Origin of the sequence: Nocardia bovistercoris (assembly GCF_015674855.1) — a bacterium.
In the GTDB taxonomy this organism is placed as follows: domain Bacteria; phylum Actinomycetota; class Actinomycetes; order Mycobacteriales; family Mycobacteriaceae; genus Nocardia; species Nocardia bovistercoris.
Map to the genome: position 1 here is coordinate 1 of NZ_JADMLG010000018.1, position 55,768 is coordinate 55,768.

At 68.8% G+C, this 55,768-nt stretch carries 58 protein-coding genes and 1 pseudogene; 31 read left to right on the plus strand and 28 right to left on the minus strand.

The window, feature by feature from the left end:
- The 6 genes from IT779_RS31365 to IT779_RS31390 form a co-directional block, all read right to left on the minus strand.
- On the minus strand, nucleotides 1–540 hold a 540-nt coding region (locus tag IT779_RS31365; protein WP_196153096.1), incomplete at its 3' end, for an aldehyde dehydrogenase family protein.
- Nucleotides 541–628: 88 nt separating this feature from the next.
- Nucleotides 629–1,849 (minus strand): transcriptional regulator, encoded by a 1,221-nt coding sequence (locus IT779_RS31370; RefSeq protein WP_196153097.1) that lies wholly within the window; start codon nucleotides 1,847–1,849, stop codon nucleotides 629–631.
- Between the two features lie 214 nt (nucleotides 1,850–2,063).
- Nucleotides 2,064–2,402, minus strand: a complete 339-nt coding sequence (locus tag IT779_RS31375) for a hypothetical protein (protein ID WP_196153098.1) — start codon at nucleotides 2,400–2,402, stop codon at nucleotides 2,064–2,066.
- 50 nt (nucleotides 2,403–2,452) lie between these two features.
- Nucleotides 2,453–3,595, minus strand: a complete 1,143-nt coding sequence (locus tag IT779_RS31380) for an alkaline phosphatase family protein (RefSeq protein WP_196153099.1) — start codon at nucleotides 3,593–3,595, stop codon at nucleotides 2,453–2,455.
- Between the two features lie 53 nt (nucleotides 3,596–3,648).
- Nucleotides 3,649–3,960 (minus strand): nuclear transport factor 2 family protein, encoded by a 312-nt coding sequence (locus IT779_RS31385; protein WP_196153100.1) that lies wholly within the window; start codon nucleotides 3,958–3,960, stop codon nucleotides 3,649–3,651.
- A gap of 98 nt (nucleotides 3,961–4,058) precedes the next feature.
- Nucleotides 4,059–4,676 carry a TetR/AcrR family transcriptional regulator gene (locus IT779_RS31390; RefSeq protein ID WP_196153101.1) on the minus strand — a complete coding sequence of 206 codons (618 nt, stop codon included), beginning with the start codon at nucleotides 4,674–4,676 and terminating at the stop codon, nucleotides 4,059–4,061.
- A gap of 138 nt (nucleotides 4,677–4,814) precedes the next feature.
- Here IT779_RS31390 and IT779_RS31395 point away from each other — a divergent pair, with 138 nt between their 5' ends.
- From IT779_RS31395 to IT779_RS31405, 3 genes are all read left to right on the plus strand, one after another.
- On the plus strand, nucleotides 4,815–5,885 hold the full coding sequence (locus tag IT779_RS31395) for an SDR family oxidoreductase (RefSeq protein ID WP_196153102.1): 1,071 nt from the start codon (nucleotides 4,815–4,817) through the stop codon (nucleotides 5,883–5,885).
- 99 nt (nucleotides 5,886–5,984) lie between these two features.
- Nucleotides 5,985–6,866, plus strand: a complete 882-nt coding sequence (locus IT779_RS31400) for a TIGR03621 family F420-dependent LLM class oxidoreductase (RefSeq protein WP_196153103.1) — start codon at nucleotides 5,985–5,987, stop codon at nucleotides 6,864–6,866.
- Between the two features lie 226 nt (nucleotides 6,867–7,092).
- Entirely contained in the window at nucleotides 7,093–7,425 is a 333-nt protein-coding gene (locus IT779_RS31405) for a hypothetical protein (RefSeq protein ID WP_196153104.1), read from the plus strand.
- Nucleotides 7,426–7,502: 77 nt separating this feature from the next.
- Here the strand turns inward: IT779_RS31405 and IT779_RS31410 are convergent, their stop codons facing one another.
- The gene (locus IT779_RS31410) at nucleotides 7,503–8,249 is read right to left on the minus strand and encodes an SDR family NAD(P)-dependent oxidoreductase (protein WP_196153105.1); all 747 of its coding nucleotides are present in this window, start codon (nucleotides 8,247–8,249) and stop codon (nucleotides 7,503–7,505) included.
- A gap of 69 nt (nucleotides 8,250–8,318) precedes the next feature.
- Between IT779_RS31410 and IT779_RS31415 the strand changes: the two genes are divergently transcribed.
- The 3 genes from IT779_RS31415 to IT779_RS31425 all read left to right on the plus strand — a co-directional run bounded on the left by IT779_RS31415 (nucleotide 8,319) and on the right by IT779_RS31425 (nucleotide 14,100).
- Nucleotides 8,319–9,191 carry a LysR family transcriptional regulator gene (locus IT779_RS31415; RefSeq protein ID WP_196153106.1) on the plus strand — a complete coding sequence of 291 codons (873 nt, stop codon included), beginning with the start codon at nucleotides 8,319–8,321 and terminating at the stop codon, nucleotides 9,189–9,191.
- Nucleotides 9,192–9,348: 157 nt separating this feature from the next.
- On the plus strand, nucleotides 9,349–11,550 hold the full coding sequence (gene helR, locus IT779_RS31420; protein ID WP_196153107.1) for an RNA polymerase recycling motor ATPase HelR: 2,202 nt from the start codon (nucleotides 9,349–9,351) through the stop codon (nucleotides 11,548–11,550).
- A gap of 234 nt (nucleotides 11,551–11,784) precedes the next feature.
- Nucleotides 11,785–14,100, plus strand: coding sequence for an ATP-binding cassette domain-containing protein (locus tag IT779_RS31425; RefSeq protein ID WP_196153108.1), 2,316 nt, complete (start codon nucleotides 11,785–11,787; stop codon nucleotides 14,098–14,100).
- A 307-nt stretch (nucleotides 14,101–14,407) separates the two neighbouring features.
- Here IT779_RS31425 and IT779_RS31430 read toward each other — a convergent pair whose 3' ends face one another.
- The 3 genes from IT779_RS31430 to IT779_RS31440 form a co-directional block, all read right to left on the minus strand.
- The gene (locus IT779_RS31430) at nucleotides 14,408–15,046 is read right to left on the minus strand and encodes an HAD family hydrolase (RefSeq protein ID WP_196153109.1); all 639 of its coding nucleotides are present in this window, start codon (nucleotides 15,044–15,046) and stop codon (nucleotides 14,408–14,410) included.
- 49 nt (nucleotides 15,047–15,095) lie between these two features.
- Nucleotides 15,096–16,751 (minus strand): alkaline phosphatase D family protein, encoded by a 1,656-nt coding sequence (locus IT779_RS31435; protein ID WP_196153110.1) that lies wholly within the window; start codon nucleotides 16,749–16,751, stop codon nucleotides 15,096–15,098.
- An 84-nt stretch (nucleotides 16,752–16,835) separates the two neighbouring features.
- Entirely contained in the window at nucleotides 16,836–17,009 is a 174-nt protein-coding gene (locus IT779_RS31440; protein ID WP_196153111.1) for a hypothetical protein, read from the minus strand.
- Nucleotides 17,010–17,388: 379 nt separating this feature from the next.
- Here IT779_RS31440 and IT779_RS31445 point away from each other — a divergent pair, with 379 nt between their 5' ends.
- Complete coding sequence (locus IT779_RS31445; RefSeq protein WP_196153112.1) at nucleotides 17,389–18,774, plus strand: phenylacetate--CoA ligase family protein; 1,386 nt, start codon at nucleotides 17,389–17,391, stop codon at nucleotides 18,772–18,774.
- A 107-nt stretch (nucleotides 18,775–18,881) separates the two neighbouring features.
- On the opposite strand, the gene IT779_RS31450 is transcribed toward IT779_RS31445, so the two are convergent.
- Nucleotides 18,882–19,613 carry an SDR family NAD(P)-dependent oxidoreductase gene (locus tag IT779_RS31450; RefSeq protein ID WP_196153113.1) on the minus strand — a complete coding sequence of 244 codons (732 nt, stop codon included), beginning with the start codon at nucleotides 19,611–19,613 and terminating at the stop codon, nucleotides 18,882–18,884.
- A 149-nt stretch (nucleotides 19,614–19,762) separates the two neighbouring features.
- On the opposite strand from IT779_RS31450, the gene IT779_RS31455 reads away from it, so the two are divergent.
- Nucleotides 19,763–20,116 (plus strand): winged helix-turn-helix transcriptional regulator, encoded by a 354-nt coding sequence (locus tag IT779_RS31455; protein WP_232542299.1) that lies wholly within the window; start codon nucleotides 19,763–19,765, stop codon nucleotides 20,114–20,116.
- 107 nt (nucleotides 20,117–20,223) lie between these two features.
- Here the strand turns inward: IT779_RS31455 and IT779_RS31460 are convergent, their stop codons facing one another.
- A complete protein-coding gene (locus tag IT779_RS31460; RefSeq protein ID WP_332839055.1) occupies nucleotides 20,224–20,556 on the minus strand; it encodes a ClpX C4-type zinc finger protein in 333 nt (110 codons plus the stop codon).
- Nucleotides 20,557–20,693: 137 nt separating this feature from the next.
- Entirely contained in the window at nucleotides 20,694–21,272 is a 579-nt protein-coding gene (locus IT779_RS31465) for a TetR/AcrR family transcriptional regulator (protein WP_196153115.1), read from the minus strand.
- A gap of 91 nt (nucleotides 21,273–21,363) precedes the next feature.
- Here IT779_RS31465 and IT779_RS31470 point away from each other — a divergent pair, with 91 nt between their 5' ends.
- Nucleotides 21,364–21,774 carry a nuclear transport factor 2 family protein gene (locus IT779_RS31470; protein WP_196153116.1) on the plus strand — a complete coding sequence of 137 codons (411 nt, stop codon included), beginning with the start codon at nucleotides 21,364–21,366 and terminating at the stop codon, nucleotides 21,772–21,774.
- Nucleotides 21,775–21,801: 27 nt separating this feature from the next.
- Here IT779_RS31470 and IT779_RS31475 read toward each other — a convergent pair whose 3' ends face one another.
- Together IT779_RS31475 and IT779_RS31480 are read right to left on the minus strand one after the other, a co-directional pair.
- Nucleotides 21,802–22,596 carry an alpha/beta fold hydrolase gene (locus IT779_RS31475; RefSeq protein ID WP_196153117.1) on the minus strand — a complete coding sequence of 265 codons (795 nt, stop codon included), beginning with the start codon at nucleotides 22,594–22,596 and terminating at the stop codon, nucleotides 21,802–21,804.
- Nucleotides 22,597–22,629: 33 nt separating this feature from the next.
- Entirely contained in the window at nucleotides 22,630–23,013 is a 384-nt protein-coding gene (locus tag IT779_RS31480; RefSeq protein WP_196153118.1) for a VOC family protein, read from the minus strand.
- A 59-nt stretch (nucleotides 23,014–23,072) separates the two neighbouring features.
- On the opposite strand from IT779_RS31480, the gene IT779_RS31485 reads away from it, so the two are divergent.
- Entirely contained in the window at nucleotides 23,073–23,714 is a 642-nt protein-coding gene (locus IT779_RS31485; RefSeq protein ID WP_196153119.1) for a TetR/AcrR family transcriptional regulator, read from the plus strand.
- 60 nt (nucleotides 23,715–23,774) lie between these two features.
- Here IT779_RS31485 and IT779_RS31490 read toward each other — a convergent pair whose 3' ends face one another.
- The 4 genes from IT779_RS31490 to IT779_RS31505 form a co-directional block, all read right to left on the minus strand.
- Nucleotides 23,775–25,076, minus strand: a complete 1,302-nt coding sequence (locus IT779_RS31490; protein WP_196153120.1) for an MATE family efflux transporter — start codon at nucleotides 25,074–25,076, stop codon at nucleotides 23,775–23,777.
- A gap of 347 nt (nucleotides 25,077–25,423) precedes the next feature.
- Nucleotides 25,424–25,831, minus strand: a complete 408-nt coding sequence (locus tag IT779_RS31495; protein WP_196153121.1) for a nuclear transport factor 2 family protein — start codon at nucleotides 25,829–25,831, stop codon at nucleotides 25,424–25,426.
- A gap of 132 nt (nucleotides 25,832–25,963) precedes the next feature.
- Nucleotides 25,964–27,109, minus strand: coding sequence for an LLM class flavin-dependent oxidoreductase (locus IT779_RS31500; RefSeq protein WP_196153122.1), 1,146 nt, complete (start codon nucleotides 27,107–27,109; stop codon nucleotides 25,964–25,966).
- Nucleotides 27,110–27,227: 118 nt separating this feature from the next.
- The gene (locus IT779_RS31505) at nucleotides 27,228–27,857 is read right to left on the minus strand and encodes a TetR/AcrR family transcriptional regulator (protein WP_196153123.1); all 630 of its coding nucleotides are present in this window, start codon (nucleotides 27,855–27,857) and stop codon (nucleotides 27,228–27,230) included.
- 50 nt (nucleotides 27,858–27,907) lie between these two features.
- On the opposite strand from IT779_RS31505, the gene IT779_RS31510 reads away from it, so the two are divergent.
- The gene (locus tag IT779_RS31510; RefSeq protein WP_196153124.1) at nucleotides 27,908–31,138 is read left to right on the plus strand and encodes an acetyl-CoA carboxylase family protein; all 3,231 of its coding nucleotides are present in this window, start codon (nucleotides 27,908–27,910) and stop codon (nucleotides 31,136–31,138) included.
- A 47-nt stretch (nucleotides 31,139–31,185) separates the two neighbouring features.
- Here IT779_RS31510 and IT779_RS31515 read toward each other — a convergent pair whose 3' ends face one another.
- The 5 genes from IT779_RS31515 to IT779_RS31535 all read right to left on the minus strand — a co-directional run bounded on the left by IT779_RS31515 (nucleotide 31,186) and on the right by IT779_RS31535 (nucleotide 35,007).
- A complete protein-coding gene (locus tag IT779_RS31515; protein WP_196153125.1) occupies nucleotides 31,186–32,136 on the minus strand; it encodes a helix-turn-helix domain-containing protein in 951 nt (316 codons plus the stop codon).
- A 57-nt stretch (nucleotides 32,137–32,193) separates the two neighbouring features.
- Entirely contained in the window at nucleotides 32,194–33,027 is an 834-nt protein-coding gene (locus tag IT779_RS31520; RefSeq protein ID WP_196153126.1) for an alpha/beta hydrolase, read from the minus strand.
- A gap of 52 nt (nucleotides 33,028–33,079) precedes the next feature.
- The gene (locus tag IT779_RS31525; protein WP_332839056.1) at nucleotides 33,080–34,009 is read right to left on the minus strand and encodes a helix-turn-helix domain-containing protein; all 930 of its coding nucleotides are present in this window, start codon (nucleotides 34,007–34,009) and stop codon (nucleotides 33,080–33,082) included.
- Between the two features lie 128 nt (nucleotides 34,010–34,137).
- Nucleotides 34,138–34,350 carry a hypothetical protein gene (locus tag IT779_RS31530; RefSeq protein WP_196153128.1) on the minus strand — a complete coding sequence of 71 codons (213 nt, stop codon included), beginning with the start codon at nucleotides 34,348–34,350 and terminating at the stop codon, nucleotides 34,138–34,140.
- A gap of 57 nt (nucleotides 34,351–34,407) precedes the next feature.
- The gene (locus IT779_RS31535; RefSeq protein WP_332839057.1) at nucleotides 34,408–35,007 is read right to left on the minus strand and encodes a TetR/AcrR family transcriptional regulator; all 600 of its coding nucleotides are present in this window, start codon (nucleotides 35,005–35,007) and stop codon (nucleotides 34,408–34,410) included.
- A gap of 80 nt (nucleotides 35,008–35,087) precedes the next feature.
- Here IT779_RS31535 and IT779_RS31540 point away from each other — a divergent pair, with 80 nt between their 5' ends.
- From IT779_RS31540 to IT779_RS31615, 17 genes are all read left to right on the plus strand, one after another.
- Entirely contained in the window at nucleotides 35,088–35,513 is a 426-nt protein-coding gene (locus tag IT779_RS31540; RefSeq protein WP_196153129.1) for a tautomerase family protein, read from the plus strand.
- A 142-nt stretch (nucleotides 35,514–35,655) separates the two neighbouring features.
- Nucleotides 35,656–36,033 carry a hydrogenase maturation nickel metallochaperone HypA gene (gene hypA / locus IT779_RS31545; protein ID WP_196153221.1) on the plus strand — a complete coding sequence of 126 codons (378 nt, stop codon included), beginning with the start codon at nucleotides 35,656–35,658 and terminating at the stop codon, nucleotides 36,031–36,033.
- Nucleotides 35,991–36,863: a hydrogenase nickel incorporation protein HypB gene (gene hypB, locus IT779_RS31550; RefSeq protein WP_196153130.1), complete on the plus strand. Its 873-nt coding sequence runs from the start codon at nucleotides 35,991–35,993 to the stop codon at nucleotides 36,861–36,863. Before hypA ends, hypB begins: the two co-directional genes overlap by 43 nt.
- A 56-nt stretch (nucleotides 36,864–36,919) precedes the next feature.
- Entirely contained in the window at nucleotides 36,920–37,975 is a 1,056-nt protein-coding gene (locus IT779_RS31555; RefSeq protein ID WP_196153131.1) for an NADH-quinone oxidoreductase subunit B family protein, read from the plus strand.
- Nucleotides 37,976–37,986: 11 nt separating this feature from the next.
- Complete coding sequence (locus IT779_RS31560; RefSeq protein ID WP_196153132.1) at nucleotides 37,987–39,783, plus strand: nickel-dependent hydrogenase large subunit; 1,797 nt, start codon at nucleotides 37,987–37,989, stop codon at nucleotides 39,781–39,783.
- A 3-nt stretch (nucleotides 39,784–39,786) separates the two neighbouring features.
- The gene (locus IT779_RS31565; RefSeq protein WP_196153133.1) at nucleotides 39,787–40,701 is read left to right on the plus strand and encodes a NifU family protein; all 915 of its coding nucleotides are present in this window, start codon (nucleotides 39,787–39,789) and stop codon (nucleotides 40,699–40,701) included.
- Nucleotides 40,698–41,324, plus strand: a complete 627-nt coding sequence (locus IT779_RS31570; protein ID WP_196153134.1) for a DUF5947 family protein — start codon at nucleotides 40,698–40,700, stop codon at nucleotides 41,322–41,324. Before IT779_RS31565 ends, IT779_RS31570 begins: the two co-directional genes overlap by 4 nt.
- Nucleotides 41,321–41,974 carry a DUF6084 family protein gene (locus tag IT779_RS31575; RefSeq protein WP_196153135.1) on the plus strand — a complete coding sequence of 218 codons (654 nt, stop codon included), beginning with the start codon at nucleotides 41,321–41,323 and terminating at the stop codon, nucleotides 41,972–41,974. Before IT779_RS31570 ends, IT779_RS31575 begins: the two co-directional genes overlap by 4 nt.
- On the plus strand, nucleotides 41,971–43,320 hold the full coding sequence (locus IT779_RS31580; protein WP_332839058.1) for a hypothetical protein: 1,350 nt from the start codon (nucleotides 41,971–41,973) through the stop codon (nucleotides 43,318–43,320). Before IT779_RS31575 ends, IT779_RS31580 begins: the two co-directional genes overlap by 4 nt.
- 7 nt (nucleotides 43,321–43,327) lie before the next feature.
- Nucleotides 43,328–43,447 carry a DUF6893 family small protein gene (locus IT779_RS39145; RefSeq protein ID WP_408637812.1) on the plus strand — a complete coding sequence of 40 codons (120 nt, stop codon included), beginning with the start codon at nucleotides 43,328–43,330 and terminating at the stop codon, nucleotides 43,445–43,447.
- Nucleotide 43,448: 1 nt separating this feature from the next.
- Entirely contained in the window at nucleotides 43,449–43,931 is a 483-nt protein-coding gene (locus IT779_RS31585; protein ID WP_196153136.1) for a hydrogenase maturation protease, read from the plus strand.
- A 1-nt stretch (nucleotide 43,932) separates the two neighbouring features.
- Complete coding sequence (locus IT779_RS31590; RefSeq protein WP_196153137.1) at nucleotides 43,933–44,175, plus strand: HypC/HybG/HupF family hydrogenase formation chaperone; 243 nt, start codon at nucleotides 43,933–43,935, stop codon at nucleotides 44,173–44,175.
- The gene (gene hypF / locus IT779_RS31595) at nucleotides 44,172–46,445 is read left to right on the plus strand and encodes a carbamoyltransferase HypF (RefSeq protein ID WP_196153138.1); all 2,274 of its coding nucleotides are present in this window, start codon (nucleotides 44,172–44,174) and stop codon (nucleotides 46,443–46,445) included. Before IT779_RS31590 ends, hypF begins: the two co-directional genes overlap by 4 nt.
- A 16-nt stretch (nucleotides 46,446–46,461) precedes the next feature.
- Entirely contained in the window at nucleotides 46,462–46,797 is a 336-nt protein-coding gene (locus IT779_RS31600) for a HypC/HybG/HupF family hydrogenase formation chaperone (RefSeq protein WP_196153139.1), read from the plus strand.
- Nucleotides 46,794–47,906 (plus strand): hydrogenase formation protein HypD, encoded by a 1,113-nt coding sequence (hypD, locus tag IT779_RS31605; protein WP_196153140.1) that lies wholly within the window; start codon nucleotides 46,794–46,796, stop codon nucleotides 47,904–47,906. The genes IT779_RS31600 and hypD overlap by 4 nt, the downstream gene beginning before the upstream one ends.
- Nucleotides 47,899–48,978 carry a hydrogenase expression/formation protein HypE gene (hypE, locus tag IT779_RS31610; protein WP_196153141.1) on the plus strand — a complete coding sequence of 360 codons (1,080 nt, stop codon included), beginning with the start codon at nucleotides 47,899–47,901 and terminating at the stop codon, nucleotides 48,976–48,978. Before hypD ends, hypE begins: the two co-directional genes overlap by 8 nt.
- Nucleotides 48,975–49,733 (plus strand): DUF6390 family protein, encoded by a 759-nt coding sequence (locus IT779_RS31615; RefSeq protein ID WP_196153142.1) that lies wholly within the window; start codon nucleotides 48,975–48,977, stop codon nucleotides 49,731–49,733. Before hypE ends, IT779_RS31615 begins: the two co-directional genes overlap by 4 nt.
- Nucleotides 49,734–49,783: 50 nt before the next feature.
- Here the strand turns inward: IT779_RS31615 and IT779_RS31620 are convergent, their stop codons facing one another.
- Complete coding sequence (locus IT779_RS31620) at nucleotides 49,784–51,163, minus strand: bifunctional lysylphosphatidylglycerol flippase/synthetase MprF (protein ID WP_196153143.1); 1,380 nt, start codon at nucleotides 51,161–51,163, stop codon at nucleotides 49,784–49,786.
- Between the two features lie 207 nt (nucleotides 51,164–51,370).
- Here IT779_RS31620 and IT779_RS31625 point away from each other — a divergent pair, with 207 nt between their 5' ends.
- On the plus strand, nucleotides 51,371–52,018 hold the full coding sequence (locus IT779_RS31625) for a pentapeptide repeat-containing protein (RefSeq protein WP_196153144.1): 648 nt from the start codon (nucleotides 51,371–51,373) through the stop codon (nucleotides 52,016–52,018).
- 173 nt (nucleotides 52,019–52,191) lie between these two features.
- Here IT779_RS31625 and IT779_RS31630 read toward each other — a convergent pair whose 3' ends face one another.
- Both IT779_RS31630 and IT779_RS31635 read right to left on the minus strand, forming a co-directional pair.
- Nucleotides 52,192–53,520 (minus strand): serine/threonine-protein kinase, encoded by a 1,329-nt coding sequence (locus IT779_RS31630; RefSeq protein ID WP_196153145.1) that lies wholly within the window; start codon nucleotides 53,518–53,520, stop codon nucleotides 52,192–52,194.
- Nucleotides 53,521–53,741: 221 nt separating this feature from the next.
- Entirely contained in the window at nucleotides 53,742–54,182 is a 441-nt protein-coding gene (locus IT779_RS31635) for a hypothetical protein (protein WP_196153146.1), read from the minus strand.
- 224 nt (nucleotides 54,183–54,406) lie between these two features.
- Here IT779_RS31635 and IT779_RS38265 point away from each other — a divergent pair.
- Nucleotides 54,407–54,588: pseudogene (locus IT779_RS38265) on the plus strand (alcohol dehydrogenase catalytic domain-containing protein); the annotation flags it as partial.
- Nucleotides 54,589–54,692: 104 nt separating this feature from the next.
- Nucleotides 54,693–55,151, plus strand: a complete 459-nt coding sequence (locus tag IT779_RS31645; RefSeq protein ID WP_196153147.1) for a hypothetical protein — start codon at nucleotides 54,693–54,695, stop codon at nucleotides 55,149–55,151.
- Nucleotides 55,152–55,307: 156 nt separating this feature from the next.
- On the opposite strand, the gene IT779_RS31650 is transcribed toward IT779_RS31645, so the two are convergent.
- On the minus strand, nucleotides 55,308–55,532 hold the full coding sequence (locus IT779_RS31650) for a hypothetical protein (protein ID WP_196153148.1): 225 nt from the start codon (nucleotides 55,530–55,532) through the stop codon (nucleotides 55,308–55,310).
- Between the last annotated feature and the right edge of the window lie 236 nt (nucleotides 55,533–55,768).

The following is a 55,768-nucleotide window of genomic DNA, read 5'->3' on the forward strand; positions in this document are numbered from 1 at the left end:
GGCGAGTGCGGGGGCGAGTTTCCAGGTGGCCATGAGGATGGGGAAGTTCCAGGGGATGATCTGGCCGACGACGCCGAGTGGTTCGTGGAAGTGGTAGGCGATGGTGTCGGCGTCGATCTGGGAGATCCCGCCCTCCTGGGCGCGGATGGCGCCTGCGAAATAGCGGAAGTGGTCCACAGCCAACGGAATATCGGCGGCCAGCGTCTCCCTGACCGGTTTGCCGTTCTCCCACGTCTCGGCCACGGCCAATGGTTCGAGGCTGTTCTCGATCCGGTCGGCGATCTTGTTGAGGATGTTCGCGCGTTCGGTGGGTGCGGTGCGGCCCCAGGAATCGGCGGCGCGGTGCGCCGCCTCGAGCGCCATATCGATGTCGGCGGCGGTGGAACGCGCCACCGAGCAGAAGATTTCGCCGTCAACGGGGGAGGGGTTGTCGAAGTAGCGTCCTTCGATGGGCGCGGCCCAGTCGCCGCCGATGAAATTGTCATACCGGGTCGCGAAGGCGACTATGGCCGAATCGGTCCCTGGTTTGGCATAGATCATGGCGCTTGCTCCTCGCGGAAACTGCTGTCGGGGCAACTATTGCCCGCGAAGGTTGGCGCGAGGTAGGTGCCGGTCGGCGGCGCGCGCCTCAGGTGCGCAGCGCCGCGTGCAACCGTGCGGCGACCGCGGGGCGGCGCGAGTCGTCCGGAGCCAGCAAACGCAAAGCGTGCTCGTGGATTTCGACGTCGGCGGGCGTCTTCTCCCCGAGGCTCACCGCGTATTCGGGTCGGTCGCTGCCGAGTACCGCGTTGCGCACCCCGACATCGAGGTAGTCGCGCCATGCGGCCACGCCCGGAGTGTCGGACCCCGGAAGCAGCGGCCCCCGGTACAGCCAGACGGCCGACGCGGTGTCGCCGGATTCGATCGCGGCCAGCAGATCGACCGCGTCGCAGGACATCGGTCCGGTCAAGGCGTAACGGCGGTTGGCGATCTCGCCGCCGGTGGCTCGACGCAGGTGGGAGACATCGGCTTTGAGCGTGCTCGGCGACACCGGTCGATCGCCGTAGATCGCGGCGTGCAACTGCTCGGGGGTGTAGCCGCCCGGCTCGAGGGCGAGCAGCGCGAGGATCTCGAGTTGGCGCGGCGGCAACGGCACCGGCCGCCCCTCACGCGACAGCCGTGCGGTGCCGAGACATTCGAGGCGCAGGCCGCGGGCGGGTGGCGGCGCGGCGGTGCGGATCAGGGTTTCGGCGGCCAGCACGAGGGTGCGCACCGAGGTCATGATCGCCGGATGCGAACGATCCCATCGGCTGGACAGATCGAGTACGCCCACTTGCCGACCGTCCGGTCCGTGCACGGGTGCGGAATAGCACACCCAGCCGTGCAACGCGGCCACCAGATGTTCGGCGGAAAAGACCGTAACCGGCCGGTCGGTATGCAATGCCAGTGAGAGACCGTTGGTGCCCATGTGGCTCTCGTCCCACCGCCCGCCCGGCGCGAAATTCACCGACTCGCCCTGGCGTCGAATGGCGCGATCGCCGCACATCCACACGATGGTGCCGTTGGTGTCGGTCACCGCCGCGACGAATCCGGCGTCCTCGGCGATACCGCGCAGATGGTCGCCGAGCTGGGTGATCGGAGCGCGCAACGGTGATTCGGCCCACCGATCGGCGACGTCGTCGAGTCCGGGCGCCACCGCGCGCGCCGGATCGACGGTGTGCAGCGAACGCTGCCACGATTGCGCGACTTCGTGACGTAGCAACGGAGTTCCGGGAGTCAGCCTGGAAGCGTCGGACGAGGAATTCGCCCAACGGACCCATTCCTTTTCCAGTTCCTTGCGCTGTCGAGTGAGGGTGCTGATCGGTGCCACCTCGAAATGCCTTGTCGTCTGTGCTCTTCGGTACTGTTCTCGCGTGCCTTCGGTTCCGGCGCGGTCGCGATGGTGATGGCGGTGTTCGTGACGGCGCTCGCGAGGGTCACGAATCGGTGCTTTCATCATGGCGCACGCACCAGGTGTGCGGAAGGTTTTCCGGGCCCGCGAAAGTTTTCGGCGCCGTGCGCCGTCGTGTTACTTCGCCGCGCGGTTACTTCGCCACGAAGATGCCCGCGACATCGGCATTCTTGATCGGCGTATCGAAGTTACGCTGCGCGCCGCACATGACGTCGACGGTCACGATGGTGGCGTCGACCACGGTGCCCGCAGGCTCGGTCTCCGTATTCGTCTGCTGTTTCACGAATTTGGTGATCGTCATCCGCTTGGTGTCGGCGTCCTGCTTGACGTATTCACTACATGGCGTGTCACCGCCCTGATTCAACGCACGCTCGATATCGGTGCACCCGGTCAGCGGTAGGGCGGCGGCCAGCAGGGTGAGTCCGGTCCGTGTGACCGTGGTGAGCCTCGTCCGTGTGACCGTGGCGTCCATCTGCGCTCCTGTTTCGTGCGTGCGGTCCTGATCTGCCGCGAGTGGCGAGGCTACGCGATATAGGTGCGCAGCGGCACATCGAGTTCGGCGGCGGTCAGCGAACCGTGGTGTCCGATCATGGCCGACTGCGACGGCTCGGCCGCGGTGCGCACGATGCCGCCCGCGCCGCGCGCCGCGACCACCAGATCGCCGATCCTGGCCGCGACCCCCGGTCCGACGACCGGGCCGAACCAGCCTCGGGCCATGACCTCCGACCGTGTCAGCACCTCGAAGTCCGCGCCCAGACGCGCGCGCCAGGTCTGCCGGACATCGTCCACCGCGCCGTCGACGGTGTAGAGGTGGCGGGCTCTCGGCTCGCCGCCGAGTTGCGCGACACCCTCCCGCAAGTCCGCTTCGCGGTCGTAGTCGACGGCGCCGGTGAGTTCCACCATGCCGTGGTCGGCGGTGACCAGCAGCGCCGCGTCGGCGGGCAGGCGCGCGGCGATGGCGGCGGCGAGTCGGTCGACGTGTTCGAGTTCGTAGAGCCAGGCGTCGGAGGCCGGTCCGCGCACGTGGCCGATGGTGTCGAGATCGCCGTGGTAGGCATACACCAGTGACCGGTCGCCCGCGCGCAGGGCGGTGGCGACGCCGTCGATCAGGTCGCCCACCGAGAAGCTCGGACGGAACTCGCAGCCGCGCAGCACCGCCCTGGTCAGTCCCGATGCGGCCTGATAGCCCGGCGCGACCTGGGTCACGGATATGCCCGCGGCCGCGGCGCGTTCGAATACCGTTGGGGTGGGCTGGAATAGCTCGGGCACCAGTTCGCGCAGCAAGTCGATCGACGGTCCTTCGCCGTGCGGCCGCCAGCGCAGGGTGTTGACGAGACGGTCATGGCCGGGCACCTGGATGAGGTAGCCGACGATGCCGTGTTCACCGGGCGGGGCACCGACGCCGAGGGAACCGAGACTCGTCGCGGTCGTGCTCGGGAACCCCGCGGTGATCGTGACGGGGGCCGGACCGGACAGGAACGGCGCGGCGTGCGCGCCCGCGTGCATGGCCTGTGCGCCGAGTCCGTCGATGAGCAGCACGCAGATCCGTCGGGCTGTGAGATCGAGGCCGATGCGGTCGACTTCGCCCGGCACGCCGAGGCATGCCAGGACCGAGGGCAGCAGGTCGGAGAGGGAGCCCGAACCGTATCGGGGCGCGTCGAACACGACTCGAGTCTGCCGAGAACCGGCGCCGCTCGGCAAGGTATTCGAGGCGAGTCTCAGGCCTGGCCGGTTTCGAATCGGCTGATCTTGCCGTCGCGCACCATGAAACGCCAGTTGGTGCGCATCGAACCCCAGCGCGAATTGGTGTAGTCGGCGACGAAGGCGGTGCCGCCCTCGTTGACGCTGTCGATGCTCATACGCCCGTTGCTGTCGAAGACCTCGGAGTCGGTCCACTGCGCGAGATTGCGTTCGACACCGTCGTCGGACATGGTGGCGTCGTCGGTGAGCAGGCCGTAGAAGCGGTCTCGGTCGTGGTCGTTGAGCGCGGTCACGAACTGTTCGACCACGGGATTCAGCGGTGCGGTCATAGCGGTCGCCTCTTTTCGATGCGGATGGGAACGAGCGTAGGCAACTGTCCGGAATCCACTCTAGGTCGCGCCGGGCGGCGCGGGCGGCTCGACGCGCGTCACCGTACGGGGTCGATGAGCCCGTTCAGCGTGGCCATGATGTCCTCGACCAGTTCGGGGGTGGTGGTGCCGAGCTGTTCGCTGCGTTTGTCGAGCTGGCCGTCGAGCCACAGTGAGGCGATGCCGTGGCCGATGGCCCACCAAGTGATGCCGAGCACCTCGGCCTTGTCGGCGGGCAGCAATCCCGCGGCGACCGCGTCGGCGATGGTGTCGGTGAGAACCGCGAAGGCGGCGTCGGCGGCCACGACGGTATCCGGGTGTTTCTCCGGCTCGGACAGTTCGGGGCGGAACATCAGCCGGAAGTAGGCGCCGTGTTCGCGGGCGAAACGAACATAGGCGGCGGCCATCGCGGACAGGGCCTGCATCGGCGTGCCGGTGGCGGCGGCCTTGGCGGCGGCGAGTTCGGCGCCGAGGGTTTCGAAGCCCTGGGTGGACAGCGCGGCGAGCAGCGCCGCGCGGTCGGTGAAGTGGTGGTAGGGGGCGCCGGTGCTCACTCCGGCTTCGCGCGCGACCCGGCGCAGGCTGACCGCGGCGATGCCCTCGGATTCGATCAGGCGCCTACAGGCGTCGAGCAACGCATCGCGCAGGGCGCCGTGGTGGTAGGTCGTGCGTTTCACTCTCCGAGCGTATGCGACCCAGCGGCGGCGGCGCACCGGTCACCGATCTCGGTGGACAGATAATCTATGCGATGCTTAGATTATCTGAGCGGCGCTCAAATCGAGTGTCGCACGTCGCACGAGAAGCGGGTAGGTCCCATGAGCACACGAGTACTGGTCACCGGCGCCACCGGATTCGTCGCCGGTCACTGCATCGCCGAACTGCTCGAGCACGGCTACGCCGTCCGAGCCACCGTCCGCGATCTCGCCGCCACCGCGAACCGGGCGCACCTCACGGAGTCGGCCCGGCGCACCGGCGGTGAACTGGAGTTCGTCGCCGCGAACCTCGACCGCGACGCGGGCTGGGCCGAAGCCGTCGCTGGCTGCGCCTACGTCATGCACGTCGCCTCACCGTTCCCCACCGCGCCGCCCGCCGACGAGAACGAACTCATCACCCCCGCCGTCGAGGGCACCCTGCGCGTCCTGCGGGCCGCGGCCGCCGATCGCGGCGTCGCCAGGGTGGTGCTCACCTCCTCGGTCGCGGCGATCGCCTACGGCCACGAGCGGGACGCGGTCCGCACCGAGGCCGACTGGTCGGTGCTCGACAAGATCCCCGCCTATCAGAAGAGCAAAACCCTCGCCGAACGCGCCGCCTGGGATTTCGTCGACCACCTCCCCGAAGGCCAGGCCCTCGAACTCGCCGTGGTCAACCCAGGCATGGTCCTCGGCCCGGTCCAGGCGCGGGCGGTGACCAGCACCTCCCACGAGCCCGTCCGGCGACTGCTCGTGCGCGACGCGCCCGGTTCGCCGCGCACCGCGTGGGCCCCGGTGGACGTGCGCGATCTGGCCGCCGCGCACCGCCTCGCCATGGAGACGCCGGGCGCCGCCGGTAACCGCTACATCTGCGCGGGCGCCCCGGTCTGGATGGGTGAGATGGCGGACATACTCGCCGCCGAATACAACCCGCGCGGATTCCGGGTCACCACAAGGGTGCTGCCGGACTGGCTGGTCCGCGCGGTCGCATTGGCCGACAAGGGAATTCGCCTCGTCGTGCCGACGCTGGGCCGCGCCGAGACCGTCAGCGCCGACAAGGCCCGCCGCGAACTCGGCTGGACCATGCGTCCGGTGCGGGAATCGATTCTCGACACCGCCGAGAGCCTGATCGAGAACGGCGTGGTTCCGGCGCCGCGCGGCGCTCGGGTGTCCTCCGCCGACACCGTGCGCGCATGAAGGCCGGACAGGTGCGCTCCCTCGTGGCCGGAACCGTCGTGACCTGCTGACCGCGACGCGGGACTGGCGGGCGCGCCCCCGGTTGGGTAGACAGGAGCGGTGACCGCGCAGCGAGCGTTTCGATTCGGCGTCAACATGGCCATTCCCACATCCCGCGGCAAGTGGGTCGAGAAGTGCCGCCGCGCCGAGGAATTGGGCTTCGACGTGATCGGCGTGGCCGACCACCTCGGGATGCCCGCGCCGTTCCCCGCCCTGATCCTCGCCGCCGAGGCGACCGAGCGGGTCCGGCTCAACACCTTCGTCCTGAACACCCCCTTCTACAATCCGGTGTTGTTGGCCCGCGAGGTCGCCACCGCCGACCAATTCACCGACGGTCGTGTCGAATTGGGGCTCGGCGCGGGCTACGTGAAGGCCGAGTTCGAGGCCGCCGACATCCCGTTCCTGGCGGGCGGCAGGCGCGTCGACCACCTCGAGCACACCATCACCACCCTGAAACGCCTCTTCGTCGACCCCGACCACCAGCCGCGCACCGTCCAGCGTCCCGGGCCGCCGCTGCTGGTGGCGGGCTGGGGTGACAAGCTGCTCACCGTCGCCGCCGAACACGCCGACATCGTCGCCTTCACCGGCGCGTCGACCGGTGTCGACGGCGCATTGCAGATCGCCGGTCCCGAAGCCATGGCCGACCGCGTGGCCTTCGCCCGCCGCGCACTCGGCGCGCGCGCCGCCGACACGGAATTCAATCTCCTCGTGCAGCGCGTGCTGCCGCACGACGAACTCCCGGCCCTGCTCGCCGAACTCGGCCCCGTCCTGCCCGCCGCCGTCGCCGAACAGCCGGAGAAGCTTCCGATCCTGCTGATCGGATCACCGGCGGACATCGCCGACCGCGTCCGAGACCTGCGCACCCGCTACGGATTCACCTACATCACGGTGCTCGAATCGAGCATGGAGGCGTTCGCCCCGGCCATCCCACTGCTGCGCTGAGCCACCCACCTCGGGGCGCCGCGATGCCGGTAGGCTATCGTGTTGTCGAAAGCCGTTGTCAGCACAGCGAATTTCGACGCGAACTCCGGGGGGACGCCTGCCCGGATCAGTGGGTGGTGCAGTACTTCAGCAGTGTCGCGCGACGAGGGGGACGGGACGATCGGTGACGATCCGTCCCACCGGCGACGCCGCGACCGATGATCGGATCGGGTGAACAGTGCGCGTCATGGTCGACATGTTCAGCGGAAGGCCGAACCCGTCGTGGGAGACCACCGACACGGAAGCCGGGACCATCACCGCCGTACTCGACGAGCTCATCGACTCCGAGCGCATCCGCCGCGCCCCCGGTCGCGAGGGATACCGAGGATTCCTGATCGAGGATCCGGGCCGACTATCGATAACCGTCCGCGGCACCTCGATCACCGTCCGCACCGAAACCTCGATACGAGCGAAATCCGACCCCGACCGCACCCTGGAACAGGCACTGCTCGACATGTCACGTCGACAACTCCCGCCGCAGGAGTACGAAGCCCTGATCGCACAGACCCGGGCCAACTGACGAACTCCGCGAGCCGTGCCGCACGAACCCGCGTCGCGCCGAGCCGACCGAGCGACCGCGCGTTCCGGCAGCGCTGCTCACCACGGCACCCGGCCCGCCTCGTCGAAGTATCCTCCGGTGGGGCCGTCGTCTTCGAGAGTGGACAGGTGCACGACGACGCGGGCGCCGTCCGCGGCCGCGCGGGTCACGCCGGGGATACCTTTGGTGAATTCGGTGGCGCAGGGACCGGGATCGGCGGCGTTGACCAGAATCGCTTCGGGAGCGAGATGTTTGGCGTATTGGACGGTGATGTGGTTGAGCGCCGTCTTGGACGGCGGGTAGCCGAGAGCGGCGGGCAGCCCGGTGAAGTAGTCCCCCGGGTCGGTCATGCGGGTCATCGAGCCGAGGCCCGAGGTGACGTTGACGATGCGAGCGCGGGGTGAACGGCGCAGCAGGGGCAACATCGCCTCGGTGACCGCGACGGCGCCGAAGACGTTGGTGGCGAACACGGTACGAAGGGTGGCGAGATCGGCTGATCCTGGCTGCTGCCCTTGGCGGCTGCCGGAAATGCCCGCGTTGTTCACCAGCACGTCCAGACGGCCGTACCGCGCGCCGATCCACGCGGCCACCTCGGCCGGATCATCGGCGCCGGTGACGTCGAGCCGGAGCGCATGTGCGTCGAAGCCGTCGCGGCGCAGTCGTCCCGCCGCGTGCTCGCCTTGGTCGAGATCGCGGGCGCCGACCAACGTCGTCATGCCGAGTCGTCCCAACCCGGCGGCGATCTCGTATCCGATTCCGCGATGGCCGCCGGTGATCAGCGCGACCGCTTCCCGTTTCTTGTCCATGTCCCCAGCCCACCACCGGATGGTCGCCGACACCAGGACCGAGTCGTTCTCGGCCGATACCCTCGAGGAATGGATCTGCTCGAGACTCGGGATCTGGTCTATTTCGTGGCGGTGGCGGAGGAACTGCATTTCGGGAGAGCCGCGCGAAGAGTCGGGATCGCCCAGCCCGCGTTGTCGCGCGCGATCGCGCGGATGGAACGCCGCCTCGGGGTGCCGCTGCTGCGCCGCACCAGCCGAAGTGTCGAACTGACCGCAGCCGGAAAAACGCTGTTGCGGGAGGGGATTCGTGCGCTCGACGCCGTGGCCGCCGCGGTCCGCCGCACCCGGCGCGCGGGTGTCGACGCGCGCTTGGTGCTGGCGATGAAGGCCGGGACCGATGCCGGGGCGATCGACGAGATCGTCCGCGACTTCCGGTCCGATCCCATGGCGGTGCTCGTCGAGATCGTGCACAGCGTCGACCAACGGATCGCCATGCTGCGCGACGGACGCGCCGACCTGGCACTGCTGCATCGCCCGAACAACGACCTCACCGGGCTGCACTTCCTCGACCTGAGCACCGAAACCCAGGTCGTGGTCCTCGCGCCCAACCATCGACTGGCATCACGGACCGCCGTGTCCATGTCCGATCTGATCGGTGAACCGATGGCCCGCTGGCCGGAATCAGCTGTCCGGCCGGGCACGGACAACCGTCCGGTGATTCACGACACGGGCCACTTGACCCACCTCGCCACCACCGGACGCGCGGTGGCGTTGCTTCCCGCGTCCGCCGCGGCCCAGGTCCCGCGCAGCCTGCCTTGCGTCCCGGTGTCGGACGCCGAACCGACGACTTCGGTGCTCGCCTGGCTGCCGGAGAACGATTCACCGGCGCTGGCGGCTTTCCTGCACCACTCGGCGAATCGGCGTGGGCACGGCCCGGAGGTGGGCGGAACGGAAGAAAGCTAGTTCTTCCACTTCCAACTTATAACGCAGACGGGGGCTTGCGGCAAGGCCGGGGTGGTGCTGCACAATCGCTCGCCGAGGTCTGTAGCTGCGAAGACGGTCGCACGTTCGGGGCGGGCGGGTAGCGCGCGAAACGGTCGAGCCGGGAATGTGAGGGTGTGTGTCGAGTCGGGAATACGACGAGGAATTGCGGGCCGAGCGGGAGTATGTGGCCGGGCTCTACGCGCGGCTCGATGCGGAGCGGGCGGCGGCGAAACGGCGGTACAGCGTGGCGCTGCGGGGTGACGGCGAGTCCGCGATGGAGCGGGAGTTCGAGGTGCGAGCGTTGGGCCGCGAGGTCAAGCGGCTCGACGTAGCCGACAACGGACTGTGTTTCGGGCGGTTGGAGGCGGTGACGGGGGAGCGGTCCTACATCGGCCGGATCGGTCTGTTCGACCGGGACGACGAATACGAGCCGCTGCTGCTGGATTGGCGGGCGCCCGCCGCGCGCGCGTTCTACGTGGCGACGGCGGCGTCGCCGGAGAACATGCGCGGCAGACGTCAATTCCACACCCGTGGCCGTCGGATCCTGGAATTCACCGACGAGGTGCTGGGCCGTCCGGACGGCGACCAACGCGGCGACGCGGCTCTTCTGGCCGCGGTGAACGCGCCGCGCGGTGCGGGGATGCGCGATATCGTCGCGACGATCCAGGCCGAGCAGGACGAGATCATCCGGCTCGACCATCCGGGCGTGCTGGTGATCGAGGGCGGTCCCGGCACCGGGAAGACCGTGGTGGCGCTGCATCGCGTGGCCTACCTGCTCTACACCCAGCGCGAGCGGATGCAACGGCACGGTGTGCTCGTGGTCGGGCCGAATCCGGCGTTCCTGAACCACATCGGTCGCGTGCTGCCGTCGCTCGGCGAATCGAATGTGGTGTTCATGACAGCAGGCGACTTCGTGCCGGGCAGGCACGTGACCGCCGAGGACACCGCGACCGCCGCGCGTCTGAAGGGATCGCTGAAAATTCTCGACGTGCTGCGAGCGGCGATCGCGGACCGGCAGCGGCTGCCCGAACAGCCCTACCTGATCGAACTGGCGGATGTCACGGTGCGCATCGACGCCGAGACCGTCGAATGGGCGCGCGAGGAAGCCCGCGCGAGTGGACGGCCGCACAACGAGGCGCGCGCGGTGTTCCGCGAGATCGTCACCTACGTGCTCACCGAGCGCGCCATAGCCCGGATCGGTCGCGGCTGGCTGACCAGGGACGAGCGTGAGGCGTGGGAGCAGTTGCGGGAGGACCTGGTCGCCGAACTCGCCGAGCACGAGGCGTTCATCGCCGCGCTCGACGATCTCTGGCCGATCCTCACACCGGACGCGCTGTTGTCCTCGCTCTACGAGTCGCCCGAACGCCTCGCGGCGGCGGGCGCGGACCCGGCGCTGTTCCGCGTCGACGGCGCGGCGTGGACGGTCTCGGATACGCCCATGCTGGACGAGTTGGTCGACTTGCTCGGCGCCGAAGGCCCGCCCGCCGACGACGCCGAGCGGGCACGGAAGGCCGAAGCCGAGTACGCGGCGGGCGTGCTCGACATCCTGGTCGACCGCGCGGACCTGATGGACGACGAGGATCATCTGCTCGCTCAGGACATGCTCTACGCCGAGGATCTCGCGGACCGCTTCCTGGAACGCGACACCCGCGAATTGGTCGAGCGCGCCGCCGCCGACCGGACCTGGACCTATCGGCACGTGGTGGTCGACGAGGCGCAGGAGCTGTCGGAGATGGACTGGCGGGTGCTGATGCGGCGCTGCCCGAACCGGTCATTCACGGTGGTCGGCGATCTCGCGCAGCGTCGGTCGGCGGCGGGCGCGGATTCGTGGGCGTCGATGCTCGAACCGTACGTGCCGCGGCGTTGGGCGTACCGGTCGCTGACGGTGAACTACCGCACTCCCGCCGAGATCATGGATGTCGCCGCCGCGGTGCTGGCCGAGTTCGCGCCCGCGGTGCGTCCGCCGGAGTCGGTGCGCGCGTGCGGTGTCCAGCCGTGGGCGCGCGAGGTGACCGAGGACGAATTGGCCGGAGCGGTCGAGGAATTCGTTCGGGCGGAATCCGGTCGCGACGGTACGAGCGTGGTGATCGGGCCGTCGGACGTGCCCGGCGCGGTGGCGGCGTCGGAGACCAAGGGGCTGGAGTTCGACGCGGTGCTCGTGGTCGATCCGGAGCGGATCCTGGCCGATGGTCCGCGCGGTGCGGCCGAACTCTATGTGGCGCTGACTCGTGCGACCCAGCGCCTCGGTGTGCTGTATCGAGGGACGCTGCCGGAGGCGTTGTCCGGACTCGCGGACAGCCCGTCGCCGGTGGGTGCGGGGGACCGGACCGCGCCGTAGCGAATGCGCTTCCGGAGCCCGCGCGGTCGACTGCGGGCTCCGGGGCCGCGAGCAAGGCGACGGCTGCGGTTCCTCGATTCGGAACTCTGGTCATTCTATTCGGGTTACCTTGTACTGCAATGGATTTCGAATCCAGATCGCTCGAGCCGAAATCTGTCCTCCGTTTCAGAAGTATGTGATTTAGATCACATACGTACGGGCATTTTGTCGGTCCGAGCCGGCATGGTGGGCGGCATGTCTTTTTCCGATTCCGTCGCAACCCGCACCACCGAAACCCCCGTCGCCGCGAGCGACGACAACGTGATCCGGGTGCTCGGCGCCCGCGAACACAACCTGCGCGATGTGTCGCTGGAGATCCCCAAGAACAAGATCACGGTCTTCACCGGGGTCTCGGGATCGGGAAAATCCTCCATCGTCTTCGACACCATCGCGGTGGAATCCCAACGACAGCTCTACGCCACCTTTCCGGCCTTCGTCCTGAACTTCCTGCCGCGCTACGAACGCCCGCACGCGCAGGCCATCGAAGGGCTCAACGCGCCGGTGATCATCGATCAGCAGCCGGTGGGCGGCGGCCCGCGCTCCACGGTGGGCACCATGACCGACATCTATTCGATGGTGCGCGCGATGTTCGCGCAATTCGGTTCGCCGTCGGCCGGATTCGTCTACAACTACTCGTTCAACGTGCCGCAGGGCATGTGTACGGACTGCGACGGACTCGGCGTCACCGTACGCGCCGATCCCGACCGGCTGGTCGACCGGAGCAAATCGCTCAACGAGGGCGCGATCCTGCTGCCCGGCTACTCGGTCGGCGGCGGCGAATGGCAGCTCTACGGCCGTTCCGGTCGTTTCGACCCGGACAAGAAACTGCGCGACTACAGCGCCGCCGAATTCGAGGACTTCCTCTACGGGTCCGGCGGCAAGGTCGAGCTGAGTTTCGCCAAGGGCACGTGGAAGGCGAATTACGAAGGGCTGGCGGCGAAATTCACCCGCACCCGCTTGCAGCGCGACACCTCGACACTGAGCGAGAAGACCCGCGAACAGATACGGAGATTTCTCACCGAAGGCGTCTGCGCGACCTGCCGTGGCGCCCGGCTCAACACGGCGGCGCTGGCCACGCGGATCGGCGGCCGCAATATCGCCGAATGGTCGGCCATGCAGATCACCGACCTGATCGCGGTGCTCGACGAGATCACCGAACCCGCCGCGCTCGGACTCACCGAGGCCATCCGCGTCGCACTGCGCCGGGTCGCCGACATCGGCCTCGGATATCTGAGCCTCGACCGCGCGACCTCGACCCTTTCCGGAGGTGAGGGGCAGCGCCTGAAGATGATCAAGCACCTGTCGAGCACGCTGGTCGGGATGACCTACATCTTCGACGAACCAAGCGTCGGCCTGCATCCGCGCGATGTCGGCCGCCTGAACGCCCTGCTGCGCGCGCTGCGGGACAAGGGCAACACGGTGCTCGTGGTCGAACACGATCCCGATGTCATCCGGATCGCCGACCATATCGTCGACGTCGGTCCGCGCGCGGGCGTGCACGGCGGCCGCGTGGTCTTCCAAGGCGGTTTCGCGGACCTGCGCGCCGCCGACACCCCGACCGGCGCGGGCCTGCGCCGCGAATTCCGGGTCAAGGACTCCTTCCGCGTTGCCACCGGGGAACTGCGCATCGACCACGCCGACGTCCACAATCTCAAGGACGTGTCCGTCGGCATCCCGGCCGGGGTCCTCACCGCGATCACCGGCGTCGCGGGCTCCGGCAAGAGCAGCCTGATCCGCGACGTGTTCGTGCGCAGGCATCCCGAGGCGATATTCGTCGACCAGTCCGCCATCGCGGCGTCCTCACGCTCCACCCCCGCCACCTACCTCGGCCTCATGGACCCCATCCGCAAACTCTTCGCAAAGGCCACCGGGCAGCCCGCAGGACTGTTCAGCTTCAACTCCGACGGTGCGTGCGCGCAATGCGAGGGCCGCGGCGTGATCATCACCGAGATCGCCTACATGGACCCGGTCACCACCCACTGCGACGCCTGCGACGGCCGCCGCTTCTCCGACGCCGTCCTCGTGCACACCCTGCGCGACCGCTCGATCGCCGACGTGCTCGCCATGTCCGCCGAGGAAGCCCTCGAATTCTTCCCCGAGAAGACGCTGAACACCCGGCTGCGCACCATGAACGAGGTCGGCCTCGACTACCTCAGCCTCGGCCAGGCCATGAGCACCCTGTCCGGCGGCGAACGCCAACGCATCAAACTCGCCACCCAACTCCACAACACCGCCGCGGTCTACGTCCTGGACGAGCCGACCACCGGCCTGCACATGTCCGACGTCGACACCCTGCTCACCCTCATGGACAACCTTGTGGACCGCGGCAACACCGTCCTGGTCATCGAACACAACCTCGACGTGGTAGCCCACGCCGACTGGGTCGTCGACCTCGGCCCCGACGGCGGCAAGGACGGCGGCGAAATAGTCTTCACCGGCACCCCCACCGCCCTGCTCGCCCACCCCACCTCCCTCACCGCCGAATACCTCCGCCGCTACAAGTCCTCCTGAACGGTTCCACACGCATAAGTAGTGCGGCTTGAACATAGATTCCATCTAAGTAAGATCGAATCTATGTTCATTCGCCTGGGAGGTGGCGGTGTAGTTGACGCTGACCGCGAGACTGTTGCCAGGGCAATACATTTCGTCGGGTCCGTCAAATGGCTCGAGGATCGTCCGTTCGATCGGCACGACTACGACGCGCTTGCCAGGGCAGTGCTTTCGGTGCCGGGCCGATCGCGATACCCCGCTGGTGGCGGTATCGCGATCGGGTGCGCGGCCCGGTCTGCCGTTGGCTGTTTGCTGGGGTCCGGACGAATTACTCGCCGCTTGGCGATGACAGGGCCGCGCGGGCGGGTCGGTGGTCGGCGAGCCAGCGGGGGAAGTCGGTGAGGTCGGGAAGGATCACGTCGGCGCCCGCGGTGCGGAGTTCGTCGGCGTCGCAGGGGCCGGTGGTGACGCCGACGGCGTAGGAGTCGGCGGCTTTGGCGCCGATCATGTCGCCCGCGTGGTCGCCGACGAAGATGCCCGCGCCGTGGGTGCGTAGCGCGTCGGCCTTGCCCGCGGACCAGAGGTCGCCGACGAGGGCGTCGATCTTCCAGTCGAGTGCGTCGATGTGGAGTCGGGCGTGGGGTTCGTGCTTGCCGGTGACGACGAGCACCCGACCGCCGCGGTCGCGGACCGCGGCGAGCGCCGCCTCGGCGCCGGGCAGCGCCACGATATGCGGGACGATCGACGGATACAGCTCGCGGTAGCGCTTGGTGAGCGCGGGAACCAGATCGACGGGCGCGCCGATCTCGGTGAGCAGTTGCGCCAGCGGCGGACCGAGCCGGGTCGCGAAGAGTTGACCGTCCAAGGGTAAGCCGAATTCCGCGCCGACCTGGTCTATTGCCTTGGCGACACCGGGTCGCGAGTCGATCAGTGTCATGTCGAGGTCGAAGCCCACCGTGAAGGTCACCGATCGACCCTAACCCCGTCTACGGTCGTGCGTCGCGCCGGAGCGGTATTCACCGGCCGGGCCTGGGCCCCGGTTGGGCGTTGACGTCGGTCTCGTCCGGCGCGTCGACCGGTTCGTCGGGTCGCCACGCCTGCACCGTGCCCGCGATGCCGTCGCGCACAACGAAACTCGCACGGGTGCGCACGGGGGCGCCCGGTCTGCTCACATAGGGCACGACGCGGAAGTCGTTGCGCAGCATGCCGTGATCGAGTTCGACGCGCAAGTATCCGCGTTGCGCGTTGAAGAATCTCAGGTCCGGATTGGCGGCGAGCAGCGTGCGGCCGGTGTGATCCATATCGGCTCCGTCGCGACCGGTGGTGATCGAGGATCCGATGAATTCCGCTCCGACGACCGGAGATTCGGCGCGTTCGTAGTCGGCGCGCAGGTCGAGGGCGCAGTGCTGGTGGCGGTCGCCGGTGAATACCACGAGATTGTCGACGTCACGGTCGGCGGCCGCGCCCAACACGGCGTCACGGTCGGCGACGTATCCATCCCAGGCGTCGGTGCCGACGGTGCGACCGGGGCCGGGATCGTAGTCGGCTTGACCCATCGCGACCTGGTTACCGATGAGCTGCCAGCGCGCCGGTGAGCGCGTGAATCCTTCGACGAGCCACTCACGTTGCGCGGCACCGAGAATCGTGCGATCGGCGGCGGACCGGTCGGCGCAGTCCTCGACCATGGCGCCGTCTCCGCACGCCTGCGGATCGCGATACCCTCGGGTGTCGAGCATGGTGAGTTCGGCCAGGTCACCGAAGCTGAACCGGCGGTGCAGTCGCACCGACGGTCCGGACGGCATTTGCGCCAGGCGCAGCGGTTGGTGTTCGTACATGGCCTGGAAAGCGGCGGCTCGGCGGCGTCGATACAGCTGCGGCAGTCGATGGATGTCGAATCCGGTGCCAGGGCGTTCTGCGGCCCAGTTGTTGTCGACTTCGTGGTCGTCCATGGTGGTGATCCACGGGAAGGCGGCGTGGGCGGCGCGCAGCGGGTCTTCGAGCTTGCCTTGGGCGTAGCGGAGTCGGTAGCCGGTCAGGTCGACGGCCTCGTCGCGCAGGTGCGCCGCGAGTTCCATGTCCCGGCGGCCGCGGATGAAGGTCTTCTCGTAGATGTAGTCGCCGAGATGCACGACCATATCCAGGTCCTCGGCGGCGATATGGTCGTATGCGGTGAAATAGCCGGAACTCCAGGATTGGCACGAGGCGACCGCGAAACGCAGCCTTTCGATAGGCGCTCCCGGGGCCGGCGCGGTGCGGGTGCGTCCGACCGGGGATATCGCGTCGCCCGCCCGGAAACGATAGAAATACCAGCGGTCCGGTGCCAAGCCGTTGACCTCGGGGTGCACGCTGTGCGCGAATTCGCGGGTGGCGAGCACGCTGCCGCGCGCGGCGACGCGGCGAAAATGCTCGTCGTTGGCCACTTCGTAGTCGACGGTGACCGGTGCGCGCGCCATCGCGCCGGTGCCGCCGGGGGCGAGCGGGTCGGGGGCGAGCCGGGTCCAGAGCACCACTCCGTCGTGGGTCGGGTCGCCGGAGGCCACGCCGAGGGAGAACGGGTCACCCAAGCGTCGCGGCGCCGGGTATCGGGCGCTCGCGCCGGTGAGGGCTCCCGCGAGCAGCGCCGCCGAGCCGACGGCGCCCATACGCAACATGTGCCGACGAGTCGGGGCCATGCTCCAGGGTAGAACAGACGGAGGTGTTGTCTCCGATTCCGGCCTCGACTCGTCGGCGCATTCGGATCACCGCGGTTGTCGCACTCAGAGGCACACGTAGACGCTGCCGAGGTTCACGCAGATCCCGACCGATCCCGTCTGGTTCACCCCCGGAATATCGGAGGACGTGGTGGCCGCCGACGCGGCGGGTGCCGCGATGGCGCCGAGGGACAAGGCGATGGCGGCCGCAGCGGCCACCTTTCTGGCTTTCATGGTCATCGTGCATCCTTCGTTCGAATCGACTTCCGCCAAACTTGCGTAACCAAGTGTTCGCTGTGAATAAGCAAGATTCCAGACAGGAAAATGTCACGACAAGGTGCGCTCGATAGCGGCATGATCACGAACAGGGGAGTGCGCCGTAATGCCGGCTCGCGTCGGCGCCCGTCTCGGAACGCTCCCGACCGTCCCGCACCCCGCCCACACGGCCGGGTTCTCGCCCCGAGCGACACCGAGACACGGCAGTGACCATGGATACTTTCACTTCACCGATCCGGAATCCCGGGAATACGCGATTCATCCGCCGATCCGACGAACCGGACATGCGGCCGATACCCTTCTTGCGCCGCCCGCCGACTTTCGAGCAGAAAGGCCATCGCGCATGGCTCCGGACCCGTACCCCCACCTGCTGTCGCTGTTCCGCCGGACCGCCGACACGGTGCCCGCGTACCGGGCGTTCCTCGGCGACAACGGCATCGATCCGTCCGCGATCACCGACCCGGCCGCCTTCGCGACCCTGCCGCTCACCACGAAGGCCAACTACCACCGCCGCTACCCGCTGCCGCAGCGCTGCCGCGACGGACGACTCACCGGATGCGACCTGATCGCGGTGTCCTCGGGCTCGACCGGCATCCCCACCTACTGGCCGCGCTCGGCCGCCGACGAGGTCGCCGCTACCGCCCGCTTCCGACAGGTGCTGGTCGACGGTTTCCGCGCCAACGAACGACGCACCCTGGCCGTGGTGTGCTTCCCGCTCGGCACCTGGGTCGGCGGGATCTACACGCTCAACTGCACGGCCCGACTGGCGAGCGAATTCGACATCACCATCGTCGCGCCGGGCAACAACAAGGCCGAAATCCTGCGCGTGGTACCCGAACTCGGCGAATACTTCGATCAGGTCGTGCTGTTCGGCTATCCGCCGTTCCTCAAGGACGTCATCGACTCCGGCGCACGCGCGGGCATCGACTGGCCTCGGCTCGCGGTGCGAATGGTCTTGGCGGGCGAGGTGATCAGCGAACAGTGGCGCGACCTGCTGTGCGCACGCACCGGCGCCGACCCGGTACGTGATATCGCCGCACTGTACGGCACCGCCGACGCCGGAGTGCTCGGCAACGAGACACCGCTGAGCGTGGCGATCCGCCGCTTCCTCGCCGACCGCCCCGACCTCGCGCGCACGCTGTTCGGCAGCGAGCGGCTGCCGACCCTGCTGCAATACGACCCGTTCGACCGGTACTTCGAAACCATCGACGGCACACTGGTGTTCACCGCCGACAGCGGCGTGCCGCTCATCCGCTACCACATCGCCGACGACGGCGGCACACTCACCAACGAGCACCTGCTCGAAACCTGTCGCGCCGAGGGATTCGAGCCGGTGGACGGCCCGGAACTGCCGTTCGTCTACGTCTTCGGACGGTCACTGCACGCGGTATCGCTCTACGGCGCGAACGTGTTTCCCGAGACGGTGACGATCGGCCTCGAGCAGCCGCCCGCGAGCGCGTGGGTCACCGGCAAGTTCGTGCTCGAGGTGCCCGAGGACGCCGATGGCGATGTGCGCCTGCGCGTCACGGTCGAACTGGTCCCGGATCACATCGCGACCCCCGACGACGCGAGCGCGGTCGCGGAGGTGATCCGGGACGAACTCGTGCGGCGCAACAGCGAATACGCGAACTACGTTCCGCGCGAACGTCATCTGCCCGAGATCCGACTGCTGCCCGTGGGCGACCCAGACTACTTCCCCGTCGGGGTGAAACATCGCTACACGCGGTAGCGGAGGGTCGTGGCACGACCTGTTCCGTCGAACAGCCTTCGCGGAACGCGCTCGATGATCCGCGGGCACGGTCCCCGCGGATCATGCGGCGACAGAAAGCGACTCGACTACTTCGCGTCCGGATGCAGGCCGGGGTTCTCCGGGTGGACCTGTTCGACGCGGTCGCGCGCGACGTACATGTTCCAGTAGTGCTCGGCCAGATCGTCGGGGTCCGCGATCGGGAAGCCGGGAGGCGCCTCCCTGGCGGCGAGGGCGGCCTCGGCCGTCTCACTGCGCGCGATGTAAGCGGCGATCGCGAGCGTCCCCACATAGATGCCCTCGGGCGCCAGTTCGCCGTGCAGCGAGTAGACGTAATTGCGGGCCGCGGACATCACGGGGCCGAAACCGCTCAGATGCGGCAACGGTTGCACGGCGGAATATCCGTGGGTCAACAGGAACGCGCCGTCGCCACGCTCGGTCCACTCCGGCAGGACCGCGCGCACCACCTCGACCGGGGTGAGCAACAGCAGTGGCAGCAGGGCTTCCAGCGCGGCGGCATCGAGCTGCGCGGCCGGAATGAAGCCCTGCTCACCGCCGATGGGACCGTATTCGACGACATCTATGCGGCCGAACTGCGCGCGAATCGCCGCGATCAGATCCGGCACGCCCGCCGGATACGACAGGTCGGCGGAGAAACCCGCCGCCTCGATCCCATCGGCCGCCAGCGTCTCGACGAGCGTGTCGAGACGATCCTTGCGCCGCGCCACCAGAGCGACCCGGAAACCCTCGCGCCCGAAGCGGCGCGCGACCGACGTGCCGAGACCGGTGCCCGCCCCGAAGACGGCGATGACTTTCGACATGTGACTCCCCAATTCCTACTTTTTGTGTGGAACCCCAGAATGGGCCATTATTGAGACCCGTACAAAAGGCACATCCGTGTCCGTGCCGGAGGGAAATGTGCGCTATGCAGGGTAGAGACCTGATCTCGACGATCGGCCCGTGCGCCGGCATGTCGCCCGAACGCGTCGAATCGATCCGCCAGATCCTCGACCGGGTCGGCGACAAGTGGAGCCTGCTCGTCATCGCCGTCCTCGAAGACGGTCCCCTGCGCTACACCGACCTACAGACCGCAGTCTCCGGCATCTCCCAGCGCATGCTCACCCTCACCCTGCGCCAACTAGGCCAGGACGGCCTGGTGAGCAGAACCTCCTACCCGGAAGTGCCGCCCCGCGTGGAATACGAACTGACCCCGCTGGGTCGAGGACTGATCCAGGTCGTCACCTCACTGATCGCCTGGGTGTCCGAACACCACGACGAGATCCACCACAACCGGGTGCGCGCGGGCGTTCGATCGGCGGGCTGACAGCGCGCAGCAAGACGCTGCGCCCCGGTGCGTCGAGTACGGATCGTTCGAAATTCGCTCTCACGCAACGCGCCCAGGTCGACACCGGGCGCGCTTCGCCCTGCCTGTCACGAGAACCGTTCCCATGCCGACTGACGGCGCATTCCGAGCGCTTCGCCGACACGGTCCCAGGACATTCCGCGTCGGCGAGCCTCGCCGACCCAGCAGCGCAGGTCGTCGTCGACCTGGTGGCGAATCGCGTCGATGCGCGGCAGATGAGCGAGAAGGGTGTCGTCGTCGATGCCCTCCCACACGGGAGTGGTGCGTTTCGGCCCGTCCGGCTTGTTCTTGATGACCTCGGCGCTCAGGGCCACGCAGGCGTCGCAGATGTAGACACCCGCGCCTGCGACGAGGGTGTCGACGTCCTCGGCCGAGCGGTTGCAGAAGGAGCAGCGGTTCACAACAGATCCCTTCGTCAGGTTGACCCTGACAAACTAGCGCGTCAGGATTGACCTGACAAGGGTGTGAGATCCGTCGGACGGTAGCCGGCCTCGCGTCGCCGGGGGCCGCGCCTCGAACCGGGCTGTCCGAGCGGACTCTATTTCCGCGAGTCGCCAGTTGGCGGTGTGCGTGTGAGGCCATTGCGGACTATGGCCAGTAGGCGGTCGGCCTGGGCGGCGTCGGATGCGGCGCGGCCGATTCCGTTGGCGGAGGCGAGCAGGTCGGCGAGGTCGAGGTCGGCTTCGACGGCGCCCGCGTTCTGCGCCCGGTGCAGCAGATCGGCGGCGGCGGTGTGCATCGTCTCGTGCCATTCTCGGTACAGTGCGGATCGCTGACCGGCCTCGTCCTCTGAAATCGAAAGGGCGAGTTCGCTTTTGGTGGAGATGTGGGCAATGAAGGCGCGTAGCCAGGCGAACAGCGCATCGGCGGGCGATGGGTCGGCGAGCAATGTCCGGCCGAGTTCGCCCAGTGCGGTGACCTCCTCGGCGTAGACGGCGACGACCATGTCGCCGCGAGTGGGGAAATGGCGGTACATCGTCGCATTGCCGACCCCGGCGCGGCGCGCGATCTCATCGAGCGGGGCGGTCACGCCGAGTTCGTCGAATACCTCCCTCGCGGCCGAGAGTACCAGTTCGTAGTTGCGGCGCGCGTCGGCGCGACGTGGTCGGTCGACCATCTGCCTCCTTGCCAAGTGGGGAACTCCCCGGTTAGCCTAGCAATCGAATAAACGGGGAGTTCCCCATTTACCTGCTGAGAGAGGTCTTCGAATGCTGGACATCACCGCGGCGGATCGAATCGCGATACACGAGACGATCGCGCTGCACGGACATGTGGCCGACGACCGCGACTGGGATCGGTGGGGTGAGCTGTATACCGACGATGTGGTGCTCGACCTGGAAGATTTCGGGAGCGGCACGACCCGCGGCCTCGCGGCGCTGCGGAAAATGGCACGCGACACCCAGAGCGACCCGACCCAGCCGCTCGGGCATCACGTGACCAACATCGTCGTGGTCGCCGAGGACGGCGACCGGGTGCGGGCGCGATCCAAGGGTCTGGCGGTCAACGCGGACGGGACGAGCGGGACCGTCGTCTACGAGGACACGCTCCGCCGGGAACCGCAGGGCTGGCGCATCTGCCACCGCAAGGCCCTCGCCCGCCGCGCACCCGCGCAGGCTTGACGCCGCGGCGGTGGTCGCCCGCGTCCGTCAGGGTGTGACGGCCGGTGCGCGGAGCAGATCGGCCAGGAGGGTCGGGGCGGTCAGCGGGAGGAGGTGGTTGTGGTCGGGGACGACGGTGGTGCGCGTGTCGGGCAGCATCGCGGCGAGATGCCCGATCACCCGGTGGGTGAAGGGCGGGCTGTCACCACCCGCGACGAGATGGACGGGTGATTCGATGCGGCGGGCGAGGTCTCGGTCGAAGTGCCATGAGTTGAGTGCGGGCGCTTCGCCGCTGAAGCAGTAACCGCATTCGCGTTCGGCCCGTTCGAGTCCGTCGGGACCGAGCGCGGACTCGATGACCTCGCGGAAGTGCGGCCCGCACACCGCCGCCAGGAAGGTGTCGAAGGCGGTGCGCAGATCGCCCGCGGCGGCCGCGCCGATCGCCGCGCCGAGGACGGGGCCGAGCACGGCGCCGACGGCCGCGCGGTCTTGCGGCGGCAGGAGCGGGTCGATCAGGGGTGGTTCGATGAGGACGAGTTCGCCGACCAGGTCCGGGTGGTCGAGCGCGAGTTGCAGTGCGAAGACCGTTCCCGAGGAGTGGGCGAGTATCCGCGCCCGCTCGATTCCGAGGCGCCGCAACAGGTTCGCGCATTCGGCGGCGTGGTCGGCGACCGTGAGCGGTTCGGCGGGCGCCTGGTCGGTGTATCCGGTGCGGGTCACGCTGATGCGGCGCAGGTCCGCGACGGCAGGCTCGCGTTGCAGGGGGACGAACCAGTCGGTGAAGACGGCCGCGTGGATGAGGACCAGCGGGTCGCCGTTGCCACCGGAATCGTGGTAGCGCATGGGGATTCTCCTGTTTTCGTTGTGGGTCTGGAGTCAATCGGCGTAGAGGCGAAGTTCGATGCCGTCGGGGTCGTGCAGGCCGACGAGGACGGCGCCGCCGCGGTGCCCGGTGACGATGCCGCTATTGGCTTGGCCGAGTGCGGCGAAGTGCTCGGCCCAGGCGTGCACGCCGTCGCGGGTCGCGACGCCGAGCGCGACGAGGTCGAAGCCGGAGAGGGCGGCGGCGCGCTCGGGGTCGTGACGGAGCGCGATCGATATTGTCCCGCCGGGGTTTTCGAGGGCGACGCCACGCAGTTCGCCCTCCTCGATGAATTCGATCGCCACCGTCAGGCCGAGCACGCGCCGGTACCAGTCGGCGCCGGCGCGCACGTCGCTGACGGGGATCTTCACGTGATGGATCGGTGCCAGGTCGGGCATCGGTCAACTCCATTTCGCTAGAGTGAGCTCTAGTGAGTCACTAGAGTAGTCTCTAGCGAATGAGCGATCCTGTCAAGAAGGCGCCGGGCAGCCGGGCCGAGAAGACACGCCTGACCAAACGGCGGATTGTCGCCGCTTCGGCGGAACTGTTCCTCGGCCAGGGCTACGGCGCCACGACACTCGACCAGGTCGCCGCCCGCGCGGGTGTCGCGGTGCAGACCGTCTACTTCCACTTCGGCAACAAGGCCACGCTGCTCAAGGAGGCGCTGGACGTGGCCGCCGTCGGCGACGACGAGCCGGTCGCACTGCTGGACCGCCCGTGGTTCCGACAGGTGTCCGCCGAACCCGACCCGGTCCGGGTGATCGAATTGTGGACATTCGGCGGTCGCGAGATCCTGGAACGAGTCGGCCCATTGCTGACCGTCATCCGCGGCGCCGTCGGCGCCGACCCCGACCTCGCCGCGCAGTGGGAGGTCAACCAGGACCAGCGCCGCACCGCCTTCCGCGCTCTGGCCGACCTGCTCGCCGAACGCGGCGCGCTACGCCGAGGACTCACCGTCGAGGCTGCCGCCGACCTCGCCTTCCTCATCTCCAGCGCGGAGAACTACATCATCGCCACAGCCGTCCTCGGCTGGACACCGCGACACTGGGAGAACGCCACCGCCACGCACCTGGCCACCGCTCTCCTCGGCGCCGAGTAGCTCTCCCGGACAGATCAGAGCCGGTTCGCATCCGAGTGGCGAGCACGTCGCTCCTTCGTTCTACGAGTAGATGACGTCGGCGCCTTCCGTTGCCCCGGAGCGTGATTCGCGTGCGGCGGTCTGGCGATACCGGAGGTAGGTCGCGGCGGCTCGAGCGACCCATCCCACGACGATTCCGTAGTACACGCCGAGCAACCCGTGATCGCCCACGAACGTGAACCCCCACACCGCGGGCAGTGTGACGCACAGGGTGGAGAACAGCGAGGCGTACATGACGCCCTTGGTGTCGGCGGCGGCGCGGAGTTGGGCGGCGTAGATGGTCGCCACCGCCATGATCGGGGTGACGAGCGGCAGCGTCCACGCCACCGCGACCGCGGCCTCCACCACGGCGGGATCGCCCGTGACCAGGGCGAAGGATCGGTCGGCGGTCACGGTGAGCGCCGTGGCGACCGTGCAGGACATGGCGAGCATGAGGACCGCGCCCGCGCGGGCGAACGCGATCCGACCTTCGCGGTCGCCCGCGCCGATGCGTTGGCCGACGAGTATCGCCGTGGCTGCGCCCGTCCCGTAGACGAACATCCAGATCAGTGCCGTCGCGATGCCGACCACGCGGTGCGCGGCCAGACTCACCGTGCCCAGACTGCCCGCCACACCGACCACGACCACGTCCGCGCCGTAGCTGACCACGCTGAACACCAGATCCGGCATCGCGATCGCCGTCCACGGTCTCGCCAGCCGACGATCGACGCCCCAGCCCTCACCGGAGCGACCGAGCATCGCGCGCGCTCGCCGATACAGCATCCCCGCGCCCGCCGCGATCGCGGTGACCGACCCGATCGCCGACCCGATCGGCCCGAGTTTCACCGCGAAGATCAGGATCGCCGACATCGACAGGTTGATCACCGCGACCAACACCGCCACCCGCGCCGCCCCGCCGGTGTCACCGGTGCCCGCGAGCAAGCCGCGCAGATGCGCCGTCATGGCGGTGAACGGCAACGCGCACAACAGGATCCACATCATCGCCGTGGCCTGCCCGCGATCGAGGCCGTCCGGCGCGGTCAGCGCGACAACACCCGGTGTCGTGACCGCGCCGAGCATCGCGAAGCAAGCGCCGATGAGCGCGCCACCGGCCAGCCCCGTGCCCGCCAGCCGTCGGATCGCCGCCTGGTCGCCCGCCCCATACCAGCGGGCGACCAGCACCTGGGTGGCCGACCCCCACGGTACGACCAGCGCGGTCGCGAGGATCCACACCGGAACCACCAGCGCGGCTATTCCGAGCGCGTCGGTGGAATAGTGACCCAGCAGCGCCGTATCGGTCGCCCCGAGCACGACCGTCGTCGCCGACGTGAGAATGATCGGCATCGCGATCCCCGACACCTGCCGAATCCGCCCGAGGAATCCGGTTTCCGATCTTCGCCGAGTGGTGCGTGTCCCGATCACCGAGCCGCCCCCGACATGCACTCGTCCATGACGAGACTCTAATCAGTTCCTCGACAGCAACTTCCGAACGGGCGAAAGGGTCGAGGTGTCAGGAGGTTCGGGACGGCGATCGGAGGCGGGTTGCCGAGAGATCGCGTGATTCACGTGGAACCCGGAGTGCACTCGGTGCCGATTCCGGGCTCGACGTGAAAAGTGTTGTGACACAGTCGATTATCGACCGATTTGCATGCTGTGCCGATCGGCGGCGACTGCACGCGAGCGGCGAGCGCTCAGCCTTGCGGCGGTTCTATCGGGAACGAATGATGCTCGTGGGCGATCACCCAGCGCCCCTGGGATCGGCGCAGCCCGAACGTCAATCGCAGTCGCCGGTCCGGATCGCGGGCGAAGTCCTCGGCGGTCCCGCACAGCAGCAGCGCGTAGGCGAAGGCGATATCGCCGCCGACTTCGATGTCGAGGGAGACGATCTCGAAACTCGCCCCCTGTGCCTGCCAGTCGAAGAACGCGGGCCAGACCTCGCGGTAGGCGTCGATGCCGCGAATTCCCTCGTGCGGGGGCGGCACGTCGAACATGACGATGTCGTCCGCGTGCGCGGCGATGGTGCCCGCCGTGTCGCCCTCGTGCACCGCGGCGGCCCATCGTTCGATCAGGATCCTGATCTGCTTCTCGTCGTCCGACATATCGGCTGTCCCCTTTCCCGCCCGGCGACCGCGCCGCGACTTTCCGAAGAGCGTGCCGAAAACCTCACGACCGCGCAACGGAAATCGTGAATCGATGCGGGATTCGCGCCGATTCCGCGACAGCGGGGATGTTCAGCTGCTCGAGGACGCCGCGAACGGGGTCGCCGCGCGCACCGCCGCCGCGCGATTGGGATGCCGCCACAAGCCTTTGCGCTCGAGGATGGGCAGCACGCCCTCGCCGAACCAGTACGCCTCCTCCAGGTGCGGATAGCCGGAGAGAATGAAGTGGCCGATGCCGACCTTGGAGTACTCGACGAGGCGTTCGGCTACTTCCTCGTGCGAGCCGACCAGCGCGGTGCCCGCCCCGCCGCGCACCAGGCCGACACCGGCCCACAGATTCGGCGCGATCTCCAGGCGCGCGGTGTCGCCGCCGTGCAGTTCCAGCATGCGGCGCTGCCCCTCGGATTCGCTGCGCGCGAGGCTGGCCTGCACCCGTTCGATATCGGCCGGATCGATGCCCGCGAGCAACCGGTCCGCCTCGGCCCACGCCTGTTCGGAGGTGTCGCGGCTGATGACGTGGATGCGCAGGCCGTAGTCGAGTACCCGCCCCGCGTCGACGGCGAGACCGCGCACCGCGTCCAGTTTGCGGCTCACCGCGAGCAGCGGTTCACCCCAGGTGAGGTAGGTGTCGGCGTAGCGGGCGGCGATCGGCAGCGCGGCCGAGGACGACCCGCCGAAGAAGACCGGGGGCAGCGGGTCGGGGCGGTTGCCGAGCAGCGCCTCGCGCACCCGCAGGTGCTCGCCCTCGAAGGTCACCGGTTCCGAAGAGGTCCACAGTTCGCGCACCACGTGCAGGAACTCGCCGGTGCGGGCGTAGCGCTGCTCCTTGTCGAGGAAGTCGCCGTAGGCCTGCTGCTCGTGGGGTTCGCCGCCGGTGACCACATTGAGCAGCAGCCGCCCGCGCGAGTGGCGTTGGAAGGTGCCCGACATCTGCGCGGCCAGCGTGGGGCTGACCAGGCCCGGACGGAAGGCGACCAGGAATTTCAGCGTCTCGGTGGTCTCCACCATCATGGCGGTGGTCAGCCACGCGTCCTCGCACCACGCGCCGGTGGGAGTGAGCACGGCTTCGAATCCGTTGTCCTCGGCGGCCGCGCCGATCTGGTTCAGGTAGCGCAGCGAGGCGGGCCGGTCACCGGACATGAAGGTGCCGTGTCCGCCCGCGACGAGACCGCGGGAATCGCCGTACGTGGGCAGGAACCAGTGGAACGACAGACTCATCGAAGCCACTCCTCTCCGGGGCCGGGGAATCCGAGGCGCGGCGCGCCGTCGACATGCCGCAGTCGTTCATGATCGACGCGGCCCGCGATCGGTGTCACGGGTTGCGACCAGCGTGGTTTTATTTCCCGCGTGGTCCGCGTCGCAGTCCGAGGAGCGCTTCGGCGAGGGTTTGGATATGGTCTAGGTAGTCGGCGAACGCCGCAGGCGTGGCCTGGCCGCGCTGCACGGCGCCGCGGGTGAGGGAGTAGCCGACAGCCTCGGCGACGATGCGAGGCGGCACGACGGCGGCGACGGCGCCGAGGTCGAGTTGACGTTCCAGATACCGGGTGAAGCGGCGGATCGGGCGTTCGGCGATTTCTTCGGCGAGCGGCGCGAGTTGCGGGTCGACGGCCCCGCGTTCTTCGATCAGGCGCAGCAGCGGGCCTGCCGACCGCACCGCCGCGGCGAAGGATTCGATGGTGGCGCGCAGCATCGTTCGCGGCTCGTCGGTGTCGATGTCGGGTTCCTGCGCGGCGAGGAAGTCGTCGCGCACGCGCAGTGCCAGCGCGTGGAAGATCTCCTCCTTGGAGGCGAAATAGACATACAGCGTGGCCCTGGAGACTCCCGCTTCGGCGGTGATCGCGGCAACGGTCGTGTTCGCGTAGCCGCGCGTGGCGAATACGCGCGCGGCGGCGTCGAGCAGGGCGCGGTGGCGGTCGGTGTGCGACCGTTCGCGCGCGTCGCGGATCGACCAGGGGGAATGGGTCATTGTTTCCACTCTGGTTGACGTTGACGTCAATGTCAACGAGACTTCTCGGTATGCGTGTCGCAGTGGTGAACCGAGGAGAGATCGCGGTCCGGGTGCTTCGGGCAGCGCGCGAATACGGCTACGAGACCCTCGCGGTCCACACCGAGGACGAACCCGACGCCGCCCACCTACGCCTGGCCGACGACACGGTGCTGCTACCGGGCCACGGCGCGGCCGCCTACCTCGACATCGACGCGGTCGTGGCCGCGGCCCGCAAGGCCGGTTCGGGCGCCCTCGTGCACCCCGGATACGGATTCCTCAGCGAGAGCGCCGAACTCGCGACCGCCTGCGCGGCGGCGGACCTGGTCTTCGTCGGACCGGCGCCGGACGTGCTGCGGGTCTTCGGCGACAAGATCGCCGCGCGCGCGGCCGCGAAACTGGCGGGCGCCTCCGTGCTGCCCGCCACCCAGGCGGGCGGCGGCTTCGACGATATCGCCGCGCTGCTCGCGCGCTATCCCGACGGCGTGATGGTCAAGGCCGCGGCGGGCGGCGGCGGACGCGGAATGCGCGTGGTCCGCGATCCGGCGAAGTTGCGCGCGGCCTACGACCGTTGCCGGGCGGAGGCGGCGGCGGGCTTCGGCGACGACACCGTCTACGCCGAAGCCCTCGTTCCCTCGGCCCGACATATCGAGGTGCAGATCGTCGCCGACGGCCACCGCGCGGTCGCGGTCGGCGACCGGGATTGCAGCGTGCAGCGCCGCCACCAGAAACTGGTCGAGATCGCGCCCGCGCCCGCCCTCAGCACGGCCGTGCGCGAACGCCTGCACCGCGACGCGGTGGAGATCGCGGAATCGGTGCGCTGCCGCGGCGTCGTCACCGTGGAATTCCTGGTCAGCGGCGAGAGTTCGTGGTTCCTCGAGGTGAATCCGCGCCTGCAGGTCGAGCACACCGTCACCGAGGAGGTCACCGGACTCGACCTGGTCGCGCTGCAATTCGGGCTCGCGGTCGGTCACACTCTCGCCGAACTCGGACTGGTCGACGCCGAGGACGAGCCGACCGGGCCCCGCGCACGCGGCAGTGCCGTGCAGGTCCGGCTCAACGCCGAAATCCTCACCGCCGGTGGGGAAGTGCTGCCCGGCAGCGGCGTCGTCGACCAGTTCGCCGCCCCGACCGGCGCGGGCGTGCGCGTGGACACCGCCGCGTTCCCCGGCATGCGCCACGGCACCCGATTCGACTCGCTGCTGGCCAAGATCGTGGCCACCGGGCCGACCTACCGCGCGGCGCTGCGCCGATGTTCGGACGCGCTCGCCGAAACCGTCGTCACCGGCGTCGACACCAACCTGTCCGTGCAGCGCGCCATAGTTTCCCGGTTGTCCGAGGCTGCCGCGCTCGCCGAATCCACCGGCCGACCGGAGGACGCGGTCGTCACCACCTCCTGGTTCGAATCCCGGTTGTCCGAACTCCTCGACGCGGCGGCCGAATACCCCGAGAACCCCGGCCGAGCCCCCGCCGCGCACGCCTCGGAAACGGTGGTGGCCGAACACGAACGCGCGCACCGTTCGCCCATGGGCGGCACGGTGGTGAGCATCGTCGAAGCGGGCACACTCGTCGCCGCCGGAGCCGAACTCGCCGTCCTCGAGGCGATGAAGATGCAGCACGTGCTGCGCGCCGAGGAACCGCTGCGGATCGTGCGGCAGCTGGTCGCGCCCGGCGACACCGTCGACCCGCACGCGCCGCTGCTGATCTGGGAACCGGCCGAATTCGACGCCGCCGACGCCGACCAGGCACCGACCGATCTCGACCACATCCGGGCCGATCTCGCCGAAGTTCTCACCCGGCACCGGGTCACCCGCGACGAAGCGCGCGAGGAGGCCGTCGCCAAACGGCATCGCCTCGGCCGCCGAACGGCCCGCGAGAACATCGCCGACCTCGTGGACGCGGACAGTTTCGTCGAATACGGCGCGCTCGCGGTCGCCGCGCAACGGGCACGGCGCGGCCAGGACGACCTCATCGCCAACACGCCCGCCGACGGCCTGATCACCGGTCTGGCCACCGTCAACGCCGACCGGTTCGGCGCGGACGCGGCGCGCGCGGTGGTGCTGTCCTACGACTACACCGTGCTCGCGGGCACCCAGGGCATGCGCAACCACGTCAAGACCGACCGCATCCTGGAAATCGCGCACGAACAGCGCCTTCCGGTCGTGTTCTTCACCGAGGGCGGCGGCGGCAGGCCGGGCGACACCGACCATTCCGGCATCTCCGGTCTAGACATCACCTCATTCCACGCCATGGGCGCGCTTTCGGGACGGGTGCCGCTGATCGGGATCGTCTCCGGGCGCTGCTTCGCGGGCAACGCCGCGCTGCTCGGCATGTGCGATGTGGTGATAGCGACACCCGACGCGAATATCGGCATGGGCGGACCGGCCATGATCGAAGGCGGCGGACTCGGTATCCACAGTCCCGAGGACATCGGCCCGATCGACGTGCAGCGCCGCAACGGTGTGGTGCACATCGTGGCCGCCGACGAAGCCGAGGCCGTCGACATCGCGCGCCGCTGCCTCGCCTACTTCCAGGGACCACTGGAAGGTTGGGAGGCCCCCGACCCGAGGGTGGCGCGGCACGTGGTGCCGGAAAACCGCCTGCACGCCTTCGACATTCGCGCCGCCGTCGAATCCGTCGTCGACGTGGGTTCGGTGCTGGAGTTACGCCGCGACTGGGGCGTCGGCATCGTGACCGCGCTGGTGCGCGTCGAAGGCCGCCCGTTCGGCCTGATCGCCAACGACTGCCACCACCTCGGCGGCGCCATCGACGCACCGGCCGCCGACAAGCTCGGCATCTTCCTTCGCATGTGCCAGGCACACGGACTGCCGATCGCCGCCCTCTGCGACACCCCGGGTTTCATGGTCGGCCCCGAAGCCGAAACCCACGGCACCGTCACCAAATTCAGTCGCCTGTTCATCGACGCCGCCGCGACGACGGTGCCGTGGGGCACGATCGTGCTGCGCAAAGGCTACGGCCTCGGCGCCCAAGCCATGGCGGGCGGCTCCTTCCGCTCCCCCCGTTTCATCGTCGCCTGGCCCACCGGCGAAATCGGCGGCATGGGCCTGGAAGGCGCGGTCCGCCTCGGCTTCGCCAAGGAACTGGCCGCCATCGAAGACCCCGAAAAACGCGCCGAAGCCTTCGACAACCTCGTCCGAGCCGCCTACGCCCACGGCAAGGCCCTGACCGCCGCCACCGTCTTCGAACTCGACGACGTCATAGACCCCGCCGACACCCGCCGCTGGCTCCGCACCCTGCGCTGAGCCCCGCAGTCACGGCGGACCTGAAACGTTCCGCGACGGCTGTGTTCTCAGCGCGTCGGGCGTGCGGCGCGCCACTGGGACGGCGTCATGGCGAAGGCGGCGCGGAAGCGGCGGGCGAAATGGGTTGGGTCGCTGAATCCGTGGCGGTGCGCGACCGCGGTGATGGTGAGGTGCCGGTGGGTGCGTAGCGTGTCGCGGGCGCGGTCGAGTCGGCGGCCGATGATGTAGTCGGCGAGTCCGATGCCGGTGTGCGACCACAGTTTGTAGAGCTGGCGCGGGGAGATGTTGTGCGCGACGGCGATGGACTCCGCGCAGAGGTCGGGGTCGTCGAGATGCTCGTCGACGAAGCGTCGGATGGCGCGGACGGGGTCGGCTCGCGCGGGTGGATCGGCGGCGTCCTCGGCGGCGTTGGTCAGCAGTGCCCGCACCAGTTCCATGGAGGTGGTGTTGAGTTCGGGCAGGATGTCCGCGCTGGTGCTCGCGACCGTCGCCAACTGTTGGATGAAGGTGCGGACCAGGCCGTACAGCGAATTGTCCGGTCGCAGTCCGCGCACCGCGCGCGTCAGGGTCGGCGCGGGCAGCATGAGGCGGGCCGGGTCGAAGTGGAGGGCGAGCACGGTGCCCGAACAGGTGCGGCGGAAATCGAACGGGGCCGCGTCGTCGACCGCTACGAGGGCGGGTTCCTCCGGCGGTGCGGCGACGGTACGACCGTGCTGGGTCAGCGTCCAGTCACCCGGCGACAGCACCGCGACCGCCATCCGCGCGGCCGGGCCTGCGCCGGGTCGCGGAGCCGAGCGGGCCGCGGCGATACCGGTGCTCTCCAGCCGCAGCAACGCCGAACCGTCGCCGAGGTTCCAGTTGTGCAGGCGCATTCGCGGCTCGGAGCGGGGCAGGGGAGTCACCGTGAGCGAATCCGCCAACCCCGCCCGCCGCAGTGCCGTCCGCAGCGCGACCGGATCGTAGGGCCGCGCCTTGGTGACATCGAGTAGAAGTGTCATGCCGTTCTTCGCCGCCGGGGTCGCGAATTCGCGGTGTATCCGGCAGACCGCGCGGTCTCAGTCCGTGGCGGGCTCGCCCGAGGCGGCGCTCGCGTTGGCGAGTGCCCAGTCGAGGGCGTAGTCGGCGACTTCCTGCCAGCCGGGTTCCGCGCAGGTCCAGTGCGAGCGGCCGGGGAATTCGTGGTAGTCGGTGACGGCTTCGGACTTGTGGTAGTGCTTGGCGTTGGACTTGTTCACCGACGGCGGCATGATGTGGTCCTCGCCGCCCGCGATGAACAGCAGCGGGGCGCGATCGTCGCGGGCGTAGTCCACCCAGGTCTCGTGATGGCCGGGCCGGAAGTTCTCGAACACGCCGTAGGTCCACACCCAATTACCCGGCGCCGGAATGTGGTAGCGCTCCCACGCGGCGCGCGAGGCTTGTTCGTCGATGGTGTTGGTGAACGCGTACCGGAATTCCTCGGCCGTGAATCCGACGGCCTTGTGCCGGTTCGACAGGCTCTTGAGAATCGGGAACAGCGCCTTCGCCTGCGAGGGCGGCGTCACCCGAACCCCTTCGGTCGGCGCGGAATCGATCGCGACCGCCGCCGCCCCGAGTCCGCGGTCGACCAATAGTTGGGTGAGGGTGCCGCCGAAGGAGTGTCCGATGATGATCGGCGGGCTCGGCACCGCCTCGATCACCGCGGCCAGATGGTCGACGGTCTCGCGCACCGTGAGATCGGCGATGATCGACGGATTCGCGCGCAGCGCCTCCACCTCGATCTCGAAACCCGGATAGCCGGGAGTGAGCACGGTGTAGCCCTTGGCGCCGAAGTATTCGACCCAGTGCTCCCAACTGCGCGGGGTCATCCACAGTCCGTGGACCAGAACGATGGTGTCGGGGGTCGTGGTCATGCGGTCGCTCCGATCGAAGAGAATTGCCGAAGGTGTGCGGGCGGGTGCAACGCTAGGGCGCCTGCGGTTCATCGAACCGACTCCGGCCGCACGGTTGTGTGCTCTCGGCGCCGAATTCGCGCGGGGCGATGCGCCGCCAGTCGCGCGGCGCGATGCCGAACATGTCCCGGAACCGGCGACTGAAATGCGCGTTGTTGACGAAACCCCAGCGCCGTGCCACCGCGGCGATCGGCACGTCGGCCAGCTCGGGGCGGGCCAGATCGGCGCGCGCGCCGGTGAGCCGCTCGGCGATGATCCACTGTTCCAGGCTGAATCCGGCCTCCGCGCACAGCCGGAACAGCCGTCGCGGCGAGATGTCATGGGCGTCGGCGATGTGCTCGGGGGACAAGTCGGCGTCGCCGAGATGTCTGCGCACGTAGGCGCGGATGCGCGGCAGCAACACCTCGGCCATGAGTCCGCGCGCGTAGTCGATGTCGTAGGCGGAGGCGAGCAGGGCGCGTACGAGTTCGACACTGGTGTCGCCGAGCACCGACGCGGACGGGTCGACGGAGAGCCGCTCGGCCTGGCGGGTGAGCTCGCCGATGTGGGCGGTCATCATCGTGTGCAGCGGACTGGCCGCCAGCCGTCCCGCGGCCGCGCGCACCACCTCCGGCGGCAGCCCGACCGCATCGATCGGCACGTGCAGACACTGGGCGCTGCCGTAGCGGGGGAGCAGGTAGTCGTAGGGCGCGTTGAGGTCGATGACGAACAGGTCGCCGATGGGCAGCACGCGCCGGGTGTCGAACTGGTCGGAGTAGCCGACGTTGATCTCCTGCACCGCGATGGCCAGCATCTCGGCCGGACCCGCCTTGACCTGCCGCGGGGTGCGTTGGAGTCGGTATCCGGTCATGACGCTGCGGAAGATGCTCGCGGCGCCGTACGACCAGACCTCCATGAGCGAATCGACCCGCTCCGGATTCTCCAGCACCACACGCGACGGCACCGATTGCTCCTGCATCGCCACACGTGTGGCGTCGGCGCGATCACGCGGGGCGAAATCCCGGGACCGGAAAACGACTACCATGCCGGTCCTTCCCAGCGACGCGGAATACCGACCAGTCTGGCATTAGATTAGGGCACGGCGTGCCACTCGGCATCCGCACGGCGACGGTTCAGCAACTCCGGGACGCATGCACTGGTCGCGGCCCGATTCGACACGGGATCGGAGCGGATCTCGGGCATCGGAGTGGACGGACCGCGCGCCAGGAACAGGATCACCACGACGATCAGGAGCGTGCCCGCCGCACCGGCGGCCAGTAGCCGGTGCCACGTCCGGTCACCCACGCTGAAACCCTCCCTGGACGGCGACTCGAAGGTGAAGGCCGCGGCCTTCTTCGATGGTCAGTTTGTCGAGGTAGCGCGGGCGCCGCCTGCGAGCGCGGACTCGAGCACCGCCTCGAGCGCGAGCGCCGTGCGGTCGAGCGCCGTGGTCTCGCGTTGCGCTCTGCACAGGGCGACGGCGCCTTCCAACGCGGTGACCACCAGTGTGGCTGTCGTGGCCGCGGTCTCGGTGGCGGCGCCGTGCGTGCGCAGTGAGTGTGCGATGAGGTCGATCCAGTTGGCGAAGGCGGCGGCGGCCGCGCGGCGGGGTGCGTCGTCGGTGTCGGGCTGTTCCTCGACGGAGACCGCGAGGACCGGGCATCCCGCGCGGAAGTCGCTGTCCAGCAGGACTGTGCGCCAGAAGTCGACGAAGGCGCGCAGGCCGGCGAGCGGCCCGCCCGCCAGTTCTTTCGTGAGCCGGTGCGTGGTGAGAGCGTCCGCGAAGCGGACGGCTTCGGCGGCCAGTTCGGATTTGCCGCCGGGGAAGTAGTGGTAGGTCGAGCCGAGCGGGGCGCCGGAGTGTTTGGCGAGTTCGCGCACGCTGGTGGCGTTCAGCCCGCGGCGGCGCAGCATGTCGGCGGCTCCAGCCACCATCCGATCCCTGGCGGGTGGATTCTCCACCGCTCACCTCCCTTGATCATGACGACTGTCATAGCGTACCGTCCCTCTCGTATAACAGTCGTTATAACAAGGAGTCGACAATGCCGATCATCCAACTGACACTGCCCGCAGGCATCCTCACCGCCGAGGCGCGCGGCACCCTGCGCAAGACCCTCGCCGCCACGCTCATGCACTGGGAGGGCGCCCCCGACACCCCGTTCTTCCGTGCGCTGGCCTGGTGCCTGATCGACGAGGTGCCCGAGGGTGCGTTCGGCAGCGCCGAGGACGAGCTGCCGCGCTTCCGGGTCGACGTGACGGTGCCCGAAGGCGGGCTGAACGACGAGCGCAAGGCCGGTCTGGTCAAGCAGGTGACCGCCGATGTGCTGAGTGCCACCGGACTCGCCGAGGCCGATGGTCTGCGGGTGTGGGTATTGCTGCGCGAACAGCCCGAGGGCACGTGGGGCGCGGGCGGAGAGGTCGTGCGCTTCGCCGAGGTGCGGAAGCTGGCGGCGGCGCAACGCGGCTGACGCGCGGACCGGGGGCGGCTCTCGCGAAGGCTGCTCCCGGTCCGGGCCGGTCACGAGGCGACTCCACCCAACCCGCGCCGCGCACGGTTGCCGGGGAGTAGCTTCGAAGGAGGAGGTGCTTCTCGGCGAATCGAGGCCCGCGATGCACGAGATGGCGATCACGCAGAGCGTCGTCGAAGCGGTGTGCGAACACGCCGATGGCCGCGCGGTGCACAGTGTCACCGTCGAGGTCGGTCAGTTGTGCGCGGTGGTGCCCGACGCGATGCGGTTCTGTTTCGAACTCGCCGCCGAAGGGACTCTCGCGCAGGGGGCGCGCCTCGAGATCACGGAGGTGCCCGGTTCGGCGCACTGCCGAGCGTGCGAGCTGGATTTCGCACTGGCTGTTCCGATTCTGCTGTGCCCGCACTGCGACGGCGCGGACGTCACGGTCCGATCGGGGCGCGAACTTCGAATCCGATCGATGGAGGTGAGTACGGAATGTGCGCAACCTGCGGATGTGGAGACGACAGCGCGGCCGTGATCGCGATGGGCCGTGCGCACGCACACGGTGGCCACTCACATGACGGCGAACATGTGCGAGAAGGCGGACACACTCACGACGGCGGTCACTCGCACGCGGACCACTCGCACGGCGAACACCGTCACGGTGACGGACACGACGGCACCGAGACCGTCACCCTCGAGCAGAAAGTGCTCGCCAAGAACGACGAAGCGGCGCAACGCAATCGGGAACGACTCGCGCGGCTCGACATCCTCGCCCTGAACATGACCAGTTCCCCCGGGGCGGGCAAGACGACGCTGCTCGAGCGCACGATCCGCGATCTGGCCGACGTTCCCACCGCCGTGGTCGAGGGCGACCAGGAGACCGTGCTCGACGCCGAGCGCATCCGCGCCACCGGCCGCCCGGTGGTGCAGGTCAACACCGGCGCGGGCTGTCATCTGGACGCCGAGATGATGGCGCGGGCGCTGGACGCGCTGAATCCCGAGCCGGGAACCCTGCTGTTCATCGAGAACGTCGGCAATCTGGTGTGTCCGGCGCTGTTCGACCTGGGCGAGCGCGACAAGGTGGTGGTGATCTCGGTGACCGAGGGCGCGGACAAACCGCTGAAATATCCGCACATGTTCGCGGCGGCGCGCGTGGTGCTGGTCAACAAGATCGATCTGCTGCCCTATGTCGATTTCGATTCGACCCGATTCCGGGAGTATGCCGATTCGGTGAATCCGGGCATCGAGATCATTCCGATTTCGGCGACGACCGGCGAAGGTTCGGGACTCTGGTACGACTGGCTGCGCTCCGAGAACCGGTCGGGCAATCGCACCGCTATTGATGATCTTTCACGACAGACCTAAACTGACGTGATCCGTATCACATTCGGTGACAATTTCGGCTTCAGGAAGTGGCGGCGATGCCAACACAGGAAGCAGTACAGGCCGAAGAGACTTTGATTCACGTGCTCTGGATCAATGCGGGCCTCAGTTGCGACGGTGACTCGGTGGCGCTGACGGCGGCCACCCAGCCCAGTATCGAGGAGATAGCGCTCGGCGCGCTCCCCGGACTACCGAAGATCGCCGTCCACTGGCCGCTGATCGATTTCGAATGCGGCCCGGCCGGGGGAGCCGACGACTTCCTCGAATGGTTCTTCAAGGCCGATCGCGGTGAACTCGAACCGTTCGTGCTGGTGGTCGAGGGCTCGATCCCGAACGAGAAACTCCACGAAGACGGCTATTGGTGCGGTTTCGGCAACGATCCGGCGACCGGTCAGCCGATGACCACGAGCGCGTGGCTGGACCGCCTCGCCCCCAAGGCGACCGCGGTGGTCGCGGTGGGCACCTGCGCCACCTACGGCGGCATCCACGCGATGGCGGGGAATCCCACCGGCGCGATGGGCGTCCCGGACTATCTGGGCTGGCAGTGGCGCAGCAAGGCCGACATCCCGATCGTCTGCGTGCCCGGCTGCCCGATCCATCCCGACAATCTCTCCGAGACGCTGACCTATCTGCTCTACATGGCGACCGGGCAGGCGCCGATGATTCCGCTGGACGAGGCGCTGCGGCCGAAATGGCTGTTCGGCGCGACCGTGCACGAGGGCTGCGATCGGGCGGGCTATTACGAGGAGGGCGATTTCGCCACCGAATACGGTTCGCCGAAATGCATCGTGAAGCTGGGCTGCTGGGGTCCGGTCGTGAAATGCAATGTGCCAAAACGCGGCTGGATCAACGGCGTCGGCGGCTGCCCGAATGTCGGCGGCATCTGCATCGGCTGCACCATGCCGGGATTCCCGGACAAGTTCATGCCGTTCATGGACGAGCCGCCGGGCGGGAAGATCTCGTCGACCGCGTCCGGTCTCTACGGTTCGGTGGTCCGCGGTCTGCGGCACATCACCGAGCGCACTGTCGACAAGGAGCCGCGCTGGCGGCACAAGGGCGAGCGGCTGGAAACCGGCGCGACTCGAACCTGGTAGGAGGATCGTCGATGACTGCCATAATTCCTCAGCCGTCGCACAAACAGATCGACCCCGACGCTCTCGTCGAGATGTCCTGGGACCCCATCACCCGCATCGTGGGCAGTCTCGGCATCTACACGAAGATCGATTTCGAGAACCGCGAGGTCGTGGAATGCCACAGCACGTCCTCGATCTTCCGCGGCTATTCGCTGTTCATGAAGGGCAAGGATCCGCGCGACGCGCATTTCATCACCAGCCGCATCTGCGGCATCTGCGGTGACAACCACGCGACCTGTTCCTGCTATTGCCAGAACATGGCCTACGGGGTGAAACCGCCGCATCTGGGTGAATGGATCGTCAACCTCGGCGAGGCCGCCGAATACATGTTCGACCACAACATATTCCAGGAGAATCTGGTCGGCGTCGACTTCTGCGAGAAGATGGTCTCGGAGACCAATCCCGCCGTACTCGCCCGCGCCGAGCACACCCTCGCCCCGCATTCCGACGCGCACGGCCACCGCACGATCGCCGACATCATGCGGGCGCTCAACCCGTTCACCGGCGATTTCTATCGCGAGGCGCTGCAGGTCAGCCGCTACACCCGCGAGATGTTCTGCCTCATGGAGGGCAGGCACGTCCATCCGTCGACGCTGTATCCCGGCGGCGTCGGCACGGTCGCGACCATCCAGTTGATGACCGACTACATGACCCGGCTCATGCGCTACGTCGAATTCATGAAGAAGGTCGTGCCCATGCACGACGACCTGTTCGACTTCTTCTACGAGGCGATACCCGGATACGAGAAGGTCGGGCTGCGGCGCACGCTGCTCGGGTGCTGGGGTTCGTTCCAGGATCCGGAGGTGTGTAATTTCGCGTATCGGGACATGGAGGACTGGGGTCGGCGGATGTTCGTCACGCCCGGTGTGGTCGTGGACGGCCGCCTCGTCACCACCTCCCTGGTCGACATCAATCTCGGCATCCGAATCCTGCTCGGCAGTTCGTATTACGACGACTGGACCGACCAGGAGATGTTCGTGACGCGCGATCCGCTCGGCAATCCGATCGATCGCAGGCACCCGTGGAATCAACACACCAATCCCCATCCGCAGAAACGGGATATGGACGACAAATACAGCTGGGTGATGTCGCCGCGCTGGTTCGACGGCGTCGATCATCTCGCGCTCGACACCGGCGGCGGTCCGCTGGCGCGGTTGTGGTCGACGGCGCTGGCCGGACTGGTCGATATCGGCTACGTGAAATCCACCGGGCACAGCGTGCAGATCAACCTGCCCAAGACCGCGCTGAAAGGTCCGGTCTCGTTCGAGTGGAAGATTCCCGAATACGGCAGCAACACCATCGAGCGTGACCGCGCCCGCACCTACTTCCAGGCCTATGCCGCGGCCTGCGCCCTGCATTTCGCGGAGCAGGCGCTCACGGAGATCCGCGCGGGCCGCACCGCGACCTGGGAGAAATTCGAGGTGCCCGACGAAGGCATCGGATGCGGATTCACCGAGGCGGTGCGCGGCGTGCTCTCGCACCACATGGTGATCAGGGACGGCAAGATCGCGAACTACCACCCGTATCCGCCGACGCCGTGGAATGCCAACCCGCGCGACAGCCTCGGCACGCCCGGCCCCTACGAGGACGCCGTGCAGGGCCAGCCGATCTTCGAGGAGAACGATCGGGAGAATTTCAAGGGCATCGACATCATGCGCACCGTGCGCAGTTTCGATCCGTGCCTGCCCTGCGGTGTGCACATGTACCTGGGCAAGGGCATGACGCTGGAAACCGTGCACAGCCCGACGCAGACGGCGATCCCGGAGTAGGCGATGGCCGGGGCGGTGACGGCCGGGGCGGCGAGGGACCGCGACGACGCGGGCGAGGACCACTGGCGCGGCGCGGGCGAGCGCATAGAGACCCTGCTCGACGCGAGTTCCGCGGGCGGCGTGGTAGCCCGTGAACGCGCGGAACTATTGGTGCGCGAGGTGGTCGACCTCTACGGTGCGGGCCTGCGCCGCATCCTCGACACCCTCGACCCCGCGACCGTGGAAGCGCTGACCCGCGACGATCTGGTCGCCAGCCTGCTACTGGTACACGGCCTGCACCCGCACGACCTGCGCACCAGGGTCGCGGGCGCACTCGACAGCGTCCGCCCGTATCTCGGCTCGCACGGCGGCGACGTGACCCTGCTCGACGTCGCCGACGGCGTCGTGCACCTGGAACTGGCAGGCAACTGCCGCAGTTGTCCCTCCTCCTCGGTGACCTTGGAACTGGCCGTCGAGGAGGCGGTACGAGCCGCCGCGCCGGAGATCGAATCGATCGACGTCGTCGCGGCGCGGACCGACCCCGGTCTGATCCCGGCCGATACGCTGCTCGCGCGCGTGCACGCCGATCCCGGCGCGCCGCACGGCGGCAGTTGGATCGCGACGCCGGAACTGGGTGAACTCGGACCGGGGGAGGTCGGCGGCTTCACCGTCGCGGGCACGGCCGTCATCGCGTGCCGCGTCGGTGATTCCGTTTTCGTCTATCTCGACCGCTGCGGCGCCTGCGACCGGTCCTTGGCGGGCGCGACACTGCACTCGGCAGCCGGAGCCGCGATACTGCGTTGTCCGTTGTGCCACAAGCGATTCGACGTCGTCCACGCGGGCGCGGGCTTGGACGGCGACGCCCATCTCGATCCGCTGCCGGTGCTGCCGCGCGCGGGTCGGCTTTCCGTCGCGGTGCCCGCGGAGGTGGTCGGGTGAGTTCACCGCTTCGAGTCCTGCGCAGGATCACCGCGGAACGCGCGCCGGTCGCGGGTGAGCGGTGCGAGATGTGCGCGGAATCCATCGCCGACGATCATCGCCACGTCGTCGATGTCGAAGGGCGGCAACTGATGTGCGTGTGCCGCGGCTGCTATCTGCTGTTCACCGACCACCGTGCGGCGCTGCGCTACCGCTCGGTGCCCGACCGGTACCTCGCGTTCCCGGACTTCTCGATCGCGCAGGGCGAGTGGGACGCCCTCGACATCCCGGTGGGTTTGGCGTTCTTCTTCGTCAACTCCGCGCTCGGTCGCCCGGTCGCGTTCTATCCCGGTCCGGCGGGCGCCACCGAATCCGAACTGCCGCTCGACCGTTGGCGCGCCCTGCTCGACGCCCACCCCGACCTGGATGTCGCGCTCGCCGATGTGGAGGCGCTGATGATCCGGGTCCCCGAACGCGGCACCGCGCACGCCAGGTGCCTGCTGCTGCCCATCGACGCCTGCTACGAGTTCGTCGGACGCATGCGCATGCTGTGGCGCGGTTTCGACGGCGGCAGCGACGTGCACCGCTACCTCGACGAATTCTTCACCGAGAGCGCCGCGCGAGCACGGACGGCCCGCCGATGAGCCCGGCATACGCGACGACGTTCGCGGTCCTCGACCTGGCGCCGCAGCCCTACGCGGCGACCCCGATCCTGTCCGCGCGCGTCGGCATCGCCACCGTGAGCGAGGATCCCGTGCACGCGGTGGTCCTACGCGCCCAGGTGCGTATCGAACCGCAACGTCGCCCCTACACCGACGAGGAAGGCGCGGGTCTGCTCGACCTGTTCGGCCCGCGACAGCGCTGGCGCGACACCCAGCGCTCGTTCCCGTGGCTGCACTGCGCGACCACGGTCCCCGGATTCCACGGCGGCACCGAGGTCGACCTGCCGCTGCCGTGCACCTACGACTTCGAGGTGAGCGCGTCGAAATACCTGCACGCGCTGCGCGACGGCGTGGTCCCGCTGCTGTTCCTGTTCAGCGGCACCGTATTCACCAAGGGAGCGGGCGGATTCACCGTGCAGCAGATTCCGTGGGACCGCGAGGACCGCTACGAGATGCCGGTGTCGGTGTGGCGCGAGCTGGTGGCCGCGCATTTCCCGGACGCGGGATGGCTGCGACTCGACCGCCCGACCATCGACGCGCTCGCCGACTACAAATCCGGGCACGGACTGCTCGACTTCGACTCCGCGGTGCGGCGGCTGCTGGCCGAATCGACCGCCGAGGAGTCCAGGTGACCCGCGCGCGGATCGGGATCGAGACGGCGCGCGCCAGGGCACGCGCGGTCGCCGACGCGGTGCTCTACGAGGGCTATCTGCTGTATCCGTACCGTGCGAACGCGCGCAAGAACCAGACCAGATGGCAGTTCGGCGTGCTCGGCCCACCCGGCTCGGCCGCCGCGGGACTGGGGGAGGATCCGGAACTGCGCGCGCAGTGCCTGCTCGACGCCACGGAGGCGTCGGGCCTGGCCCTCACCGTCCGCTTCCTGCAACTCCAGCGGCGTCGACTCGAGGACACGAACGGCGACCCGTGCGCCGAGCTCGTCGTCAACGGCCGCACCTGGATCGGCTGGGACGAGGCGGTGGAACGCGAGGTCACCGTCGGGCCGATGCCGTTGGCGGCGGGGGTGTTCACGCTCTCGATACCGGGCGGCACGGACACCGAGGAACTTCTCGAGCCCGACGGCGCGCACGCCGGTCGCGTGTTGCGCACCCGTCTGCCGTTGACCGGCGAACTGGAGGTGCGCGTCGAGCCCGCGCCCGGAGCGCGGAAGATGAGCATCATGGTCCGCAATACCGGCACGGCGGCGACCGACAAGGACGATGCCATCGCCCGGTCCTTCATCGGCGCCCACGTACTCGCCGAAGTCGCGGCGGGACAGTTCATCTCGCTCATCGACCCGCCGGACGAGGCGATGGCGGCGGTCGCCGGGTGCACCCAGGATCGCTGCTTCCCCGTGCTGGCAGGCCCGCCCGGCGAATACCGGCTCATGCTGATCTCCCCGATCATCCTCTACGACCATCCCGAGATCGCCGAGCAGAGCGAGATGGCGCTCTACGACTCGACCGAGATCGACGAGATCCTCACTCTTCGCGTCATCACCATGACCGACGAGGAGAAGGTCGTCGCCCGCGCCACCGACCCGCGCGCCGCGCGCATCATCGACGCCTGCGACGCCCTCGATCCCGACACACTCGGCCGCCTGCACGGTGTGCTGCGCGATCCGCATCGCGGCGACCCGGGGGTCCTGCCCGAGGTGCCCATCGGAACCGACTGGTGGGATCCCGATGCCGATGCCGCCGTGCGCCCTGAGTCCGATGCGGTCGCGGTCGGCGGCACGCTGGTGCGCCGAGGCAGCCGGGTCCGACTGCGGCCCGCGCGCCGCGCCGACGCCCACGACCTGTTCTACGACGGCAGGACCGCCAGGGTGGTCACCGTGCACCAGGACGTGGACGGCGCGACCCACATCGGCGTGGTCGTCGAGGACGATCCGGCCGCGGAGCTGCACGAATGGTACGGCCGCTATCTGTACTTCGCTCCCGAGGAAATCGAGCCGCTCGACGGCGCCCGAGAAGAAAGGTAGGTCCGCCATGGAGACAGTAGGGGTGATCGCGGTCTGTGTGGTCCTGGCAGGAGCGGCGGCGGGCGTGATCGTCGGCGTTCGCTCGCTGCCCGACGTCCGGCGGTACCTGAAGATCCGCCGCATGTGAGATGGCGACCGGGCAGCTGCTGGTCGCCGGGATCGGCAATATCTTCCTCGGCGACGACGGTTTCGGTCCCGAGGTGCTCGCGCGGCTGCCGCACGAGTACGACGAACGGGTGTGCCTGCGCGACTACGGCATTCGCGGCATGCACCTGGCCTACGACCTGCTCGAGCCGTGGCGGGCGCTGATCCTGGTCGACGCGCTGCCGAATCGGGGCGCGGCGGGCCGGGTCGAGGTGCTGCGCGCCGATCCCGACACCGCGGAAGCGACCGGCTTGGACGCGCACGCCATGGATCCGGCCGCTGTCTTCGCCGGGGTGCGCGCACTCGGCGGGACGGTGCCACCGACCATCGTGGTCGGCTGCCAGGTCGCGTGCGTCGAGGAGGGCATCGGGCTGTCGGACCGGGTCGCCGCCGCGGTGGACGCGGCGACGACGGCGGTCGCGGACGTGCTCGCCGAACTGCTCGCGGCCGCGCCGGAAGAGGTGTGACATGTGTCTGGGCATACCGGGTCGGGTCGTGGAAGTCCTCGACGGATACCACGATCAGGTCGCGCTCGTCGACGTCGAGGGCGCGCGGCGGCGCGTGAACATCGGTCTGCTCGAGGACGATCCGGCCCGCCCCGGCGACTGGATCGTGATCCACATGGGTTTCGCGGTGGAGAAGACCGACGAAGCCGGGGCCAAGACTGCGCTGGACGGGCTGCGGCTGCTCGGGCGGGGTGAGCCGACATGACCGCGCCCCGATCGCGACGCAGGCTGCTGATCCGCGGCGTGGTCCAGGGCGTCGGCTTCCGTCCTTTCGTCTACACCACCGCCGCCGAGCTGTCGCTGACCGGGCAGGTGCGCAACGACAGTCGCGGCGTGATCCTCGAAATCGAGGGCGCGCCGAATGATCTCGAGGAATTCGGCCGTCGACTGCGCGAATGTCCGCCGCCGCTCGCGGTGCTCGACTCGATCGAGGAGACCGCCGTCCCGGTGCGCGGCGGCACCGGATTCCGCATCGCCGACACCGCGCGCGCGGGCGGCGGCCGCACCTTCGCCGCACCCGACGTGGCGATCTGCGACGACTGCGCCGCCGAACTGCGCGACCCCGCCGACCGCCGCTACCGCCACCCCTTCGTCAACTGCACCAACTGCGGCCCGCGCTTCACCATCATCGCCGCCATGCCCTACGACCGGGACCGCACGTCGATGGCCGATTTCCCGATGTGCGAACGTTGCGCGGCCGAATACGCCGACCCGTCCGATCGACGCTTCCACGCCCAGCCGATCTGCTGCCCGGACTGCGGCCCCCGCCTGTCCTACACCGGTCCCGGCGCGGGCGCACCGCTGACCGCCGCGCGAGACCTGTTGCGCGCGGGCGGAATTCTGGCCGTCAAAGGAATCGGCGGCTACCACTTGGCCTGCGATGCCACCGACGAGTCCGCGGTGGCACGGCTGCGTGCCCGTAAACGCCGCGGCGCCAAGCCTTTCGCGGTCATGGTGCCCGACCTCGCGCACGCGGGCGCCATCGCCGAACTCGACGCCGCCGCCGCCTGCCTGCTCGGCGGCCCGCAACGCCCCATCGTGCTGCTCGCCCGCGTCGGCAACGCGCTCGCGCCGGCGGTGGCGCCCGGCATTCCCGACCTCGGCGTCATGCTCGCCTACACCCCGCTGCACCTGCTGCTCTTCGGATTACCCGGCGACGAACCCGGTCCGCAGGTACTCGTGATGACCTCGGGAAATCGCGGCGGCGAACCGATCTGCTACGACGACGCCGACGCGGCCACCGCATTGGCCGATCTCGCCGACGGATGGCTGGCCAACGACCGCCGCATCCTCGTCCCGTGCGACGACTCGGTGGTGCGCCTCGTCGACGGCGCGGAGGTTCCGGTGCGTCGCTCCCGCGGCTATGCCCCGCTGCCGTTGGCGCTGCCCGTGCCGGTGCCGCCGACGCTCGCGGTGGGCGCGGATCTCAAGAACACCTGCGCGGTCGGCGAGGGCCGCTACGCGTGGCTGAGCCAGCACATCGGCGACATGGACGATCTGGCCACCCTGCGCGCCTTCGACGACGCGACCGCGCACCTGTCGGCGCTGACCGACGTGCACCCCGTGCACCTGATCGCCGACGCCCACCCCGGTTACCGCTCGGCGATGTGGGCGCGCGCCAACGCAGGCGACCGACCGGTGCGCACCGTACAACACCACCACGCCCACCTCGCGGCCGTGATGGGCGAACACGGACTCGGCGCCGCCGACACCGTCCTCGGAATCGCCTTCGATGGAACGGGTTTCGGTCCCGACGGCGCGATCTGGGGCGGCGAAGCGTTGGCGGCGGGCTACAAGGGCTACCGGCGGCTCGCCCACCTGCGTTACGTGCCGCTGGCGGGCGGGGACGTCAGCGTGCGCAGGCCGTATCGGATGGCACTGGCGCACCTGTGGGCCGCGGGCCTGGACTGGACCGAGGACATCGCCTCGGTGCGCGCCTGCCCGGAGCGAGAACGATCGGTGCTTGCCCACCAGTTCCGCACCGGCCTCGGCTGCACGCCCACCTCCAGTATGGGACGGCTCTTCGACGCGGTGTCCTCGCTGGCGGGCGTGCGCCACGACGTGGACTACGAGGCGCAGGCGGCCATCGAACTCGAAGGACTCGCGCGCGGCGGCGACCCCGGCGACACCCGCTACCGGTTCGCCCTCGACCGCGCCCGCGACCCGGCCGTCATCGACCCCGGACCGGTACTCGCGGCGGTGGTCGCCGACGCCCGATCCGGTGTCGCGGCCGCGGTGATCGGCGCGCGCTTCCACCGCGCGGTGGCCGAACTCGTCGCCGAACTCGCGACCGACTACGCCGACGGCACCGTCGCGGTCGCGCTGTCGGGCGGAGTGTTCCAGAACGCGCTACTGCTGTCGACCGCCGAGAACCTGTTGCGCGACAGAGGCGTTCGAGTGCTGTGCCACCGGCGGATACCGCCCAACGACGGCGGCCTCGCGTTCGGGCAACTGCTCGCGGGCAACGCGGAATGAGTGGAAGGAGACAACGATGTGTCTTGCGGTTCCGGGGAAAGTGCTCAGCCTCGAACAGCGCGACGGCACGCTGATGTCGGTCGTCGACTTCGGCGGCGTCCACAAGGACGTGTGCCTGGAATACATTCCCGACGCCGAGATCGGCGACTACGTCGTGGTGCACGTCGGCTTCGCCATCCAGCGTCTCGACGAGGAGTCCGCGCGGCGCACCCTCGCCGAATTCGAACATCTCGGCGTGCTGAAGGAGGAATTCGGCGACGGCTTCGCCTTGGCCGCCGAACAATCCGGACTTCCCGATCCCACGGCGACCCGCGCCGCGGATTCCGACGACGACCCGGAGGTGCGGTCATGAGATATCTCGACGAATTCAGCAATCCGGAATCGGCGCGGCGCCTGATCGAGGAGATCCGCGCCGTCACCACCCGACGCTGGTCCATCATGGAAGTCTGCGGCGGACAGACACATTCGATCATCCGCCACGGTATCGACCAGCTACTGCCCGACCGGATCGAGATGATCCACGGGCCGGGCTGCCCGGTGTGCGTGACACCGCTCGAGATCATCGACAAGGCGCTCGAGATCGCCGCGCGGCCCGGCGTGATCTTCTGTTCCTTCGGCGACATGCTGCGGGTGCCGGGCAGCGAGCGCGACCTGTTCCGAGTGAAGAGTGAGGGCGGCGACGTGCGCGTGGTGTACTCGCCGCTGGACGCGCTCACCATCGCCGCGCAGAACCCCGACCGGCAGGTGGTGTTCTTCGGCATCGGATTCGAGACCACCGCGCCCGCCAACGCGATGACGGTCTACCAGGCGCGCAAACGCGGCATCGAGAACTTCTCGTTGCTGGTCTCGCACGTGCTGGTGCCGCCCGCCATCGCCGCCATCATGGAATCGCCGCAATGCCGGGTGCAGGGCTTCCTCGCCGCGGGCCACGTGTGCAGCGTGATGGGCACCGAGGAATATCCGCCGCTGGCCGAGAAATACCGGGTGCCGATGGTGGTGACCGGTTTCGAACCGCTCGACATCCTCGAAGGCATCCGCCGCACCGTCCTGCAGTTGGAGCAGGGCAGGCACGAAGTCGAGAACGCCTACCCGCGTGCCGTGCGGGCCGAGGGCAACGCGGCGGCCAAGGCCATGCTCGCCGACGTGTTCGAGGTCACCGATCGCGGCTGGCGCGGCATCGGCACCATACCGCGCAGCGGCTGGCGGCTCGCGCCCCGCTACCGACACTACGACGCCGAACAGCGCTTCGCGGTCGGCGACCTGCACACCGAGGAATCCACGGTGTGCCGCTCCGGCGAAGTGTTGCAGGGGCTCATCAAGCCCAACGAGTGCGCCGCCTTCGGCACCACATGCACCCCGCGAAATCCATTGGGCGCCACCATGGTCTCCTCGGAGGGCGCGTGCGCCGCCTACTACCTGTATCGCAGGCTCGACCTGCCCGCGGAGGTGGCCCATGCGTGAGGACGGTGTCTCCGTGGACGCGACCATCGACATGGATCGCTGGGTCTGCCCGCGGCCGCTGCGGGATTCGCCGACCATCGTGATGGGACACGGCGGCGGCGGAGCCATGTCGGGCGAGCTGATCGAGCACCTGTTCCTGCCCGCGTTCGGCGCCGCGGCCGACGCGGGCCTCGGCGACTCCGCGGTACTCGACCTCGGCGGCGTGCGCGTGGCGTTCTCCACCGACTCCTTCGTGGTGAAACCGCTGACGTTCCCCGGCGGTTCGATCGGGGACCTCGCGGTGAACGGCACCGTCAACGATCTCGCCATGTCCGGCGCAAGACCGATGGTCCTGTCGACCGCCTTCATCCTCGAGGAGGGCACCGCGCTGGCCGAGATCGCCAGGATCGCCGAAGCGGTCGGCACGGCGGCGCTGGCGGCGGAGGTCAAGCTGGTCACCGGCGACACCAAAGTGGTCGACTCCGGCCACGGCGACGGCATCTACCTCAACACCGCGGGCATCGGACTGGTGGGCGAAGGCGTCGACATCCGGCCGCAGCGGGCGCGGCCCGGCGATGTGGTGATCGTGAGCGGCGATATCGGAGTGCACGGCGTCGCGGTGCTGAGCTGCCGCGAAGGACTCGAATTCGGGACAACGGTGTGCAGCGACACCGCCCCGCTGCACGGTTTGGTCGCCGCCATGCTCGACACCGGCGCCGACATCCACACCCTGCGCGATCCCACGCGCGGCGGAGTGGCGGCGACCCTCAACGAGATCGCCCGCACCGCGAAAGTCGGTGTGTCGCTCGATGAACGGGCACTGCCCGTACCCGACGCCGTGCGCGACGCGTGCGGCCTGCTCGGCCTCGACCCGCTCTATGTCGCCAACGAAGGCAAACTGATCGCATTCGTCGACCCCGCCGACGAGTACGCCGTCCTGGCCGCCATGCGCGCACACCCGCTCGGCGCGAAATCCGTCGCGATCGGAGTGTGTGTACCCGAGCATCCCGGAATGGTGGTCGCCCGCACCGCACTCGGCGGCACCAGAGTCGTCGACCTGCCCGCGGGCGAACAACTTCCGCGAATCTGTTGACTCCCACACCGGAAAGGCCGGACCCCGGGGCCGACCTCTTCGCCCGCTTCGCCTACGCCCCCAACGATCTCGGCTACTGCGGACCGCCGGACGCGACAGCCCTCGCGTCCGGCTCACCCGAACGAATCCGCGCCGCCGCCCACCGATTCACCGGCGCCTGGCCCTATCTCGCCGTCATGGCCGAGATGACCGGAATCGCCGACCCCCTCGACGAACGTCTGGTCCGCGCCTACTGGCTCGGCGGCGGCATGGGCGCCGACCTCGATGGCGCACGCTTCCTCGACGGCCTGCTCGCGCGCATAGGCCCGGTCGCCGGACCGTACTGGCACCACCTCACCGCCGACCTCACTCCGGAAGCCGCACCCAACCACGCTTTCCACGTTTTCGCCGTCTACCCGTGGTCCCGCCTGCTCGGCCGCGGCCCCCAACCACTACACGTCCTCGACAGCTGCCGCATCACCTGGGGCACCGTCCTCACCCGTACCGACTGTGAGGTGGAAGTCTCCGCACAGCAACTACTCTGGGACGGGCGCTCGCTGTATCTGTCCGAACCACGACCGACCCGAGCCGTCCTCGATCCCATCCCACCCACCCTCGCCACCCACGCTGAGCCGGGTGACCGGGTAGCGATCCACTGGGGCCGAGTCTGCGCGCACCTCGACCACGCACAGGTCGAGAACCTCGCCGCCGCGACCACCCGACAACTGGCAGCCACCAACAGGCGCCTCACCGACACCAGCGGTCCTGCCCGCTGACTCGCTCTCGGCGGGAGCCGGATCGGTGGCGGTCTCCCCGCCGCGAGGTCTCAGTACTGCTTGCGGTGGGGGAAGAATTCCAGGGTGAGCAACGCCGAGGCGGCGGGGACGAGTTCGCGGAAGCGGATGAGTACGAAACGTTCGTCGGCGAGGGCGTGGAATTTGCGGAGGAAGCGGTAAAGGGACTCGAGGCGGATCAGTGGGTCGCCGAGGTGGACGACGCGGTAGGTGAGTTCGCCCACGCGCGTGCGGTTCTTGTCGGCGAACAGTTCGGGGAAAGCGGCGAAGGCGAGGGAGACGCGGGTGATTCCGGTGGTGCGCGCGTACTCGACCAGGTCGACGATCATGCGTTCGTCCAGGCCGTTGGGCGCGTCCTTGCGCCGCCACGGCACGTCGAGGCTGAGTTCGGTGCCTCGGGCGGACATGCCGTAGCGCTGGAATCCGGCGACCCGGCCGTCGGTGTCGCGGGCCACGATGACGAGCATGCCGGGGTGGCGGCCGTCGAGCAGGTGGTCGAGGATCATGGAGAATCCGCGATTCTGGCGGCCCGCGCCCCACTGGTCGACGATGTCGAGGAGTTCGGCGCGCAACGGTGCGGGCAGCGCCGATTCCGGCAGGATCTCGGTGGTGACGCCCGCGTTGGCGGTGCGGCTGACGGCTTGGCGCAGATTGCGGAACTCGCGCCCGACCATCGCGAAACCGTCGACCTCGATGACCACGTCCCGGCCGATGGGCACCGCGCGCAGGCCGCGATGGTCGCCCGCGTGCCGCTGCCAGAGTTCCACCACTTCCGGGCTCGCGCCGAGTACCGCCACACGCCAACCCTGGTCGGCGGCGAAGCGGGAGAACTCGGTGATGAGCGCGGGGAAGGCCGGGCGCGCGCCGATGGGGTCGCCCGCGACCACCGCGATCCCGAAGCGGGTGCGGTAGCCGAGCGCGGCCGCGGTGTTGGCGCCGAAGAAATAGCTCTTGGCGGAATGTAGGGCGAATGCGGCGAGGGGGTCGCCTTCGGTGCGGCAGACCAGGTCGGCGACGCGCAGCCGGGCCTCGGGTTGCGGTCTGCTGCCGCGCGGCAACATGAGCATGTATCCGGTGGCGGCGAGGAACACGAAGCCCGCCGCCGCGTGTTCGGCGCGGTAGGCCACATTGGCGCAGCCGAGCATGAGTACCGCGACGACCACGTGCTGCACCGTCACCGGACGGCACAGGTGCAGACCGCGCACCACGAACAGCCCGGATATCGCGACCGCCGCGAACCAGCCGTGGCCCGTGCCCTCGTGCGCGGCGCGGTTCGCCTCGTAGAGCAGCCCGGCCGACACCAGCAACAGGACGACGATCACCGCGGGCCGGACGACCGGCGCGGCGGTGGCGGCCAACTGACGGTATCCCGTCGTACCGACGCGAACGGCAGCCTTACGTTGCTCAGGCATGCCATCTCCTCACTACACCGGGCGTCATCGCGTCCCCTCGGATGATCATCCATCGGCCGCGGCCGTGGTATGGGTCATACGGGACAACCACGTCACCCGTCAATCCATTTCCAAGGCTAACGACTCGCCGTCGAACCTGTCGGTGGGTGCCCGTACCGTTGGAGCCGATTCGCCAACCCGCAAGCACCGACCGAGGGGAGAGCGCCCGTGCCCGGCGATCTGGCCGACCTGCCGTATGCCCGTTTCCTGGAGCCGCTGGACGGCCCGCCGGAACCGGAAGGCGATTACGACTGCGCGCACCTGCACGCGCTCGAGCTCACCGACCCCGATATCGGCAACGCGCGCTTCGGCGAATCCGCCTTCACCTCGGTAACGCTGCACGGCGGAACCCTGCGGCACTCCCGCTTCCGCGATGTCTGGCTGCGCGATGTGCGCTGGATCGGCACCGAGATCGCCGACACCACGTGGCAGGACGTCGAATTCGTCGCGGGCGCGCTGTCCGGTGTCGACGCGGGCGGCGCGGTGCTGCGCCGGGTCCGCTTCGAAGGCTGCAAACTCGACTCGATCAACCTGCGTTCCGCGAAACTGCACGATGTGGTCTTCACCGATTGCGTCCTGCGCGATGTCGATTTCGCGGGGTCGCACCTGCGCACCGTCAGCTTCCCCGGGTCACGCCTCGAGGGTCTGCTCCTCGACAAGGCGACGCTCACGTCGGTGGATCTGCGCGGCGCCACCGCACTCGACATCGCCGACGGACTCACCGCCCTGCGCGGCGCCACCGTCACCCCGCTGCAATTGATCGACCTCGCCCCGGCCTTCGCCCGCGCCACCGGCATCGTGGTCGCCGAACCGTGAACGCGCCGCCGATCCGCACGCCGACGGCGGATTTCGACGCGCCGTCGGCCGGACCGCCGCCGTGGTTCGTCCACCGCATAGATGCACAACGTGCCACGGCATCGGCCACGACCGGTGACGGCGGCGCGACCCGATACGACGTCACTCGACCATCGCCGACGCCGCGAGCACACTCACTTCTTCGGTTTGTCCGGCTTGTCCTTGCCTTTCCCGGGATCATCGCCCTTACCGGGATTGTCCGTGCCCACCTTGCCGTTGTCGGCCCCGTTGCGCTTGCCGGGTGGCTTCGGATCGGCGAGGTCGGCGTTGTCCGGGACGATCGCGACGGGTTGCCGCGGCAGCCGTGTCGCGACCGGGCCTGCACAGTCGAGTTCACACGGCAGTTCGGCCAGCGGTGTCACCGCGATCTGCGGCGCGGCGACCGGCGGCGACGGCACGTGGGTCGGGGCGTCGGGCCTGGTTGTCGGCGTGCCCGAATCGGACTCGATGATTTCCGGACCGCCCAACCACAGCGCACCCCCGATCACCGCGACCAGGCCGAGCAGTGCCGCCGCCGCCAGACAGGGCCGCTGCGGCATCGGCGCGCGAGTGCTCGCCGCGGGCATCGTGTAGCGGCGGATCACATTCGGCAGCGTCGGCCGGGTCTGTCGAGCGGTCACCGTGTGACCGACACCGACCGCCGCCATGTCCCGTCCGCTCAGCGCGGCGTGCGCGGCGGCCGCCAATTCTCCCGCGCTCGGCCAGCGTTCGTCGGGGTCCTTGGCCATGCCGCGCATGATGACCGCGTCCAGCGCCGCAGGCACCCGGGCGACCGTCGCACTGGCCGCGGGCGGGGGTCGCATGAGGTGGGCGTGCATCTGCTCGGGCGAATCGCTGTCACCGAACGGCCGCCCGCCGGTGAGCAATTCGAACAGCACGCAGGCCAGCGCGTACTGATCCGATCGGGCGTCGGCGGATCCGGTGAACCGTTCCGGGGCCAGATATCCGAGTGTGCCGACCGTGTGGCCGGTGGCGGTGATGGGCGGCTGGTCGACATGGGTCGCGGTGCCGAAATCGATCAGATAGACGAATCCGGTCGGTGTGACCATGAGATTCGCCGGTTTGACGTCGCGATGTACCAGCCCGATGTGGTGCGCGGCATCCAACGCGTCAGCGGCTTGTATGACGATACGGACCGCGCGGTCGGGTGCGAGTGGGCCGTTCGCGCGGAGGAGGGCGGCGGCGTTCAACCCTTCGACGAACTCCATGTCCAGGTAGAGGCGGCCCTCCAATTCGCCGTAGTCGTGGATCGCCACGGCGTGCGGGCCGCGTAGCTGGGCGGCGAGGCGGGCCTCTCTGGTGAAGCGCTGCCGGTGCGCGGAATCGGCGGCCGATTCCGTCGCGAACACCTTCAGCGCGACGTTCCGGTCGGCGCGGGTGTCGTGCGCGAGCCAGACCCGGCTCGTTCCGCCGCTGCCGAGTAGTCGTTCCAGGCGGTAATGGCCGAACCACCTCTCGCCCATATATCGAAAACCTCCGGTTGCCTTTCTGCTTCGGGAGTTACCCGAATTCCGCTCCTCGGCAGGAAATCGAGGGCGCGGTAGCGATGGGTCCGATCATTTCGCAGCCTCGCGGCTGTGCGTCGAAGAATCGGACGAAACAAGCGCGGATTCCTCGTCCACACACCGGGAGAATGCTGCCGCATCGGAGGGCGGGCGTCGCTCGGCGGGGTCGGCCTGCCGGTTCACGACGGTGGGCCCGCGTCGTTCGTCGAACCGCTCCCGTCGATCGTCACCTCGGGCGGGGGAGCGTCGGCGGCTCGCGGTGTGACGAGGTTGTCGAGCACCACGGCGATCTCGCGGTAGATCTTCGACGCGGTCTCCTTGTCCCTGGCCATGAAACCGCCGTGCGCGTTGAAATCGAGCAGTCGCAGATAGTCGACCAGTTGCGCGCCGGTCAATTCCACCGTGAGCCCGCCTTCGGGGGTCTCGGTCAACCGCCGCGGTTCCTCGATGGGCTTGTGTCCCGCACCGGTGCTGGTCCGCGCCCAAAGGTCACCGGGCAGCCGGAGCACCAGCAACGGGATACCGGCCGCCACGCGTTCCCGGTCGCCCTGCTCCGGCGGCGACTGCGTGCCACAACCCGTCAGCAGCAGCGCGACAACGGCGATGCCGAGGAGAAGCAACGACCGACCTGCCGGTCGAGACGATAACGCCATGGTGTGAGGCCCCCACTGTCGTCCTGATTGGTGAGGAGGACATACCCCGACACAGTGCGACAAACCGGTGTACCGGCCCAACGCACCCGATCGCGGCCGACAACGCTCGATTGGGCCGCGATTCTCGGGGTAGACAGCCCGCGCGCGGCGCTCGACAGGCGCGCACCGTCGACGCGGAGGAGGTAAGAACGATGAAAGCCGTTGTCTATCACGGACCGCGCGATCTCGCGGTCGAGGAAGTTCCCGACGCGCGGATCGAACGCCCCACCGCCGCGCTGGTGCGCATCACCTCGACCAATATCTGCGGTTCGGACCTGCACATGTACGAGGGATCGAGAACGGGAAGGTGCTCGGACACGAGAGCCTCGGCGTGTCCCCACGAACCGCCCCTCGACCGAGCGCCGCAAGCCTACGAGCGGTTCGACGCGCGCGAGGACGGCTGGACCAAGGTGGTCCTGCATCCGTGGCGGCCCTGAGATGATGCGCCGATCCACCGTCGTCCGGGTCCGCCCCGAAGACGGGACCGGGCTGTCGGTGACGCTGGCGGTGCCCGGATATCGCGCGTTCGCCTTCACCGCCACCGCACTTCGGGTGCCCACCGCGACGGGTGAGTTGCTGATCGAGGCCGGTCACCCGTCGTGCGTGATACCGCTGGACATCGGTCCGTTCACGGTGGACGCCGGGGCGCGCACCTGGCTCGCGGCACTGCACGGCGGTGAACTGCGCGTCGCGGACGACGAGATCGACATCGTCGCCGCCACCATCGAATTCGCCGATCGTATCGATGTGGACCGGGCGCGCGCCGCGCAGGCCGACGCCGCGCACCGGCTCGAACACGATCGCGACGATCGTGCGGCGCTGCTCGCGCTACGGAGGGCGAATGTGCGCCTGGCCGTCGCCGCGCGTGTGCACCCGTCACCCGGCGCGCGGCGCTGAACGACCCGGCCGGTGCGGGCCCGATCCAGCTGTCCCTGCGGAGCGCGCTCGTCGGTCGGGTTCAGGTCAGACCGACATGGCGCGGGCCGCATGTGCCCGCGCGCATCGCCCGGTCTCCTCGACCGATGGCTACGCCGTTCGGCTCTCGACGACCGCTCAGTCCTCGATGACGACGTCGACAGTGCGCACGAAAGGAAGCTCGGCGATGTGGTCGGCGGCTTGCGTGGTGGCGCCGATCGTGACAGCGTCGGGATACTCGCCGTAGATCACCATCGCTCCCACCGATTTCAGCCTGCTGGTGAACTCGGACTCGTCTTCGCCCGATGGTTTGTCGATCAACGGGATGAATCGAACGCGGAACACTGTGGAGTCGTTCTGCACGGTGAGCTCCCTTCTGGACGTCGTCGGCCTCGGGAAACGATCGGTGAAGATGTGGCGGACGCACGACCCGCCGTAACGGGATTACCGCGTATCGCGCGTACGAAACGACCGCTCCGATTCTGCACCCGCACGGGCGCCACTCAGGTGTAGGCCGTCGGAGTATGGCGTGCCGCGGGTGTCGAGCATGCCGAGGACGGTCGACGCCTCAAGCAGCGCGGCCTGCAACGAAAGCCCTC

Bases quoted from the DNA above. Each gene is read 5' to 3' on its own strand.
- IT779_RS31375 (WP_196153098.1), bottom strand. From the start codon at position 2,402: ATGGACGCCACGGTCACACGGACGAGGCTCACCACGGTCACACGGACC.
- IT779_RS31385 (WP_196153100.1), bottom strand. From the start codon at position 3,960: ATGACCGCACCGCTGAATCCCGTGGTCGAACAGTTCGTGACCGCGCTC.
- IT779_RS31395 (WP_196153102.1), top strand. From the start codon at position 4,815: ATGAGCACACGAGTACTGGTCACCGGCGCCACCGGATTCGTCGCCGGT.
- IT779_RS31405 (WP_196153104.1), top strand. From the start codon at position 7,093: ATGGTCGACATGTTCAGCGGAAGGCCGAACCCGTCGTGGGAGACCACC.
- IT779_RS31410 (WP_196153105.1), bottom strand. From the start codon at position 8,249: ATGGACAAGAAACGGGAAGCGGTCGCGCTGATCACCGGCGGCCATCGC.
- IT779_RS31415 (WP_196153106.1), top strand. From the start codon at position 8,319: ATGGATCTGCTCGAGACTCGGGATCTGGTCTATTTCGTGGCGGTGGCG.
- IT779_RS31425 (WP_196153108.1), top strand. From the start codon at position 11,785: ATGTCTTTTTCCGATTCCGTCGCAACCCGCACCACCGAAACCCCCGTC.
- IT779_RS31435 (WP_196153110.1), bottom strand. From the start codon at position 16,751: ATGGCCCCGACTCGTCGGCACATGTTGCGTATGGGCGCCGTCGGCTCG.
- IT779_RS31440 (WP_196153111.1), bottom strand. From the start codon at position 17,009: ATGACCATGAAAGCCAGAAAGGTGGCCGCTGCGGCCGCCATCGCCTTG.
- IT779_RS31445 (WP_196153112.1), top strand. From the start codon at position 17,389: ATGGCTCCGGACCCGTACCCCCACCTGCTGTCGCTGTTCCGCCGGACC.
- IT779_RS31450 (WP_196153113.1), bottom strand. From the start codon at position 19,613: ATGTCGAAAGTCATCGCCGTCTTCGGGGCGGGCACCGGTCTCGGCACG.
- IT779_RS31455 (WP_232542299.1), top strand. From the start codon at position 19,763: ATGTCGCCCGAACGCGTCGAATCGATCCGCCAGATCCTCGACCGGGTC.
- IT779_RS31465 (WP_196153115.1), bottom strand. From the start codon at position 21,272: ATGGTCGACCGACCACGTCGCGCCGACGCGCGCCGCAACTACGAACTG.
- IT779_RS31470 (WP_196153116.1), top strand. From the start codon at position 21,364: ATGCTGGACATCACCGCGGCGGATCGAATCGCGATACACGAGACGATC.
- IT779_RS31475 (WP_196153117.1), bottom strand. From the start codon at position 22,596: ATGCGCTACCACGATTCCGGTGGCAACGGCGACCCGCTGGTCCTCATC.
- IT779_RS31480 (WP_196153118.1), bottom strand. From the start codon at position 23,013: ATGCCCGACCTGGCACCGATCCATCACGTGAAGATCCCCGTCAGCGAC.
- IT779_RS31485 (WP_196153119.1), top strand. From the start codon at position 23,073: ATGAGCGATCCTGTCAAGAAGGCGCCGGGCAGCCGGGCCGAGAAGACA.
- IT779_RS31490 (WP_196153120.1), bottom strand. From the start codon at position 25,076: ATGCCGATCATTCTCACGTCGGCGACGACGGTCGTGCTCGGGGCGACC.
- IT779_RS31495 (WP_196153121.1), bottom strand. From the start codon at position 25,831: ATGTCGGACGACGAGAAGCAGATCAGGATCCTGATCGAACGATGGGCC.
- IT779_RS31500 (WP_196153122.1), bottom strand. From the start codon at position 27,109: ATGAGTCTGTCGTTCCACTGGTTCCTGCCCACGTACGGCGATTCCCGC.
- IT779_RS31505 (WP_196153123.1), bottom strand. From the start codon at position 27,857: ATGACCCATTCCCCCTGGTCGATCCGCGACGCGCGCGAACGGTCGCAC.
- IT779_RS31510 (WP_196153124.1), top strand. From the start codon at position 27,908: ATGCGTGTCGCAGTGGTGAACCGAGGAGAGATCGCGGTCCGGGTGCTT.
- IT779_RS31515 (WP_196153125.1), bottom strand. From the start codon at position 32,136: ATGACACTTCTACTCGATGTCACCAAGGCGCGGCCCTACGATCCGGTC.
- IT779_RS31520 (WP_196153126.1), bottom strand. From the start codon at position 33,027: ATGACCACGACCCCCGACACCATCGTTCTGGTCCACGGACTGTGGATG.
- IT779_RS31540 (WP_196153129.1), top strand. From the start codon at position 35,088: ATGCCGATCATCCAACTGACACTGCCCGCAGGCATCCTCACCGCCGAG.
- hypA (WP_196153221.1), top strand. From the start codon at position 35,656: ATGCACGAGATGGCGATCACGCAGAGCGTCGTCGAAGCGGTGTGCGAA.
- hypB (WP_196153130.1), top strand. From the start codon at position 35,991: ATGTGCGCAACCTGCGGATGTGGAGACGACAGCGCGGCCGTGATCGCG.
- IT779_RS31555 (WP_196153131.1), top strand. From the start codon at position 36,920: ATGCCAACACAGGAAGCAGTACAGGCCGAAGAGACTTTGATTCACGTG.
- IT779_RS31560 (WP_196153132.1), top strand. From the start codon at position 37,987: ATGACTGCCATAATTCCTCAGCCGTCGCACAAACAGATCGACCCCGAC.
- IT779_RS31565 (WP_196153133.1), top strand. From the start codon at position 39,787: ATGGCCGGGGCGGTGACGGCCGGGGCGGCGAGGGACCGCGACGACGCG.
- IT779_RS31575 (WP_196153135.1), top strand. From the start codon at position 41,321: ATGAGCCCGGCATACGCGACGACGTTCGCGGTCCTCGACCTGGCGCCG.
- IT779_RS39145 (WP_408637812.1), top strand. From the start codon at position 43,328: ATGGAGACAGTAGGGGTGATCGCGGTCTGTGTGGTCCTGGCAGGAGCG.
- IT779_RS31585 (WP_196153136.1), top strand. From the start codon at position 43,449: ATGGCGACCGGGCAGCTGCTGGTCGCCGGGATCGGCAATATCTTCCTC.
- IT779_RS31590 (WP_196153137.1), top strand. From the start codon at position 43,933: ATGTGTCTGGGCATACCGGGTCGGGTCGTGGAAGTCCTCGACGGATAC.
- hypF (WP_196153138.1), top strand. From the start codon at position 44,172: ATGACCGCGCCCCGATCGCGACGCAGGCTGCTGATCCGCGGCGTGGTC.
- IT779_RS31600 (WP_196153139.1), top strand. From the start codon at position 46,462: ATGTGTCTTGCGGTTCCGGGGAAAGTGCTCAGCCTCGAACAGCGCGAC.
- hypD (WP_196153140.1), top strand. From the start codon at position 46,794: ATGAGATATCTCGACGAATTCAGCAATCCGGAATCGGCGCGGCGCCTG.
- hypE (WP_196153141.1), top strand. From the start codon at position 47,899: ATGCGTGAGGACGGTGTCTCCGTGGACGCGACCATCGACATGGATCGC.
- IT779_RS31620 (WP_196153143.1), bottom strand. From the start codon at position 51,163: ATGCCTGAGCAACGTAAGGCTGCCGTTCGCGTCGGTACGACGGGATAC.
- IT779_RS31630 (WP_196153145.1), bottom strand. From the start codon at position 53,520: ATGGGCGAGAGGTGGTTCGGCCATTACCGCCTGGAACGACTACTCGGC.
- IT779_RS31645 (WP_196153147.1), top strand. From the start codon at position 54,693: ATGATGCGCCGATCCACCGTCGTCCGGGTCCGCCCCGAAGACGGGACC.